We start from the raw sequence: 57,671 nt of genomic DNA, 5'->3' as shown, positions 1-57,671 counted from the left end.
GGCGGCATTAACTACAAAAAATGTGTTATTGTTGTAATCGTATTTTTTTAATTCTCCCTCGTGTACACCCAATATAATATAATCTCCGTATTCGCAGGTACTGTATATCATGTCATTTTTGATGGATATACCATTCCTGTCTACGATATGTTGCTCGAATTTATCGGTTTTAGTATTGTAATGATACAAGCCGTCTTTATTGGTTCCTATCCATATTTCACCGGATTTCAGAATCGTAATACATTGTGGGTGTTTAGAAGCCTGATTACTTGCAATAATAAAAGGATAGTGTGACAGGCTATTGGTATCAATGTCAAATCTGAACACCCCCTGGTTAGGTATTATTATCCATATCCTTTGTTCTTTATCTTCCGCTATCTGGGCTACCCAATCGGATATACCTACTCCGGTCTCTGTAGTGATGTTGAAGTGGCTGAATTTTTCCGAAAGAGGATTATAGATGTATATGCCACGGTCCGTACCTACCCATATATTTTTGTTCTTATCTTCAAATAGGGCAGAGATGTTATTGTTGCCGATCCCTCTTTTTTCATCGTAACAATTGTATATTCTCACTTTCTTTCCATCAAAACGGTTTAGTCCGTTTTTAGTTCCGAACCACATAAAACCTTTGCCATCTTGAATGATTGTTTTAACATTGTTCTGAGATAGGTTTTGAGCCGAAGTTACATAGTAATTTTTGGCCAGTGTCTGACAATATACGTTCAGAAAGAGAATGTTACAGATGAATAGTAATGGAATACGTATTTTATTCATTATATATGATTTAAGTTAACTTAATGCGTTAAGTTATGTTATATATTGACTATTAGTGTATTAGTTGAACGTATGCTGACACGAAGCCTCAGGTATTAGTGCTTTTGAAGATAGTGACTGGTAAACTTCCCTTGTAGAGGCTAATCCTAAAGGATGTTGCAAATATCGTGATTTATTTGACAGGTTGTATCTGTTTTCCGGCGAAAATTATGAATTTGCTTTGTTGGTAGTTATTTGCTTTTGTAAACCCAACAATGAAATGTATAAATGAATATTACAAATGTATACAATTTAGGTGTAAATGTCCATTTTACCTCTAAAAAGGTGGGTGAGTGTACATTTATTATAGTATATGGTGGCTTTTTGTCCTATTGGAGTTTTATTTCTTCCTACTTTTGTTCTGTGAAATTAATCTAATAATAATTTGTTTATATGAAAAATGCAACTTAGTAAGCCAACTTCTGTAAAGTCCATTTATGGATTCAGTATTTCGATATCCTTAGTTTATAATTGATAAACGTTTAATACTATAAAAGAAATGCATAACAAATTTAATCGAAAGCGATTCATAGCTTTATCGCTTTTTTGTGTGAGCTTATGTTATTTATGTCTCGTGTCGTGCAAAGACGACTATTATTATGACGAGAAAGAACCCGATTTCTTAAGAGGCAATATCTACGATTATTTGAATGAAAGTGGCGAATTCACTTATTTTATTCGTCTGATTAATGACCTTAATTATAAGGATGTATTACAAAAGACCGGAAGTAAAACTCTTTTCCCGGCAAAGGATGAAGCATTCAAGCGCTTTTTTGAAACAAACACGCAGGGCATTAGAAGTTACGAGATGCTTTCGATGCCGATGAAAAGAATGATCATGAACTCGAGCATGATCAATATGGCATATCTATCGGGTATGCTTTCCAACCTGACCGTGTCAGGTGAAGGTCCCGCGACAGGGCAGACTTTCCGAAAACTCAATGCAAGTACCTATCTTGACAGTATCGCATTTATTAAAGATCAAGGATTATTTGAGAACTCTTATTGGAATCGTTTCTCAGAGAAAGGAGGGATTTATCTGGTGGATGACGAAAGTTCGTCACCCTTAGTTTATTTTACACCAGAGCACATGATGGTACAGGGAGTGACCAAGGAAGATTTCTCTATATTGAATAATGGTAGAAACTATGAAGATGGAGATGTCTATGTAAATGGGGTAAAAATAATAGAGAAGGACATTATTTGTAAGAACGGGTATATACATGTTATGGAAGATGTGATACTTCCGGCAAAAAACATGTCGCAGTTGATTCGGGATAACGGTGAAACGAATCTGTTCAATCAATTACTAAACAAATTTAGTGCACCTTATTATGAAGAAAATGTTAATAAAGCGGTGCATAATTTTTATGACGGTTTTAGCAATGCCGTTCTTCCGAATGCAGATTCTATTTTTGTGAAACGTTATTTTACAGTAGAAAACCGACTGGATCCAGCAGAAAAGTGGATGGAAAGTTATGGTTTGTTGTACTATGATCCAAGTAATAATGTGTATAGTAGCGAAATGGATATGGGCGCTATGTTTGTACCCACGGACAAGGCTATGAATGAGTATATCAATAGTGATAAAGGGCGCTATTTGAAAGAGGCTTATGGAAGTTGGGAGGATATACCGACTCCGATTCTTGCCCTGTTTCTGAAGAATCATCAAAAGAAGTCATTTATGAGTTCGTTGCCTCACGCATGGCCGAAGTTAACCGATGAATCGAGCTTTAAAATGGATATCTCTATTGATAATGTGAAAAAAACTTATCTGGGTTGTAACGGGGTAATTTACATATCCGATAAGGTGTTTCCGCCGATTGATTATCAATGTGTATACGGACCTACTTTGACAAGTGACCACACGCAGATCATGAATTGGGCGATACAGGATGGAACTATGCGTTTCTTCTTATACCTGCGTTCCATCGAAAATATGTATAATCTGATTGTACCTACCGACGAGGCTTTACAAAACTACCGTGATCCGGTTGCTTGGGCAAAGGGAGTAAGCTATCGTGAAATATGGTCATTTAGATATGTACCTGCTGATAACATGGTGTTTGCCGATGTGTATAAAGCAGATGCAGCTGGAAATAAAACGGGAGCTATTTTGCGGACAGTGAAGAATCAAAATAGTATCATCAATCGTTTGAATGATATTCTTGATATGCACATCGTAGTGGGTAATAAGGATCAGAATGTAATGTCGGGTTATATTGATGACGGAAAGACGAATTATGCACTTACCAAAGGTGGTACTATGCTGAAGATCAGTGGAGAAGGGAAAAACTTACAGATACAGGGTGGTGGAGATATAGAAGTGAATGTAAAGCCTGCTTCGATTGTTATCAATGAAGTGACCGGAATGCCCAGCCGTTATGATTCTGATAACGGACGTACTTATTTTGTGGACCGTGTTTTACAAGATCCTGTTAAATCTGTATATAACGTATTGGGTGAGCACAATGAGTATAAAGCATTTTTTGACCTCTTGCAAGGGGATGACCGTGTATTTAATTATTTTAAGTCTGATAAAGACATTGTTCCGATTTTCGATATGAAGAAGACCTCCGGAAGTATAGGTTTGGGATATGTAGTGAATTCGTTCAATAATTTCCGTTATACTGTTTTTGTCCCAACCAAAGAAGCGTTGGAGAAAGCATTCAGAGAAGATCCTAACTTATTTGACTGGGATGAAATCTATGCTGAAGAAGATCATGACGAAAAGAAGAAAAAAACAATCTACCTATTGAATTTTCTCAAATATCACTTAATGGATAATCTGGCTTTTGTAGATGATAAGGCTCCTATGGTAAATATGAACTTTGAAACGGCTGCACGTAATCCGAGTGGTAAATTTCATAAGTTGACATTGAATACCCAAGGTGGTAGTTTAGAGATTAAGTGCCAGGCTACCACTTCAGACGGACAACCGTTGAAGGCTAAAGTGATAACAACTACTGAAGGAGTATACAATCTGATGGCTCGTGATTATATTGTCAATATTCCCAGTCTGTCTGGTGAGGAAACTTCAATCCTTGCTTCTTCACGTTCTGTTATTCATTTAATTGATACGGCATTAAGGTTTGAATAGTCAAAAAAACAATACTACTAAATTATGAATATTGATAATATAAAAAGCATATTGCTGGTTGTCTTTTCTTGCTTGTCAATGACTGTGGCATCACAATCTCAACAGCTGGTGATAACAGGAAATGTCTCTTCCGACCTGGAAGGGGAGATTATTGGTGCACACGTAACGGAGGTAGATGCCAACGGACGTATTGTAAATGCTACGATAACGGACTTTAGCGGAAACTTTTCACTTTCTATAAAGAGTGTGAACAACAAACTTAAGGTCAGTTTTGTGGGATACGATCCTGTCGAAGTTTCTATTAAGGATAAGCGCAGGTTTAATATAAAGATGAAGGAAAACGCAGTGCTTGATGAAGTTGTGGTAACAGCGAAAGCAATGCATTCGGACGGAACACTGGCAATACCTAAACGAGAGGTATCGGGTGCGATGCAGCATATCAGTATGCGTGATCTTGAAGATATGTCAGTAGCTTCTATTGATGACGCATTGCAGGGGCGTATTGCGGGATTTGATATATTGGGAAACTCCGGTGACTTGGGCTCCGGTTCATCCATGCGTATTCGTGGTACTACTTCAATCAACTCAAAATCCGAACCATTAATCGTATTAAATGATATACCTTTCGAAAATAATGTGGATGACTCTTTTGACTATACATCGGCAGATCAGGAGCAATTTGCGAATTTGTTGAATATCAATCCGGATGACATCGAAGAGATTACTGTTTTGAAAGACGGTGCTTCTGCTGCTATCTGGGGGTCAAAGGGAGCTAATGGGGTAATTCTGATTAAAACGAAAAAAGGTGTTAAAGGTCCTACCCGGGTTCAGTATTCTTATCGTTTTTCCGGAGCCCAACAACCCCGGGGATTAAAAATGCTTAATGGAGACGACTATACAATGTTAATGAAACAGGCCTATTTTAATCCTTTTCAGGACGAGTATGCAGCAAATATTCCTGAATTCAATTACGATCCTACATTTGCCGAATATCAAAACTTTAATAATAATACGGATTGGGTGAAAGCTATTACTCAATATGGATTCACACATGACCATTATGCAACCGTTTCCGGTGGTGGAGACAAAGCCACTTTCCGTGCATCTCTTGGATATTATTCCCAATCGGGAACTGTGATTAAGCAAAATTTGGAACGTTTCACGAATAGAATGTATCTGGAATATCAGGTTTCGGATCGTATTAAGTTTATTTCAGACTTTTCAATGACATACACTGATAATCATAAGAATTATGCTAATGATGTGGGTGATGGAGACAATAAGGAGAATTTGCTTAGTATGGCTTATCGTAAAATGCCTAACGTATCCATTTTCCAGCAAGATGCGAATGGAAATAATACAGATATCTATTATAATATACCACAATCGTCCTCTTTGGATAATTCTCAGAAGGATTTGATGAATCCGGTGGCGTTGGCAAATCTGGCATTCAACAATCAAAAGAATCTTTATATTGTACCTACTCTGCGTTTGCAGTATGACATTATCAATCCGGAAAAAGCTCAATTGCGTTATAACGGATATGTATCTTTCAATATTGAGAATACGAAAGAGTCAAAGTTCCTCCCCAAGGAAGTAACGTCCAAATCATGGAATGATGAGACCGTGAACCGTGCTTATATGAAGGAGTCTGAAGGATTGTCTATTCAGAGTGAGCAGAAAATAACATGGATTCCTCGTTGGGGAGATAATCACTCTTTGTTGGTATCGGCTGTGTGGCAGATGAATTCCGGAAACTCACAGTATCAGGAATTTGAGAAATACGGATTACCTTCTAACTCTATAACAGATGCAACTTCCGTAGGTTTTGACAAAGCTTTTAATAGTGGAGCCGGACAATGGCGTTCGTTAGCAATTATGGGTAGAGCACACTATACGTTTATGAACCGTTATACAATCGATGCAACATTCCGTCGGGATGGTAGCACAAAGTTTGGTTCTAATAATCGCTGGGGAGATTTTCCCGCCGTATCGTTGAAATGGAACATGGCCGACGAATTATTTATGAAACCTCTGAGAGCTGTTATTGACGAGTTAGGTATTCGTGGTGGTTGGGGTATTACCGGTAATCAGCCGGATAGAGAGTACCTGCACTTCAGTCGTTATAATAGTAGCTGGGGAGGTGGGAATAACAACTATATAAATATACCTACTGTGAAGCCGTCATCTATTGAATTGTCGGACCTTAAATGGGAAAAGGTAACCTCTTATAATCTGGGAATTGACTTGCACCTGTTTAATTCTAAGTTGGTATTCGATGGAAACATTTATAAGCGTAAGACGGAAGACCTGTTATTTAAGGATTTGGGTATACCAAGTTCTTCCGGATTCGGTTCACTGTCTTATGTCAATATCGGTGTGATGGACAACACCGGTTGGGAGTTGAGTATCTATACCAATAATCTGATTAAAACCAGAGATTGGAAGGTGGATTTTAATGTTAACTTCTCTAATAACAAAAATAAAATTGTAGAATTGTCACCGGCTGTGCTGAATGCATACAATAAAGATTTCAACTACGATAATGGTTCTTATTTGACACGTTTACAAGAAGGAAACTCGTTTGGTTCCATCTATGGATTCCGCTATAAAGGAGTTTATCAGTATGACAAGTATGAAGAGGGACGTGGCGGAACTGCTCCTGTGGTGAAAGATGTCAATGGAAATGTGGTAAAAGATGCGAATGGAAAACCACTTCCTATGTATTTTGACTATTTCAACTTAGGTAATAAGAGATACCAGTTCCGTGGCGGCGATGCTATTTATGAAGATATAAATCATGATGGAACCATTGATGAATTGGATATTGTTTATTTAGGAAACTCTAATCCGAAGTTAACCGGAGGTTTCGGTACGAATATCACCTTTAAGAATTTCTCTATCAGCGCGTTTTTCAATTTCCGTTACGGAAATAAAATCGTGAACTATGCGCGTATGGATGCGGAAAATATGCATTCTAATAATAACCAGTCCATTGCTGTAAACTGGCGCTGGCGTAAAGATGGTGATGTGACAGAAATGCCTCGTGCATTGTATAACTACGGTTATAACTACTTGGGAAGTGACCGTTTTGTAGAGGATGGTTCTTTCCTTCGATTTAAAACGTTGACCTTTAAGTATAATTTCAGTCCGAAATCATTAAGGCGCGTATTCCTCAACCAATTGTCTTTCTATCTGACTTTGAACAATTTGGTGACATTTACTAAATATACGGGTGTAGATCCGGAGGTAGGTATTGAGAGCTTTGGTCTTTGTGCGGACAGGAGCAAAACACCTCGTTCTCAATATTTTACTTTTGGCGTTACTGTCGGATTTTAATAACAGGAGTTCAATTTAATGATTTGACCAAATTATAGACAAAAATGAAAACAAAGAAATATATATTGCGTATAGTTATGATGGCTTTATTGGGAGGAACATTCGCATCCTGTGAAAGCTGGTTTGATATACGTCCCAAGTCGGAGACTGTTTTTGAAGATTTCTGGAAAGATGAAAACGATGTGCTTAGCATGGTGGGTTCATGTTATCGTGGAATGAATGAAACCGGATTTATAGAGCGTGCCATCGTTTGGGGTGAATTGCGTTCGGACAACGTAAAAGCCGGAACAGGTAAATCCGATCCGATCAGGGATATTCTGAATATTAATTTGAATTCTTCCAATTCATACACTTATTGGGGAGAATATTATAGTGTAATTAATTTTTGTAACACAGTGATTAAGTTTGCTCCGGAGGTACAGGCGAAAGATCCGAACTTTAAACGTGAGAATCTGGATGTTTATATTGCTGAAGCAAAAGGAGTGCGGGCATTATGCTACTTTATGCTGTTACGTACTTTCAGAGATATTCCGTTGATCACTGAACCGTATGCGGATGACAGTTTACCTTTTGAAGTGGAACAGGAGAATCCTGATAATTTATTGAATTTCCTGATCGATGATTTGAAGAGTGTAGAGAATCAGGCTGCGGACGAGAAGACGTGGAGTAATCTGCTTTATACAAAAGGACGTATAACAAAGAATGCCATACGTGCTCTTATAGCCGATATGTATCTTTGGAAGAACGATTACAATAACTGCATTATTTATTGTGATAAGGTGTTGGCCAATCTCGGACAGCTTCAGTTGGAAAGCTCACGGGTGTATAATGAATCTGTTTACTATTTGGGAAATTCAAAAGAGAGCATTTTTGAGTTACAGTTCAGTCTGAAGAATTATCCAAATTATGCGATGAATGAAATGTATGGAATGTTTGGAGGGCGTGCGGGACAGGATATGCATAAATTGTCGCCATACAACTTTGAATCAATGAGTCCTTCGCTTTTTGAACCCACTGACTTGAGAGGGAAAGATGCTTTTTTTAGTACCGCAGGCTCTTCTTTTATAGCCAAGTATATGGCTTTGAGGGTAGAAACTTCTTCGAGTACAGTCAGAGAAGGTGACTATGTCTTCAATGCGGAGGCTCCTAACTGGATATTTTATCGTTTGGCGGATATTTATTTGATGAAAGCGGAAGCTTTGGTAGAGATAGGAACCGATCTGCAGGGAGCTCTCGATTTGGTCTCTAAGACATTCGATCGTGCCAATCCGGATTTGGGAAGTGGTTCATTGTCGATTTCTAACTATAACACGCAGAGTGCCATGAGAAACTTAGTTTTTGATGAGCGTCAAAGAGAATTCCTGTTTGAGGGTAAACGTTATTTTGATTTATTGCGTAGAATCCGTAGGGAAGATGGGAAGCCTGCCAATGTGGTGAATGCTTATCTGCTTAAGAAATATAGTAAACTGGATAATACGACTACAAAGAGTAAACTGAGTGAATTAAATGCTTTGTATATGCCGATTAATGTGGATGAGCTGAGAGCAAACACTGCATTAAAACAAAATCCGTTTTATGTAACATCATCAAATATCGAATAAAATCAAGCGTTATGAAGAAAATAAAATATTCAATATCGGTTCTTATTCTCTTGCTATTTGCAACTATATTGGTGCCCTCCTGTGTGGACGACAATGTAGAAGGGGATGCATTCTATACGTTTACGGGAGAAACAGTTGCTTCCTATTGTAGCAACCGAACTAATTTTACCGTTTTCAATCAGCTTATTAATGATTCCGGAACCTCTTCTTTATTGTCCAGTTACGGACATTTCACTTGTTTCATGCCTACGGATTCTGCTTTTCAGGAATATTTCAAGGCAAAAGAAATTACCTATAATGATTTGACGAAAGAAGATAAGTTGCAGATTGTTTATAATCATGTTATCAAAAGTGAGCTAACCAATTATGCGACAGAAACATTTCAGGAGGGTTCACTTCCGGAACCCAGTATGAGCGATCGTTTTATCAATATATCGTTTGCAGGATTTACGGAGGGGAATCAGACAATTCTGGTTAATCAGGAAGTGCCTATTTTGCGGAAAGATATCGAAGTGCACAACGGAATTATTCATGTGATAGGAAATATTGTAGACCCGTCTAATGCCTATTTGACTGGACTTATGCAGGATAAGGACTATTTCAGTCTGTTCTCTCAGGCTCTTGAAAAGACTGGGATGTGTGATTCGATCATGAAAGTATACGATCTCACTTATGAAAAGCCAACAGCGGATTTGGTACTTGGTGGAACTACATTTAAGTATCCGGAAATGAAAAAATATGGGTATACCATATTCGCTGAAACAAATGAGGCTTTCAAAAAGGCAGGCATAGAAACTGTAGAAGAAATGGCTGAGTATGCTACCCGTTATTATGGGAATGAGGATGCCAATGATTATACAAGTAGAAAAAATGCTTTGAATAAATTTGTATCCTATCATATGCTGGAAAGACAGATGTCTACAAATGATTTTCTGTATTCGGGGGCAGCAACGTCTCCGGGTGCTGAAAATGAGAGATTTGAATATTATGAGACGATGCTTCAATACCGGATGATTGAAATAAAATCGGGGAATAGGCTGAACACACAAAAGGATGGTACTCATGTTAGTATCAGTGATTTTCAGAGCAATCTGAATGGATTGAACGGATATGTTCATGCGTTGAATGAGATTCTGGTGTACGATAAAGACATTATGGAGAATGATGTGTTAAATAAACGTATTCGTTTTGACTGTTATTCCATTCCTCCTCAGTTGACAAATAATAACATACGTTGGAAGATGATAGATAATTCTCATACCTTCACGGCTGATTATTGCGGGGATTATTTTCATTTCACCAATGATACCAAACTAAAACTTTGGGCAAGTGAAGGATGGACCAATTATCAGGCGGACGAAATGGTTATGTCCGGGTGGTACGACTTCACGTTAAGGATGCATCCGGTTCCTCCCGGAACTTACGAAATCAGATTGGGATATCGTGCAGAGACATGGCGTGGAGTAGCACAATTATTTATTGATGATGAAATTGTGGGTATTCCGGTCGACCTGAGAATTGTTGGTACTGATCCTCGTGTAGGTTGGGTAGATGATGACAAAACAACTGATGAAGGAGTAGAAAATGATAAGATGATGCGAAATCGCGGCTATATGAAAGCGCCGAATTCTATTTATAGTTTGAATGGCCCCAAGACATTGCGTCAGGATAATATGAGTCTTCGTATTATTATCGGTACGTTTACTTTCCAGGATTACGCTCCGCACTATTTCAGAGCGAAGAATGTGGAAGCTGACAATCTTGAATTCCATTTCGATTATCTGGAATACGTACCGGTGAGCTATATTGATAAAGAAGGGAAAGATTGATACTAAAAGAGGAATAAATAAAAAAATATACTTTTATGAAGAATACCATAAAAACAGCGTTTCTATTTGCTGTGCTCTTTGTCTCTTTCATGATGTATTCGTGTAAGGATGAATGGAACGAACATTATGACCGGGATCAAACGCTGCCGGATCAAAACCTTTATGAATTAATAAAAGAAAGCAGTTCATTATCGAAGTTTGCCAAGCTCATCAAAGTGGCAGGATATGATACATTGCTCGTTTCAACTCAGACGTTTACTGTTTGGGCGCCCAGCGATGAGGCGATTGCAGCAGTGGATGAATCGGATCTGGAACAGGTACGTTTGTTGGTTAGTAATCATATTGCACGTTTCAATCACTCTACTTCGGAACCGGATTCTAAAGTGATACGTATGATAAACGGTAAGGTGTATTATTACTCTCATCAGGATGGTTTGACTTTTGGTGGAAGTAGCTTGATATCGAAAGACCGGCTTGCCAAAAATGGTATCTTGCATACAGTAGACAAGCAGATTGTATATGCTCATAATCTCTCTGAATACATTACGGCTCAAAGTAATACGACTAAAATAGCCTCGTTTATTTCGAGATATCTCAAGGAGATACAGGAAGAACAGGGGTATGATACGATCACGACTTGGTATAATCCTTTGCTGGAGGATAAACTGTATGGTTTAGGTAATATTTCTGCCGAAGATTCTGTTTTTACGATGATTATTCCGACGGATGCTGCCTGGGATGCTGCTTATGAACGGATCTCTCCTTATTTTAATGTTTATAATACAGATGCTGATTTGGCAGATTCGATTAAGAGAATACAGACTTCACTTGCCATTATCAATGATCTGATTTATAGAGAAAGAATCAATGATCCGGCGGAGTATACGACATTGACATCAACATCGGGAAGTATCATTACAGATGTTAACAATCTTTTCAAAGGAACCAGCCGGGTGAATGCTTCTAACGGTGTGATTTATTTGGCAGATGAAATCAGGTATGATAATACTGAAACGTGGAATAAGCCCATATCAGTGGAATGTGAAGAACAGGAAGGACGTGTAACTGGAAGTTATACCAGCATTTATACTCGTACGGTAGGGACGAATAGTGGGATAGGAGAAATTAGCGGTAACCGTTATATTGAGGTACAGCCAACTAATACTTCTGCACAGCCTTATGTTATATTTGATATTCCGGACGTACTTTCCGGTAAGTATGATATCTATGCCGATTTTATACCGGCTGTTATTGACGGAGAGTCTTTTGCCAATGACAGTACCAAGCTTTCTTTCCGCATTACGTATATGAATGCCCAGGGTAAACTGACACCCAAAACGATTAAATCTGATGAATTTGTGACCAGTGGAACCAAAAAAACAAGAATTAAGGTAGCCAGTGAATTTGAATTCCCAGTCTCGAATTATTATGATCGTTTGTGGATGCTTGATGAGGAAAATAGTTTGCTTCCGAAAGATGTGACGACGAATTTCAGAATAGATACAAATGTGTCAAAAACTGAACTCAGTGCTAATATTTTCACTCGAAAATTCCGTGTTGACAGGATTGTTTTTGAACCCATTCGTAATAAATAGGAGCAGTGATCAATGAAAAAGATATATTTAAATATGAGATTTATGCTTAAACCGATAGGTCTATGCTTGCTTATGACAATAGGTGGCGGTGCTGTGCTGGCTCAGGAAGCTGACTCCACAGCGGTTGCCCAGGTAAAGGTTGAACAATATAAACATATTGTGAGAGGACAGGTGGTAAGTTCATCTACGAAACAGAATTTTGCCGGAGCCAGAATCAGTGTGGTAGATACGAGAATCACGACAATGACCTCCGATGACGGAATGTTTGAACTCAAAGTGCCTCATACGAATGTGACATTGGCTGTTGATGCTCCCGGTTATCTGCCTCAGATCATTTCAGTGAAAGGACGTAGTAACGTTAATATACAGTTGTTGGAAGACACAGAGGCAAGCAGTTTTTATGATAAAACGGTTTTATCGGCCAATAAGGCGAGCGTGGTAACAAAGGTTACACCGTCGATTGCAAGTATTGACCAGGATTTTTCAACTCGTCTGAGTGGAGAATTGCGTTCTGTATCACATTCCGGAGCAACGGGAAATGGGGCGGCTGTTTTTATTCGTGGATTGAATTCTCTGAATATGAAGGCTCAGCCTTTGTATATCGTTGATGGGGCGATATGGCAGATGCAGGAAGGAATGGCTTCCATTCATGCTGGATTCTTTAATAATCCGCTTGCATTGATTGATCCCAACGATGTGGAAGATATTACAGTGTTGAAAGATGGAACGTCTATCTATGGCAGTAAAGGTGGTAACGGTGTAGTGATTATTAATACAAAACGTAGTAAGAGTATGGCTACTGATATCTCCGCCTTTATGTCTTTGGGGTATCAGTCTCCTTATAAGACGATTCCCGTGATGGGAGCGGCAGATTACCGGTTGTATGCATCCGATGTATTAAGCGATGTGTATGATAACAGTTCGCTGGTTAATAATTTGCATTTTCTGGATGATGATCAAACGAAGTCTTACTATAAAGCGAGCCATAATAACACGGATTGGCTGAAGCTGATAAATAAGGGAGCAATGAGCCAGAACTATGGTATCAGTGTGAAAGGTGGAGATGCAATTGCATTGTATGCTTTCTCTGTAGGATATAATAAGAGTGAAGGGAATATTGAAAATACAGATTTTAACCGTTTGAACGTACGTTTTAATTCGGACATTCATCTGACTGATAAATTGAAGTTTCTTTTCGACATTGCTTTCGCGCAGTCTGAAAATAATATGCGTAACGATGGTATTGATGAGATTGCTTCACCGTCTTACCTGTCACTGATCAAGTCGCCGGTGTATAGTCCTTATCAATTTAACCGTGATGGCTCACAAAGCACAAAATTGAGTAGTGTAGACGAGTTGGGTGTTGGTAATCCGATCTCTTTGGTCGATTTAAGTGTAGGGCTTTCTAAGAAGTATCGTTTTAATATCAATGCTCTTCCGTCTTATTCTTTTACGGATAAACTGAAGGTAGGATTGATGTTCAGTTATACGTGGGATAAACTGAACGAAGAGTATTTCAAGCCGTCGGAAGGTTTGGCTGAACAGCCATTGGTGAATGAGAACGGAGAAATATATGCCTACTCGCGCAATATGGTTAAAAACTCCATGGCAAAGCAGACTTCGATTCATTGGAACGCCTTTGTTGATTGGTCTCCGATACGTAACAGTGTTCATAATTTGGATTTGACCGGTGGGTATCGCTTCTTTTCTGATAATTTGGAGTCAAACTACGGTGAAGGGCATAATACCAGTTCAGATCGTATGAACAGCTTGTCGAATACAACTTCCAGCTTGCGTAGTACTTCTGGTACTACAGAGAATTGGCGATCTATGTCTTGGTACTTTAATGCGGATTATAAATATCAGAACCGTTATTTGCTAAATGTAGTTGCTGCTATGGATGCTTCTTCACGTTTTGGTAAAGAAGCTGAAGGTGCTCTCAAAATGGGTGGGCTTGCATGGGGGATTTTCCCTTCTGTGTCTGCCGGATGGATTGTTTCGTCCGAAGAGTTTATGAAAGACATCTGTTTTCTGGATTTCTTGAAGCTGGATGTTAGCTATGGACTTTCCGGGAATGATGACCTGCAGAATTATGCTACTCGTTCGTACTTCAACTCTATAAACTTTATGGGAAGTGCCAACGGCCTTATTCTTGCTAATTACAAGAATGACAAACTGAAATGGGAAACCACGGGAAAAGCAAAATTCGGTGTGGATCTCAGCATGTTCAATAACCGTTGGTCAGTTAGAGCAGACTTTTTCACTTCTACTACCAAAGATTTATTGATACGTAAGCAGCTCCCTGAAACATCGAGCCTTGAGTATTCATTGACTAACGATGGTAAATTGAAGAATAAAGGATTTGAGATTGCAACGAACATACGTATACTTAATCTGAGAAGTTGGCAACTAGACTTCGGTGCGATGTTGGGACATTATAAAAATAAAATAGTTTCACTGGCAGGTGGTTCATACACCACAGATTTTCAGGGAGCCCGGATTCTTACTGCCGAGAATAGTCCTGCGGGAGTATTCTACGGATACAAGACTAAAGGTGTTTTCAGTACCAGTGAAGAAGCGGCTGCAGCGGGATTAAGTCTTCGTTCCGAATCGGGAGAGCTTATTCCATTTAGTGCCGGTGATATGCGTTTTGAGGAGGTAGTGGAAGATCATATCATCAATGAGAAAGATCTGCAGGTGATTGGTGATCCTAATCCGGACTTATACGGAAACTTCAATTTCAATCTGCGGTATAAGAATCTGACTCTTGAAACGCTGTTTACCTACTCTTATGGCAATGACGCTTATAACGGACTTCGGGCTAATTTGGAGTCTGGTAGTAATATCTATAATCAGGCAACAAGTATGCAAAACCGTTGGGTAGCCAATGGGCAGAAGACCGATATTCCTCGTGCTGTATACAAGGACCCTATGGGGAACTCACGTTTCTCGGATCGTTGGATTGAGGATGCCTCTTTCTTGAAATTCAAGACCTTGTCTGTATCTTACAAAGTACCACTGAATTTGTCTTATCTTCAGGAAATTACAGTGTGGGGAACCGTCAACAACCTGTTTACTCTCACAAAATATAAAGGTGCGGATCCTGAATTCTCTTATGGTAATTCGGTATTGTATCAAGGTATAGATGCAGGTCTTACACCCCAATCCCGCTCTTTCCTGATAGGAGTTAGAGTTAATTTATAATAACCTTTAGTCTGTAAAAAAACATAAGAGATATGAAAACTAAAATCAAACATAAAGGAGCATTGCTCACTTTGATCACAGTATTATTCTTTTTGGGGAGTTGTGAGGATATGTTGAATACGGATTCTTCAAGGGTTGCCTTTGAAGATGATAATCAGCTCAAGTCGCCCAACGATTCAATTTATTCTGTGATAGGTATACTCTCACAGCTTCAAAAGGTGGGAGAACCCTATGTGTTACTTGGTGAGTTGCGTGGTGATTTGATGACTGTGTCTGATAATGCGTCTTTTTCTTTGAAAGAGATTAATAACTTCGATATTACTTCGGAGAATACCTATTTGAATAAGCGGAATTATTATACGATCATCAATAATTGCAATTATGCGATTGCCCGGATGGATACTGCAATCACCATTCGTAATGAGAAAGTGATGTTGCCTGAGTTTGCGGCGATAAAAGCGATACGGGCATGGACCTATTTTCAGTTAGCTCAGATTTATGGAAAGGTAAGTTACATTACTGAGCCGATTTTAGATTATGATACGGCTTTAAAAGAATATCCAGTGATCGGGATGGACGATCTGGTATCAAAGTTGATTACCGATTTGCTTCCTTATATCGATGTACGTAGTCTGAATTATGGCTCTATTGACGGTTTGTACTCACCATTATTCTTTATTCCTATTCCGATGTTACTGGGAGATTTATATCTCTATCAGAATCAGTATAATGAAGCTGCTGGTATGTATTATAAATTGATGGTTGATAGAAACTATTCTATCTCATCAAGCTATATTAGTTATTGGAATTCTCAGGCTCGTGACGGTGCTACCGGTGAACATATCAATTCTTATATTGATGAAGTGATTACTGAAATAGCGTATAGTTCTGTACCGAAAGACTATCACACTGATTTGGTTAACATGTCTTTCAATAATGTAACAAGTCTGCTGCCCACACAAAACTTTATTGACGAAATGTCATTGAAAACACACTTCTTTGCCACCCGTTTGGACGGAACGATTACGGCTTACTTTACAGGCGATTTGCGTGGAAACATAAAACTTCCATCTACCAATGAAGAGTTGGGAGATGCGTTTGAATCGGTGAATATTGCGGGTGTGGGTCCGAAGATGCTTATTAAGAAGTTTGTGAATGGTGCGCAAGAGGAATTTACAATACCTGTTGAGGATAACAATGGATTGCTGGAGAATGCATATATTCTGAGATCGATTCCTCTTTATCGTCATCCTCACCTTTATTTACGCTTTGCTGAAGCTGTAAACCGTGCCGGAAAACCTACATTTGCCTTTGCGGTGTTGAAATATGGATTGACGGAAGAAACAATTGCTAATCTGGAAAGGGTAAATCCTGCTGAATTGGCTGGTGGAGAATCGTATCTTGATTTCTCGTTTACGTCTTATAATGTAGGTACGGCTTGCCGTGGACGTGGGATGGGTATTTCGAAAGATATGTCTGACTTCGTGATTCCTGATTTCTCACAGAATCCTCCTGCTGTAGCGTTACAGGATTCTATTGATTGGGTTGAGCAAAAAATACTTGAAGAGATGGCTGCGGAAACGGCCTATGAAGGTAACCGTTTCTTTGACTTACTACGTATATCGCATCATAGAACAGATCATCCGGCATTTATGGCTGAAAAGGTTGCTGTAAAATATGGGAATCCGGAAGCTATGAAAAGTAAACTGATGGATATAAATGCATGGTTTTTGAAATAGAAAACGAAGGAAGATGAGATGACCGCTGGATTTTATTATCTGTAAATAAAATTCAGCGGTCATTTTTTCATAAGTGTTTATTTCTTGAAGGTGATTACAATTAGGATTCGATCTATTCTATAAATGTAATAAAAAGCAGAATACTGCTTATACTATTGTCTTTTTATTTTGTCATTTCAAAATTCTTTCCGTTCTTTGTCCCCGTAATTACAAAGAACTACTTATGAAAGGGATTATTCTTGCCGGTGGAAGTGCTACGCGCCTCTATCCATTGTCTAAAGCCATATCGAAACAAATCATGCCGGTATATGACAAGCCGATGATTTATTATCCACTCTCTACATTGATGCTGGCGGGTATTCGTGAAGTATTGATAATTTCTACTCCCCGTGATCTGCCAATGTTTCGTGATCTTTTGGGAACGGGTGAAGAGCTGGGTATGTCTTTTCAGTATAAGATACAAGAGCAGCCTAATGGGTTGGCACAGGCATTTGTACTGGGTGCTGATTTTCTGAATGGAGAAGCGGGATGTTTGATACTTGGAGATAACATGTTTTATGGACAAGGATTCTCGGCTATGCTTCGTCGGGCGGCTATGATAGAGAAGGGGGCTTGTGTTTTTGGTTATTATGTGAAAGATCCCCGTGCGTATGGAGTAGTCGAGTTTGATGAATCCGGAAAGGTCATTTCTCTTGAAGAGAAGCCGGTTACTCCAAAAAGTAATTATGCTGTTCCCGGTCTATATTTTTATGATGCTACTGTTACTGAAAAGGCTGCATCGCTTCAACCTTCTGCCCGGGGGGAATATGAAATTACTGATTTGAATAAGCTTTATCTCGAGGAAGGTACGTTGCAGGTTGAGCTTTTTGGCCGTGGTTTTGCCTGGTTGGATACAGGAAATTGTGATAGTTTGCTTGAAGCCTCTAATTTTGTAGCTACTATTCAGAACCGACAGGGATTTTATGTCAGTTGTATTGAAGAGATAGCTTGGCGTAACGGTTGGATCACAACAGCGCAACTTCGTGTACTGGGTGAAGGACTGCAAAAGACAGAGTATGGTAAATATCTTTTGGAACTGGCTGAACAATAAAATCAACATAACAGAAATAATATGAAAACTTATCTTGTAACCGGTGCTGCCGGATTTATTGGCGCTAATTATCTGAAGTACATTCTGGCCAAGCATGATGACATTCGTGTAGTGGTGCTTGATGCACTGACTTATGCCGGAAACCTTGGTACCATTGCAAAAGACATCGACAATGAACGTTGCTTTTTTGTGAAAGGAGATATCTGTGATCGTGATTTGGCTGATCGGCTTTTTGCTGAATATAAGTTCGACTATGTTGTGAACTTCGCTGCTGAAAGTCACGTTGACCGTAGTATTGAGAACCCTCAGTTATTCCTTATTACTAATATTTTGGGTACGCAGAACTTGCTTGATGCTGCCCGTCGTGCCTGGGTGACAGGAAAAGATGAGAACGGATATCCAACCTGGCGTAAAGGGGTACGTTATCACCAGGTATCTACTGACGAGGTGTATGGCTCGTTAGGGGCTGAAGGGTATTTTCATGAAACAACTCCGCTTTGCCCGCATAGTCCGTACAGTGCTTCAAAAACAAGTGCGGATATGGTGGTAATGGCTTACCATGATACGTATAAAATGCCGGTTACTATCACTCGTTGTTCTAATAACTATGGTCCGTATCATTTCCCGGAAAAACTGATTCCGTTGATTATCAAGAATATTCTTGAAGGAAAGAAACTTCCTGTATATGGTGACGGTAGTAATGTACGCGATTGGCTGTACGTAGAAGACCATTGTAAAGCTATTGATCTGGTAGTGCGTCAGGGAGTAGAAGGCGAAGTATACAATGTGGGTGGACATAACGAAAAGACCAATCTTGAAATTGTTAAATTGACCATTGCTACTATACATCGTCTGATGACTGAGCATCCGGAATATCGTAAGGTACTGAAAAAGCAGGAAAAGAATGCTAATGGTGAAATAACTATCGATTGGATGAACGAGAGTCTGATTACTTTCGTGAAAGATCGTTTGGGACATGACCAACGTTATGCTATTGACCCTACAAAGATTACCGATGCGTTAGGCTGGTATCCTGAAACAAAGTTTGAAGTGGGTATTGTGAAAACCATTGAGTGGTATCTGAACAATCAGGAATGGGTGGAAGAAGTAACCAGTGGCGATTATCAGAAATACTACGAAAGGATGTATAAATAGTGATTAATGATTAGTGATAAGTGATTAGTGGCTGCGCTATTATGCCGCATGGTACTAATCACTAATCACTAATGACAGTGATAGAAGTATCCCCATAAGCAGCATATTGCGCGAAGTTTCGCCCAGTATGCTGTTTAGCTTTTTACCACTATGTATCTTTACCATTTTGCGCCAGGTGACGATGTGCAGTGTAAGATAAATAACTGCTGTTATGATGGCTGGAATGAGTGTCTCCGACAATAGCCACAGGCTCAATATTGCAGCAATAATTCCCAATATCAGATACAGGTATCTGCCGAAGGGTTCTCCGAAACGGACTACTACCGTTCTCTTTCCGCTTTGTGCATCCGCTTCCCTGTCACGGTAGTTATTTACTACCAATAGAGTATCTACGATCAATCCGCAAATGAATGAAGCTATTGTTACATTCGGAGTCCATGTGAGTGCCTGTACGTAATAGGTGCCTCCTACCGGAACAAATCCGAAAAACAGGAGTACTAATGCATCTCCCCAACCGTTGTACGAAAGGGGATAAGGCCCTGTGGTATAGAAGAAAGCGAACATTACACATAGTATCCCCACGAGTATCAACTGCCAGCCTGCATAAAACAGTAGTATACATCCGATAAGACATGCTATGGCTACGGTAAATAATATTCCCCGTTTCATGGCACCGGGAGAAATCCAGCCTTGTGCACAAGCTCGTTCCGGTCCCAGGCGGTCTTCCCGGTCTGTACCTTTCAGGAAGTCGAATAAGTCATTGATAAAATTGGCTGCAATCTGCATCAACCCGGCGAAAAGAAAACAGACCAGTGCAGGCAGCCAGTGAAATTGTCCGTCGGCATAAGCTAAAGCAGTACCTACCAGAACAGGTGTAGCTGCTCCTGCCAGTGTTTTGGGGCGTGCAGCAAGTATCCATGTACGCAAAGAATTTTGTTTTATCTCTTCCATGCTGCAAAGATACTTCAAAAATCTGTATCTTTGCTTCTCGAAAAATAATTTGCTGTTGGTCTTCATGATATCTCTCTGGCAACAAATTAGCATATTGCTTGTTTACTTATTATTTTGACATATGAAGAAGCTAATATACCTCCTGTTTCTACTTTCTTTTCTCTTTTCTTCCTGTAAATCGAAGAAAAATCTGGTAGTATCTCCGTCCTATCCTATACTGAATGCAGATTCTCTATATTCTGATACTTCCACTCTGTCCTCTACACTCTTTGCTCCGGATTATTCGACACTAAAGAATCCGGAACGTAGCAAGAAGCGTCAGAAACAGTCTAAACCTGTTGTGGCTCGTCCTTCTGTTCCGGCAGGAACGGCTCCCGGTACATTAATTACGCATTCTGAAGTAAGTGTTTCCTCCGCTTATAAAGGAGTAGACCGAGTGGTAAAGTATGACTTTACCCATCGGGATGTGCCCGAAGCTTTTGATGGTTTCCGCATGGCTTTTATCTCCGATTTTCATTATAAGAGCCTTTTTAAAGAAAAGGAACTGGCTGGTCTCGTTCGCTTGTTGATAGCCGAACAGGCCGATGTACTGCTGATGGGAGGGGACTATCAGGAAGGTTGTGAATATGTACCCGAATTGTTTGCTGCTTTGTCTCAGGTGAAAACTCCGATGGGAACGTATGGTGTGATGGGCAATAATGATTATGAGCGTTGCCATGACGACATTGTTCGTGAAATGCAACGTTATGGTATGCGTATTCTTGAACACCGGGTGGACACATTAAAGCGCGATGGGCAACAGATACTTATTGCCGGTGTGCGCAACCCTTTTGATTTGAAGCAGAATGGTAAATCGCCTACGCTTGATCTTTCTCCTGAAGACTTTGTTATTTTGCTTGTTCATACTCCTGATTACGTCGAAGATGTTTCCGTTGCAAATACTGATCTTGCTCTTGCCGGACATACTCATGGTGGACAAGTGCGTATCTTTGGTTATGCTCCTATTATCCCTTCTCACTATGGAAGCCGTTTTCTTACGGGATTGAAGTATAATACGGCCAATATACCGATGATTGTTACCAATGGGTTAGGAACTTCTAACAGGAATATACGTATCGGTGCTCCGACAGAAGTGGTGGTTATTACGTTGCATCAACAGAAAGAGTAGTAACATGGATCACACTTCCTTTCGTATCGTATGTTGTAATAGGATGTAGAGGAAGTCGTAACCCAACGATGTACGAGATGCACATGTCGTGCAGTACGAGATGTGCATCTCGTACTGTTCGACATGCACATCTGGGGATGTACGACATGTGCATGTCGTACAACGTTCCTTACTGAGATGCAGGGGTGTCCTTATAATTCGGCACGTAGCAGGCGATAGACAGCCGGATGGAGGAAGTAACGTACATCTTTTCCTTCGGTCAGAGCACGACGGATAAATGTGGAGCTTATTTCGAAAGTAGGAGAGTCGACGATACGGACTGTTCCGGGTAATTCGTCTTTGTTTACGGGATATCCGGGACGTGGATAAATGAGTATTTGGTTTTCTGCAATAATTCGTTCTGGTTCGCGCCAACGGTCGAAGGTCAGCCAGTTATCCGAACCAATAATAAGATGAAATTCCCGTTCCGGATAGCTGCTTTTCAGACAGTCCAGCGTGTGGACTGTATACGAGGGGCGGGGAAGATGAAATTCAAAATCAGAAGCACGGAAATGTGGATAGTCTCCAATGGCAAGCTGTACCAGTCGGAGACGCAATTCGTCGGGCCATAAATCAGCTTGCTCTTTCAATGGATTGTGTGGGCTTACTACAAACCAGACCTCATCTAACCCGCAGAATTCACAAAGATAATTAGCCAGTGCAAGATGTCCAATGTGTATCGGATTGAAAGAGCCACTGAATATTCCGGTTTTCAATTTACTCATAATGTCAGAAACTCTCTGATTACTTTCAGCGCTTCCGCTTTGGCTGTTTCCAGATCATCGTTGATAATCACTTTATCAAATCTGGGGGCAAAGCTCAATTCATATTCGGCTTTAGCTATACGATGTTCTATGACTTCGGGAGCATCTGTGCCCCGGCCCGTTAGACGACGACGAAGCTCGTCTACACTGGGTGGTTGGATAAACAAGGATAAGGCCCGTTCTCCGTAGAATTTCTTTATATTACATCCACCTACCACATCTACATCGAACACTACATTTTGCCCGGCTTCCAATTGCTGTTCCACCTGTGCTTTCAAGGTACCGTAGTAACGATCTTTGTATACTTCTTCATATTCCAGAAATTCATTGTTCGCAATACGCTGGCGGAATTCATCCGGAGAGAGGAAGAAGTACTCTACTCCATGCTTCTCTTCACCACGTGGCGGACGGCTTGTAGCCGAAATAGAGAATGCAAGGTTTAAATCTTGCGTTAGCAGATAGTTTATAATTGTAGATTTACCCGAACCCGAAGGAGCGGAAAAAATAATAAGTTTCCCTTTCATACACTATTTGTGTTAGTAAAACAACGCTTGCCGCACTTCTCCGTGCGGGAAGCACTACATAATGTTGAGTACCTGTTCCTTTATCTGTTCCAGTTCATCTTTCATCTGGACTACAATCTTTTGCATCTCTGCATGATTGGATTTACTACCCAATGTGTTGATTTCACGTCCCATCTCCTGAGCAATAAATCCGAGTTTCTTGCCTTGACCGTTACCACTTTCCATGGTGCTGATAAAGTATTTCAGATGATTGCTGAGGCGTTGTTTTTCTTCATTGACATCGAGTTTTTCTATGTAATAGATAAGCTCCTGTTCCAGACGGTTTTTATCATAATCCACGCTTAGAGTTTTTTCGAGGGCGTCTGTAATACGTTCCTTAATTTTCTCGACACGTTCTTTTTCATATGGAGTAATAGATTCCAGCAGGTGAGAGATGTTTGCTATCTTTTCGCGAAACTTCTTTTCCAGTGCTGCACCTTCCTGTTTGCGGAAATCAACCAAATGTTTTATAGCTTCTTCAATAGCGACGTGCACAGTTTCCCATTCTTCTTCAGTCAGTTCTTGTATTTCTGTTTTTGTCATTACGTCCGGCATACGAAGTAGTGTTTGAAACCAGTCTACAGGAACCGGAATGTTTAGATTGTCTGCAATATCTTTTATTTGTTTATAATATCCTTCTATCAATGCTTGATTGATAGGCGTAGCACTTTCAGCACTCTCCTTTTTCTCTACCCAAAGGCTGAAATCTACCTTACCGCGTTCCAGCGTCCGTGAGATTTCATTACGGATTTCCATCTCTTTTTCACGGTATGCCGGAGCAATACGAGCAGATAAATCCATTGCTTTACTATTGAGCGATTTAATCTCTACATTTATTTTCTTTTCGGTCAGCTCAGCAGTCGCTTTGCCATATCCCGTCATAGATTGTATCATATAATCAATTGTTTTTTGCAAAAGTACAGGAATATTTTAAGATTATTGCTTCAAAACCGAAAAAATATGCCGGTATATCCCTCTGCTATGCCTTTTATTAAGGGGGGATTTTGTTATATATGTTATTGAGAAGAACTTTCTTTATAAGCAGTTTCCAGCATATTGTCCAATGAGGAGGTTAGTTCTTTGCAATTGTCAGTGATAATATCAGAGTACTGAGCCCGTTTTTCGAAACTTAACGAATCATCTGTTATTTGCTTGGTGAAGGTGTTGATATTATCTAATGGTGTACGTACTTCCCGGCAAATGGATTTAACGAAGACTGATTTCATACGTTCACTTTCCTGTGCTTTTCGGGTATGTCGGATTAATTCTTGCTGAAGCTTTTTAGTACGTTGCAGATTAATATAAAAGTAGATACTGAAGAGGATAGAAATGATTACTAATCCCGTAGTACAATAAAACGCAATACTGTGGATATTACTGCTGATTGCTGCTTTTTCCAGTTTAAGTTCGGATGCTTCGTCGGTCACTTGCATCTCGCCGATCTGTTGCAATAACTCTTTTCGTACCAATGAATCTGTTACGTGGATAGCTCGTTCGTACACCAGGCAGGCTTCTTCCTGTCGTTTTAGCTCTCTCAGTAATCTTGCCTTTTTCTGATAATGGGTAGTATAATTCACGTTGATTGCTTTTCCACTTTCGATAAGGTTTATGACTGAATCACAGAAAGCCAACGCTTGTTCCTTGTTTTCCAGGCTCTCATAATATTGTTGACTGGCCGAGTAGAAATAGAGTTTGTTACGTAAAAGAGCGTCTCCTTTTCCGTCTCTTACAAATTTACAATATTTAGTATAGTATTCATTTGCTTTTACTTTACCTATAAGCTTATGACTAAGCATTAATTGCTGATAGCATATCAGATAAGCATTGTCTTTGTAGATATAAGGACGGCGGTTGATAACTTCTTTCTGGGCGAAGTATTCATCCATTCTTTTCAGATATTCTTCTGAGATTCTGATTAATTTATCACTGTCTCCGGTGTTTTTATACGAAAAGCTTAGCATGACGTAAATATTGGCTGTGAAGTTCTTACGGGCAGGGAGTGGAAATTCATCTACCAGCCTCCAGGCTTCTTCCCAATATGGTAATGCTTCGCTAAAGTCAGAGCTCTCTGTCAACGAGATAAATAAGTAGCGTATTACTCCTGTGAGAAAGAGCCGGGAAGCTTTCTGATATCTGTTCTCAGAAGTTTTTTGTGCATTAATCTCTTCCTGGATGCGATCACAAATTTCTGCTCGTTCATCCCGTGAAGCCATTTGCAGGATTCGTGCTTTATGTGTCATTTTATAATATTCCGGTATACCATCTTCGGCAGAATTTTTCATAAGACTTTCTGCTTGGTTGAGAACCATCAACAGAGAATCTCGTTTTTCCGGATTGTTTATCATACCGATTGTGATTGGTCCCAATGATGCAGATAGAGCAAATCTATCATTGACCTGCTGTGCTTCTTTATATAATTCGCGTGCAATAGATATTTCATCAGGATCAGAGTCGGACAAGTCTAATATATTAATTAATAGTGTGATCCGTTGAGGGACATCAATGGTATGTTTCAGTACGTTCTGTAAACTATCTTTCAACGTGTTTTCTGCAGATAAAGCGAACGGTGTACAGAAAAGAAAAAGTAATAATATGTAATACTTCGTAGTGTTCATTCTGTTTGGTTGTTTCCCATAGGGATTGTGAAGATGAATTTACTTCCTTTAGACCAGTTCGGATCTATTTTTATGTTTCCATTCATATGCCGTGCAATAAGACGACATAAGTATAGTCCCAATCCGTTACCAAGAGTAAATGTATTCAGCTTGGTGAAACGCTGGAATACATATTCGTGTTTGTCTGCCGAAATGCCACAGCCGGTATCTGTTACATTAATAATTATTTTTTTATTTTCTTTGTTACAACTACAAGATAAACAAATGCTACCTTCTTGGGTGAACTTATTTGCGTTGTTCAGTAAGGAACGTAATAACAATGAGAGGTATTGTGCGTGGGTGTGGGCTATGCACTCTTTCACAGGAAGATCAAGTAAGTATTGTATGCCTTCTTTCCCTTCTGTCTCTTGCAGGTATTCCATTTCCGTACGGCAAATAGAGGTAACTTCTATATCCTCCAGAGGAAGTGCTTCGGTAAGGCTGTCCAGATTGGCTACTTCTATCAGGCTGTCGAGTAGTGAGGTTAGTATTCGTGTATTCTCTTGTATGATGTTTTGATATTCTTTTTTATCTTCTGTAGGGGTCGATTCGTCAATCAGTATCTCAGAGAAACCGTTTATAGAATTTAAAGGAGTACGTATCTCATGGCAGATAGAGTTAATGAAAGCAGACTTCATCTGTTCGCTTTCTTGTGCCTTGATACTTTGCCGGAAAATTTCCTTTTGAAGTTTACGCGTCTTTTTAAGGCTTTTATAGTAATACATACTGATAGAAACCACTACGATCAAAATACAGATAGTGAAGATAAATTCTACCAGTCGGTTTTGAGCTGTCAGTACCGTTTTTTCTAGTTTGAGTTTATCAATATCATTTTTAAGACGTAATGCTTCAACGCGTTCAACGTATTCTTTCTTGATTAAAGAATCAGAAACCTGCATCGCACGGTCATAAGCGATACAGGCGTCTTCCGGGCGATTGGCACGACGGAAAAGGTAGGCTTTATTTTTGTAGGTTTCCAATATCCGGGTGAATCCGGGGGCATGGTTGGTTTCAATCATGTGGATGAGTGAGTCACAATTAGCAAGGGCTTCATCCACCCGATGCATATTTCCCAGAAAGAGATAAGCAGTCTCAAAAAGATATATTTTGTTCCGGTCCAAAAACTCTTCTTGGGCAGACAGCATATGTTGGCGGAAAAGGTTATAAATCTTGTAAGCTTCTTCGTCACTGATATACATAGCACCGCGTATCAGCTGTGTGTAATATCTCACGTAGGTATTGTCTTTATAGAGAAAAGGACGTGGATACACTTCCTCTGAAAGTTTATAGTAAGCTTTACATTCATCAATTACTTGCCAGGTGATTCTTTTTTGGTTTTCGTAATCTTGTTGCTGATTGTAAGCGCCACTCAGAAGAGAATGGATAGAGCCCAAATAATATCTGCGGACATATTCTCCCGGAAAATCCTGTGCTGTATTCCAAGCTTCTTCCCAAAGTGGAATTTCAGGTACATAGATTTTAGATTTACCCTGGTCGTTGAGTTCCCACAACTGCATCAATCCTTCAAGAAACAAACGTTTCACTTTCTGATATTTGTCTTCAGTAGCTTGCCGGGCTTTGAACTCTTTACGTATCTGCCGGAAGAATTCTGTACGTTCCTGCTTGTCGGTTGTAACACCAATTAATCTATGGTAGATATTCATTTTGAAGAAGGTGGCTGCTCCTTCGGCAGGAGTTCCTTTTTCTATTTCTTCCAGCGTTTTGATGTAATAGTTGTGTAAAGAATCTGATTTTTCTTGCTGATTGGCGTACTTAGTGACCATGTGAGTTACTGCCACAAAGATTGCATAAGGATCTTTCGTCTTTTTACCTTCTTCGAACAATTGCCTCGTGTATTGTGTTTCAATCCCGTTTCCTTCACTTATATCTTTTAGGTTGAGAAGTAAATCGATACGTTTGTGAGGGTTTGTAGTTTGGTTGAGCAATGATTTCAGACTGTCTTCACGGATTACTTGGGCAGACATTAGAGGGATACCGGGTTTGTTTTCTTGGAAAGATTGTGCCAGAGAAACATTAGTCCTCAAGCAGCAGAGAAGGATACATATGATGCAGCGAAGATAGCTCATGTAATGTTTGTTGTTTATTTACGCCTTTTACTTGTATAAAACGGCCTGCTAAAGTAAGCAAAAAAAACATTTTAACAATGAATTTTAACTGAAATCTGCTTTAATTCATGCTACTGTGTGGTAATCTGAAAATAATCAGTTAAATTTGCGTCAGTTTAATAATCTGAAAATTATGTCGTGTATCTTACATATTGAAACCTCTACCGCAGTGTGTTCGGTAGCGGTGAGTGAAGACGGACAAACGATTTTTGTGCAGGAAGATATGAAAGGTCCTTCACACGCCGTGTCGTTGGGAGTTTTTGTTGATGAGGCTTTGTCGTTTATCGATAGTCATGCAATCCCTTTGGATGCGGTGGCTGTGAGTTGTGGACCAGGGTCATATACCGGACTTCGTATCGGGGTTTCAATGGCTAAAGGGATTTGCTATGGGCGTAATATACCGTTGATTGGCATTCCTACACTTGAAGTATTGTGTGTACCGGTATTGTTGTATCATGAGTTGCCGGAAAATGCTCTTCTCTGTCCAATGATTGATGCACGCCGTATGGAGGTATATGCAGCTGTTTATGATCGTAGCCTGAATGTGATACGTCCTATTTCTGCGGATATTATCGACGAGGATTCCTATCTTGATATTTTAGATGAACATCCGGTTTATTTCTTTGGTAATGGTGCAGCCAAATGCAGCGAGAAGATAACACATTCGAATGCGCATTTTATTGACGATATACATCCTTTGGCTAAAATGATGTTTCCGCTTGCCGAGAAAGCTGTAGCAAAGGAGGATTATAAGGATGTGGCCTATTTTGAGCCTTTTTATTTGAAAGAGTTTGTTGCTTCCCTTCCTAAAAAGGTGTTGTAACAGGTGCTCTGCTCTTATTTTTAACTTTTAATTTTTAATTATTATTTTATGCAGTATAACACCCAACAGAAGAGAATGCCCCTTCCCGAATATGGGCGAAGTATCCAGAATATGGTAGATCATGCACTTACTATCCAAGATCCGGCCGAGCGCCAACGTTGTGCAAATACTATCATCAATATTATGGGAAATATGTTTCCTCATCTAAGAGATGTACCCGATTTCAAACATAAACTGTGGGATCATTTGGCTATTATGGCTAACTTCAAGTTGGATATTAAATATCCATACGAGATCATCCACGAGGAGAATTTAGGAACAAAACCGGAACCGATCCCTTATCCAAGTACTAAAATCCGCTATCGTCATTACGGACGTACGCTTGAGATACTTATCAATAAAGCATGTGAATTTCCGGAAGGAGATGAAAAGAAAAATCTGGTTGCTCTTATTTGTAACCATATGAAGAAAGATTATATGGCTTGGAATAAAGATACGGTAGACGATCGTAAGATTGCTGAGGATTTGGCAGAACTTTCCGGTGGAAAACTACAGATGGATGATGACATTGTTCGTTTGATGGCAGAACGTTTGGCACAGAACTATCGTCCGAAAATGAATTATACCAATAACCGGAATAATAATCAGAGAAGAAAATATTGATTAAGTAGTAAGTAGCTAGTAGTAAGTAGCTAGTAGTAAGTAGATAGAATCCATGTGGCGTGTTGTCTGAACTACCAACTACTAAATTGACTATTAGTTACTTACTACTGAATTCCAGCTACTAGCTACTAAATTCTAACTACTAATCATATGGCTTCATTTGTAATCGAAGGAGGGCACAAACTGTGTGGGGAGATTCATCCGCAGGGTGCTAAAAACGAAGTGTTGCAGATTATCTGCGCTACATTGCTTACTGCTGAGGAAGTAATAGTAAATAACATTCCCGATATTCTGGACGTCAATAATCTTATTCAGTTGATGAGAGATATGGGGGTGACAGTTGCAAAGCAAGGTGTTGATACTTATAGTTTCAAAGCAGAGAGTGTAGATCTGGCCTATTTGGAGAGTGATGAATTTCTGAAGAAATGTTCCAGTTTGCGGGGATCTGTGATGCTGATAGGCCCTATGGTAGCTCGTTTTGGCAAAGCAATGATTTCCAAACCTGGTGGTGATAAGATTGGCCGTCGTCGTTTGGATACCCACTTTATTGGTATTCAGAGTTTGGGAGCCGATTTTAGATACAACGACGAACGCGGTGTTTATGAGATTACTGCAGATAAATTGCATGGTACTTACATGTTGTTGGATGAAGCTTCCGTAACCGGAACTGCCAATATTGTAATGGCTGCTGTTCTGGCGAAAGGAACAACAACAATTTACAACGCTGCTTGTGAGCCTTATCTACAGCAGCTCTGCAAGATGCTCAATCGGATGGGAGCCAAGATCAGTGGTATTGCATCTAATCTTCTGACTATTGAAGGGGTGGAAGAGTTACATGGGACACAGCATACCGTATTGCCTGATATGATTGAGGTAGGTAGTTTTATCGGTATGGCGGCTATGACAAAGAGTGAAATCACTATAAAGAACGTTTCTTACGAAAACCTGGGTATTATTCCTGAAAGTTTTCGTCGTCTTGGTATTAAACTGGAACAGCGTGGAGATGATATTTATGTCCCTGCACAGGAAAACTTCCAGATAGAATCATTTATTGACGGTTCTATTATGACTATTGCCGATGCACCCTGGCCGGGACTTACTCCCGACTTGCTTAGTGTGCTGCTTGTAGTAGCCACACAAGCCAAAGGAAGTGTGCTGATACATCAGAAGATGTTTGAAAGCCGTCTGTTCTTTGTAGATAAACTGATAGATATGGGAGCACAGATAATACTTTGTGACCCGCACCGTGCTGTTGTAATCGGACACAATCATGGTTTCAAATTGCGTGGTGGTAATATGACTTCACCCGATATTCGTGCCGGTATTGCTTTGCTGATTGCTGCTATGAGTGCCGAAGGGATCAGTCGTATTCATAATATAGAGCAGATAGATCGTGGTTACCAGAATATTGAAGGCCGGTTGAATGCTATTGGCGCGCGAATTACACGAATATGATAAGAAAAGAAGAAGTATATAAAATAGGAATTTTTAATAAACCTCATGGTATACATGGTGAGTTGTCGTTCACTTTTACAGATGACATCTTCGACCGTGTTGATTGTGACTACTTTATTTGTCTGCTCGACGGTATTTTTGTTCCTTTTTTTATAGAAGAGTACCGTTTCCGTTCTGACTCCACAGCTTTGGTGAAACTTGAAGGAGTAGATACTGCCGAGCGTGCCCGTATGTTTACCAATGTAGATGTATATTTCCCTATAGAGCATGTGAACGAAGCGGAACCGGGAGAACTCTCCTGGGATTTCTTTGTTGGTTTCCGTATGGAGGATGACACTCACGGCGATTTGGGAGAAGTGACAGATGTAGACACATCTACTGTTAACACGCTTTTTGTGGTAGAACGTCCGGATGGTGAAGAACTGTTGGTACCTGCACAGGAAGAGCTTATTAAAGGTATTGATCAGGAACGGAAACTCATTGTGGTTGATTTGCCCGAAGGGTTACTGAATCTTGATGAACTTGAAGAAGAATGAATCAGTGTTAATCTGTGTAATCAGTAGTAGAAAGAATTAGCGAAATGCTTACATTTGTACGCAATACGATAAAATAATGCCAAAGAAGAAACGCAGTAAAGCCTTTTGGAACAATATAAAGTTCAAGTATAAACTCACTATTATCAACGAGAATACACTCGAAGAGGTGGTGGGGATTCGTGTATCAAAATTGAATGGTCTTTCTGTTTTGCTCTCTGTGTTGACTATTCTTTTTTTGATTGCTGCCATTATTATTGCTTTCACTCCTTTGCGCAACTATCTTCCCGGATATATGAATAGTGAAGTTCGTAACCAGATAGTAGCTAACGCTTTACGTGTGGATTCTTTGCAACAACTGGTAGAACGGCAGAATCTGTATATTATGAATATTCAGGATATCTTTAGCGGAAAAGTCCGTGTTGACTCCGTACAAAGTATGGATACACTGACAACTTTGCGTAAGGACTCTCTAATGGAACGTACCAAACGTGAAGAGGAATTCCGTCGCCAGTATGAGGAGGCAGAGAAGTACAACCTTACCTCTATTACTTCGCAGCCTAATGTGAACGGACTGATTTTTTATCGTCCTACACGTGGTATGATTTCTGCTCACTTTGATGCAGAGAAGAAGCATTACGGAACAGATATAGCCGCCAATCCCAATGAAAGTGTACTTGCTACGTTGGATGGTACGGTTATTCTGAGTACCTATACAGCCGAAACCGGTTATTTGATAGAAGTGCAACACAATCAGGACTTCGTTTCTATTTATAAACATTGTGGTTCATTATTGAAACGTGAAGGTGATAAGGTACAGGCAGGAGAAGCTATTGCATTGGTAGGAAACAGTGGTACGCTTACTACTGGTCCTCATTTGCATTTTGAGTTGTGGAATAAAGGACGTCCGGTGAATCCCGAAAAGTACATTGTATTCTAAATCATGAATAAAGAGATAAAAAAGAAACAAATAGCTATATTAGGCTCTACAGGCTCTATTGGTACGCAAGCTCTACAGGTGATTGAAGAACATCCCGAATTGTATGAGGTATATGCTCTGACAGCCAATAACAAAGTAGATATGCTTATAGCCCAGGCACGAAAGTTTCAGCCCGAGGCCGTGGTTATAGCTAACGAAGAGAAATATGATCAGCTGAAAGAGGCGTTAAGAGATTTGCCGATTAAAGTATATGCCGGTACCGAAGCTTTGTGTCAGATTGTAGAGTCCGGACCGATAGATATCGTGTTGACTGCTATGGTGGGATATGCCGGACTGAAACCTACGATCAATGCCATCCGCGCCCGTAAAGCCATTGCTTTGGCAAACAAGGAAACGCTGGTTGTAGCCGGAGAATTAATTAATGTATTGGCGCAGCAGTACCGTACTCCTATTTTACCTGTAGACTCGGAACACTCAGCAGTATTTCAATGTCTTTCCGGTGAGGTGGGGAATCCTGTTGAAAAAGTAATACTGACTGCTTCTGGTGGTCCGTTTCGTACCTATACTCTGGAGCAGTTGCAAACTGTCACTAAAGTGCAGGCGTTGAAGCATCCTAACTGGGAGATGGGAGCTAAGATTACGATCGACTCTGCTTCTATGATGAATAAAGGTTTTGAGGTGATTGAAGCCAAATGGTTGTTTGGTGTGCAACCAAGTCAGATAGAAGTAGTGGTGCATCCTCAATCGGTTATTCACTCGATGGTGCAGTTTGAAGATGGTGCCGTGAAGGCACAATTAGGTATGCCTGATATGCGTTTGCCTATTCAGTATGCATTCTCTTACCCCGACCGCGTTGCTTCTTCGTTTGATCGTCTGGATTTTGCCAAGTGTACCAGTCTCACCTTTGAACAGCCTGATACCAAACGTTTCCGCAATCTGGCTTTGGCTTATGAAGCTATGTATCGCGGAGGCAATATGCCTTGTATTGTTAATGCCGCCAATGAAGTGGTGGTTGCTGCTTTTCTGCGTGATGAGATAGGCTTCCTTGCAATGAGTAATGTAATAGAACAAACGATGGAACGTGCTTCGTTCGTACAGGTTCCTACGTATGATGACTATGTGGCAACTGATGCCGAAGCCCGCCGCATAGCCACTGAACTAATAGTAAATTGTAAATAGTAAAATTGTAAATAAACCGATGGAAACATTCTTAATCCGTGCCCTCCAGTTGATAATGAGCCTTTCGTTGCTTGTTATTATACACGAAGGAGGACATTTTCTCTTTGCCCGTTTATTCAAAGTGCGGGTCGAAAAGTTTTGTTTATTCTTTGATCCCTGGTTCACTCTTTTCAAGTTCAAACCAAAGAAGAGTGATACAGAATATGCCGTAGGCTGGTTGCCTTTAGGTGGTTATGTCAAGATCTCTGGAATGATAGACGAGTCAATGGATACTGACCAGATGAAACAGCCTGAACAACCGTGGGAATTCCGTTCTAAACCGGCTTGGCAACGCTTGTTGATAATGGTAGGTGGCGTATTGTTCAATTTCCTGTTGGCATTGTTCATCTATTCTATGATTCTTTTCACCTGGGGTGATCAATATATTAAAATTCAGGAAGCACCGTTGGGTATGCAGTTCAATGAGACTGCAAAGGCTGTGGGCTTTCAGGACGGTGACGTACTGCTATCAGCTGATGGTGTGGAGTTTCTGCGTTATGATGCTGATGTGTTGAGCCAGGTTGCCGATGCACGTGAAGTGACTGTACTTCGTGGAGGACAGAAAGCTTCTGTTTATATTCCCGAAGATATGATGCAGCGTTTGATGGCTGACAGTGTACGTTTTGCTTCTTTCCGGGTGCCTTATGTGGTAGATAGTATAATAGCCAATTCGCATGCAGCTCAGGCTGGCCTTATGCCGGGTGATAGTATTATTGCACTTGATGGCAAACCTGTTTCTTATTTTGATTATCTTGAAGAGATGGCTGCACGTAAACAGAAGGCAGCAGCTTTGAGTAACGATACTGTAGATTTGCATCAGATCACGTTGACTTATGTTCGTGCCGGAGAGATGGATACCGTAACTTTAGGTACAGATTCTGCTTTCCGTATCGGTGTTTATGCACAGCCTATGAACCGGGTGATGCCGATGGTTACTAAGGAATATGGTTTCTTTGAATCTTTCCCTGCCGGTGTGCACTTAGGAGTGAAAACATTGAAAGGCTATGTTGGCAATATGAAATATCTCTTCTCAAAAGAGGGAGCTAAGCAGTTGGGTGGTTTCGGAACAATCGGAAGTATTTTCCCCGCTACCTGGGATTGGCATCAGTTCTGGTATATGACGGCATTTCTCTCTATTATTCTTGCCTTTATGAATATTTTGCCTATTCCTGCATTGGATGGCGGACACGTATTATTCCTTTTCTACGAAATCATTGCGCGTCGCAAACCGAGTGATAAGTTTATGGAGTATGCACAGATGGCAGGTATGTTCCTGCTTTTCGGATTGTTGATATGGGCTAACTTTAATGATATATTGAGATTTTTCTTTTAAGATAATTTCGGTACAGAATATACAGGAGGCACAGAGGTTTTATAATATTATCCTCTGTGCCTCCTGTGTTCATTCTTAATTTAAAAATTTCTATTCTTTTTGATGAAGATCAAGCACTTATACACTGTTTCATAGGAAGATAAGGCTTATCTTTGCCCTGAATATAACATCGGGTATTATGGTAAAGAGCATTGTATTTGACTTTGGGGGTGTCATTGCTGACATAGATCGTGATAAAGCGGTTCAGGCCTTTATTAAGTTAGGACTGAAAGATGCAGAAACACGTTTGGATAAGTATCATCAGACTGGTATTTTCCAGGAGTTGGAAGAAGGTAAACTGACAGCAGAAGGATTTCGGGATAAGCTGGGAGAATTGTGCAGACGTGAGCTGACAATGGAGGAGACCAGACAGGCATGGCTGGGATTCTTCACGGGGGTAGATATACGCAAGCTTGATTATATGCTGGAACTCAGAAGGTCTTATCATGTATATATTTTAAGTAATACGAATCCCTATGTAATGTCGTGGGCATGCAGTCCCGGATTTTCTTCTCAGGGGAAGCCTTTGACGGATTATTGTGATAAATTGTATCTGTCTTATCAGGTAGGTTGCACCAAGCCTGAACCGGAAATATTTAACTATATGTTGAAAGATAGTGGTATGCTTCCTTCCGAAATACTTTTTGTTGATGATGGAGCTTCGAATATACATATCGGCAAAGAGTTTGGGCTGCATACTTATCAACCGGAGAATGGTATGGACTGGCGGAAAGAATTGTCACAGTTGTTAGCAGGTCTGTAAAGTACCGGTATGTGAGAGTTACTTTGCCTGCATGCAGAGTACGCCTTGGCTGTATGTACGCCGGGCGTATCCTGCATGCAGGCAATATATATACTCTGTGTATCGCTTTTGTTGAGGTATATGGAGGAAATACATGATATTACTTTACCGTTGAAGGTTGAGAAATCCGTAATCCGCTGATAATAGCTGCTGCCACTGCAAATCCACTTCCTACGAGCAAGCAGACGGAGGTACTCTTTTCATGTGCTATGAAGCTGAATAGCAATGCAACAAGTGTTGTTCCGAATGTTTGTCCCAATAACCTTGCCATTCCCAACATTCCGCTGGCTCCTCCCGACCGTGTGGTAGGTGCGGAGGATATGATCGTACTGTTATTGGGTGTTTGAAACAGACCGAAGCCTGCACCACATAGTGCCAATCGCCAGATAATGCTGAGATCGGTTGATCCTGCGGTGAGTGTAGACAGTGAAAAGAGTCCGGTTGCGAAAAGTATCATACCGATACTTCCTAAGATTCCCGGATGGATGCGTTCAACAAGGTATCCGGCTGTAGGTGCGGTAATCAGAGTGGCAATAGGCCATGGAGTCAGTAGTAAACCAGTCATAACCTCACTGTGTCCCAACGTGTTTTGCAGAAAAAAAGGCAGGGAAACCATTGCCAGCATCTGTGCGGTAAACGAACAGATGGAAGTACTGATGGATAAAGTGAAAATGGGTATTTTTAGTAAATCCAGCGGCAAAAGCGGAGAGGATTGTCCCAATTGCCGACGAACGTAGTAGATGCCTACTATAACCAATATAACTATCTGAATGGCAATGTAGTCCATTCGCTCGTGATGAGCAAATCCGTCCATTGTATAAATAAGTAGTCCGAATGTAACTGCGTTGGCAATAGCACTTTTTATATCAAACTTACGTTTGGAACGTTCTTCTTTCCGGGGTAGATATTTGTGTCCGAGTATCAGGGCTGTTACTCCCAGAGGTATGTTGATGGCAAATAGCCAGTGCCATGAACTGACGGCAAGTATGGCGCTTGCTATGGAAGGTCCTGCTGCTGCGGATATGGCAACTACCATTGCATTGATTCCCATTCCGCGTCCAATCTGGTTGCGCGGATAGATGGTACGTAATTGGGCTGTGTTCACGCTGGTAATGGCAGAGGCACTGAATCCCTGAAAGATACGTGCAAGTGTCAGTGTCCAGAATGAAGTAGACAGTGCGCAGATTAATGAGGTGATGCAAAAGAGCGCTATTCCCGAGAGATAAACACGTCTGTATCCGTATATTTCTCCTAACGAAGAAAAGGATAATAATGAAATTACGATTGCCAGCTGGTATCCGTTCATAATCCATGTGATAACGGAAGGAGATACATCGAAGTCGTGTGAAAGAGTGGGCAATACGATATTTACAATATTAATATCAAGTACCGACATGCAAAGTGCAAAAGATATGGCTACTACCGCCCATATCCGTCGCGGAAGGGGAAGGCCGTCTGTTTCTTCTGTGTCAGAAGCTTTTGGGGGAAGTGTTTGGTCCATAAACGAAAAATGCTTTAGTCTTGCAAATTAAACAAAACAAAAACATTTTCAGTTGTTAGGATCAGTTGAATATAAGTTTTTTTAGCGGTGCAGGCGAATCACCCGTTGGTTGCTGCTTCCTCTGAACTCCAGATGAGGAGAGTAGAGTGCCTGGATGAAACGCCCTTCTACAAGTACATCAATATAAGGCAGGGCGGCTGCCAAGCGGGGCTGTGCCTGTATCTCTTCATAGGTATATCCGGTGTAACACCAGATGTTTTGCCGGGTTTCTTCCTTTATCCGTTTCACTAATAAAAGAAAAGCTTCGGGATTAAAAAACGGATCGCCTCCCGAGAAGGTTACTCCATCCAAGAGTGGATTCGTTTTTATTTCACGGATCATATCCATGATTCGTTCTTCTGTCAGCTCTTCACCGGCACATGGGTTCCAGCTCTCCGGATTGTGACATCCCGGACAACAATGGCGGCATCCTGCCAGATAAATGGAATACCGGATGCCTTCACCATCTACTATCGTTTCCGGATAAGTGTATAGTAAGTTGAGAGTCTTCATTTGATTTAGTTGAAAATGGAAAATTGAAAGTTGAAAATGGAAAATTAGCTGCGTGCATTGTCATACTGAATAGTAATTTTCCATTTTCAACTTTCAATTTTCAACTCTACAAGTGTTTTACTCTATCTTTTTCTTCTGCCCGTTTAGCCGAATTCCACGAACTTAAATCACCTGTCAGGTAGCCGGTGATGCGGCGCATACGCAAAATATTCTCGCTTTGGCATACCGGGCATTTGTCATAAATGACTCCCTTGTATCCACAGTTGTGACAGGTGTCTACCGGGTGATTAATAGAGCCATAGCCGATACCTTCGTCATACATGACTTTTACAATTTTAGCGATGGCACGTATATTTTTCTGTGCTTCACCATCCAACTCTACATAAGTGATGTGCCCTCCGCGTGTAATGGCATGGAAGGGGGCCTCACGTTTAATTTTTTCTACGATGCTGATGGGCTCTTTTACATCCACATGGAAAGAGTTTACGTAGTAATCATTATCAGTTACCCCTTCAATTTTGCCATATTTACGGCGGTCCATCCGGGTGAAACGTCCGGAAAGACCTTCGGCTGGAGTTGCCAGCACAGAATAGTTAAGGTTATATTTAGCTTTATATTCGTCTGCTACTTTATTCATTTCCATCACAGTCTCGTACAAAGTATTCCACGCTTTATCGCTGTGACCATGTCCTTTGCCATAGAGTGCTACCATGGCATTGTGTCCGCCAATGAAGCCAATACCTAATGTACCGCTGCGCAATACATCGCCTACCTCTTCGTTTGGATTCAGGTTGCCGCCTCCTTTCCATACGTCATTGCCCATCATAAACGGGAACTGGCGTGCCAGAGCAGTGCGCTGATATTGATAACGGGCATAGAGCTGATCGGCTACTAAAGTGGCCATCTCATGTACTGATTCCAGGAAAATCTCTTTGGCTTTCATCTCAATGGCATCCGTATTACGCTTGTCTTCAATGATATTTTCTGCCTTAATGCGTGCCTCAATAGCTAAGCGGGGCATATTCAGAGTGGTGAATGAGAGATTTCCGCGTCCTAATGAAGATTTTTCTCCGACAACATTCTCAAATACGCGTGTACGACAACCCATTGTTGCCAATTCATAGCGATAACGTTTCGGATCGTTGGCATCCCATTTCTCGTTTTGGTTGAACGGTGCATCCAGGAACATAAAATTGGGGAATAGTGCCTTGGCTGTTGTACGGCAGGCTTTCAGAAAAAGGTCGAAGTTGGGAGCACTGAAAGTCATGCGCCCTTCCTCTGCTGCTTCAAAATCACTCATTGCCTTTTGATAATCTTCTTCTGAGTAAGATACTCCGTTTTTTACCTTAAATATCTGAATGGGGAATACCGGTACTTCTCCGCGGGTACCGAGCCCTTCGATAGTGGCTGTCAGTAGTTCTTCAATCACCATGCGCCCTTCGGCAGAAGTATCTGTTCCGTAATTTATAGAACTGAACACCACCTGGTTGCCTCCACGTGAATGCATTGTGTTGAGGTTGTGAATAAAGCCTTCCATAGCCTGGTGCGTATCTTTGCGAGTCTGAAAGTAAGCTTTTTCTATGACTCGTGCCAGATGTTCTTTGTCTATATTGATCTGCAGAGCGGTTAGCGCCATACGCAGTGTTTCGCGTTCTAGTTCACTGGTTTTGATAGAAGGAAGGTGTTCTTCTATTAATGCGCGGATCGCTTTTTCTTCTACAGCTGTGTTGCTTTCCATTGCAACGTAGAAACTGATGAATGAACTCAGATGCTTGCGGAATGATTTGCTTACTCCCTTCGCCATGAAGAAGTCGAATGCAGGGATTGCTTGTCCGCCATGCTGCTCATTCTGGTTGGTCTGAAAGATGATAGTGGCGAGTGTTGCATAGCTTTGTATGCTTTGTGGAGTACGGATACTTCCGTTTTTGGTACGGAACCCGCGCTCGAAGAGGTCGTCCATATCATACTGAATACAGGTCGTCGTCTTTGTCGGATAATAATCCAGATCGTGGATGTGAATGTCGCCCAACTGGTGTGCTTCTGCAAATCGTTTGGGTAACAGGTATTTATATGTATAGTCTTTGGTCACTTCCGATGCAAAGGTCATCATCTGACCTGCCGGAGTGTGACTGCTCATATTTGCATTGCTCAGATTTACATCGTTTTTGTCAATGGCTACAATACCATCCATTACGTGTTTCATTTGAGTTTTTTTATCACGTTCTGTATTACGCCATTCGCGGTAGATAATGTACTTTTTGGCTACTTCGGGCCGTACTTTCATTAATTCTTTTTCTACCAGATCCTGAATCTCTTCTACAGTAATAGTGGGATTGGAAAAACGGCTGATGACATTCATGGTAATGTCAGCCACGAGCTGCTGCTCTTCGGTGATGCCGGAGGCACTGAACGCTTTGGTTATAGCGTTCTTAATTTTACTAATAGAGAAATCTTCTCTTTTACCATCACGTTTGATGATACAAATTTCAGCGTAGTTCATAACTTTAACTCCCGAAAGCTTTGTTCAGTTGACAGTGGACAATTGACAATTGACAGTTTTTGGCTGACCAAAAGGCAGTTGACGTTTGACAACTGAGTGGTTAATAAAAATATAGGCGGCAATTAAAATCGGATAAACAGTAATCGCTCACTGCCAACTGTCAATTGTCAACTGTCAATTGTCCATTGTTAATTGTCCATTGGTTCCGGCCGGTCTTCTGACTTATCCCTCCTTCGCACGCCTTCCCACGCATAAAACGCAGTGACATAATGTGCGGATTCTCAGAGAATTACAGCAGCGGGTACTGTCGCCGATTTGCACAGCGTTCCCTTGTGACTAAACCTCTTTTTAGTTCCGGAACCGGGACAAAGATAAGAGATTTACTTATAGGTATAAAGGCTTTTAACATTAAATTTCGGGAAACTTTTCTTTCTTCCTGATACAGAAAGTTTTCCAAAACGGAAAACTTTTAAGATTTATAAGACCATCCAGATTGCTATAATATGCCCTACGCTACCTCCCAGGCAGAAGAGATGGAATACTGAATGCATATAAGGTTTACGAAGAGAATAGAATACTGCACCGATGATGTAAGATGCACCTCCACCTATCAACCACCAGAAAGCAGGTGAAGCTCCCATCTCCGAAAGACAGTTCATTAGTGGTTTCAGGGCTATTAGGATAGCAGCACCCATTCCAATGTAACAACATGTTTCGAGGTTACTGTGTTCTTTCAGTTTCTTGAAACTCAGAATAAAACCTGCAAGTGCGGAGAGCCATACGAAGGTGAAAATTCCCCATCCCCATCCGCCGGCATGCCGCATCACCAATAGTGTAAATGGGGTATAAGTGCCTGCGATATGCAGGTAGATAGCTCCGTGGTCAAATTTACGCAACAATTCTTTTCTCGGTCCCGGTCTGGAAGCATGATACCAGGTTGAACTGATATAGGACGATAACATACCTGCCAGATAGACTGCAATGCAGGTAACTGCCCAGTTCGGCTCACTACCGGTAGCCGCTTTTACCAGCAGGAAGTATCCGGCTATAACTCCCAGCAAAATTCCGGCAGCGTGACTGAGTGTATTAGCGAGTTCTTCGCCATGAGTATATCGATGATTATCCAATGTTGCACATTTTAGCTTTCGGCCGTAAAGGTACTCTATTTTTCTAAAACATTTTCCTGGTGGCAGTTTAAAAATGGATAATAAGGGTACTTGCTCAGATATGAATCTATTTACGATTAGACGATTTACGATGTACGATTGAAGTTACTCTTTTAAAAGCTTGTTTCAGCGCTGTCAGAAACGGAGTAATCCCAATCGTAAATCGTCTAATCGTAAATAGATTCATATCTGAATAGTAACGAAGATTATGGGTATATCTTTTCGGTAGCGGAAGTGCCCCTAAACGACATCGTCACCGTTGCCCGGTGTCGTACTTTGTTTTTCTCAGAAAGGAACGTTCCTTTTCCCGGTGAGCAGCCTTGTTTTACATGTACATGTTTCACTGCTCCACATGTACATGTCGTACTGTCCCACATGTACATGTCGTACTGCTTTACATGTACATCTAAAACAACGCTACACACCGAGGCATCATACGTTCCTCTATGAGGCAGAGCTTTATTGATACCGGAGAAAGAGACTGATGGTAATGACAAACACCATTTAGCACAAAATTGATTCTAATGAACTAAACTCACCATAGAATTACAGAATTTCACAGAGTTTCAATTAACCATCGCTTGGCGTACTTCCCCGTGCGGGAAGCACTTCTTTTTTTAAGATAATCTTGCTATTGTATTGTCCTGCTATCTGCTTGCGAAATTCAAGAAAATCTTTATAAGATTCTTTAGGGTAAACGCCTTTGTGCATTAGTAAACGGTGTACAATATATATTTCCTTGCCCTTCACTTGTAAAGAAGAGCTAAAGGTACCGAAATTGTTTTCCGCTTTATAGCTTTTGGGAAGAGATTCTATGGCATATCCTTCCGGTATTTGCAAAAGAATGCTGTCTGTATCCAGATAGCCGTAGTTGATATGGACATCCTGAATACGTTGTTTGAGTTCGGGCGTAATAAAACCCTTTCGAAAGATATTGGCAGGAATAAATAGTCGGTTACCTGTCTTGTTTCCATATTGCTCGGTATCCACCGCGTATTGCAGAGCAATCTGGGGGATTGCATCTTTTTTCTCGGTTATCTGTACATCACTTATGTTGGCTTGTACCAGGTTGATATTAGAACGCAAATGATCTTTTTGTCGGGCGGGTTCAAGGTGGGTAATGCCTATCATGTTTTCATATTGGAAAAGACGGGAAGTTTCACAAGCCTTTACTTTTGCTCCTCCGGTAGGGGTAAGTGTGATTTGGGCAATTGTTGTTTGTGTGTTGAGTGAATCGGGGTAGGAGGGTAATCGGTGAAGTTTACCTCCGTCCGGTGTAACGAGGAGAGCATCGTGTCCGGCAATGTCACTGTGTATATATCCAAAAGGTAATTGCGGATTGGTACACTCCAGCCAAAGCGTATCTCCGGGGAGTGGAACTTGCAGGATGACATGGTTCATCTGATTGGCACTGGAAAAGTCGGGCAGTAGCCGTTCATTGTCTGTGCTGATGGCAGTATATACAGAAGAGATGCCCAGTTCATTCAACATAGCACGGGTGTAGTTGGATAATCCTTTGCAATCGCCGAAACCCGCGCGGCAGACGTCGGCTGCTGCAATGGGTTGCAATCCTCCGATACCTAACTGGATACTCACATAGCGCGTTGTAGTAGCCAGGTAGTTGTAGATGGCTTGTACCTTTTCACGGGGAGTTGTACAATGGGCAGTTAATTCACGTAGTTTTGTTTTTATAGGTTCAGCCAGTTGGTCACGTCCCGTGAGTAAGCTGTTTTGCCATGCGCCATATGATTGCCAGGTACTCATATCTCCTTGTGTACCATCAAAGATAAATTGCCCCGGCGAAAAATAAATCCGGGGAATACGCTCGGGTAGTGATGCACCGAATGGTTCATATTCGAGGGCGGCTATTGGTCCTATAGATGCCTCTGTGAGGGTACTACCGTCCGGGGTTGTTTTTTGTGTAATATCTGTCTGGATATTGATTGCCCGGTAGCGGGTAGGTATGTTTGGGGGAGTCCGGAGACTGTATACAGCCTTGACCACCGATTGATTGTACATTTTTTGAGGAACAAAATTCGGATAGGCTATCAGCCCGTCTTTGCATTTCACTTCCCATTCATATTTTATCGTAAGCGGATAGCGTGGGAGGTTGCACTCGTAATAATAAGTATAGTCATCACTGGTTAGTCCCGAAGAGTATTCAGTCATTTGTAAATCCGATTTCTTAATTTTGCGGATGACCTTGCCGGTCGGGTCTGTAATCTCTCCGGAGAATTTCCGCAGAGAACGAAACTTGTCACACATACAAAAGAAGTGTGCAGCGTTTCGTCCTTTTTCATTAAGAATGGTGATAGTATAACTTTCTTTTTGCAGAGCACTTGTTGCCGATTCACAGATAATCTCTGTGGTGGCATTTTGTACGACGGAGTAGGCGTCGCGAGTAATGTCTACTTGTGCTCGTATAGCAAAAGGTACAAGCAAGAGTAACAGAATACTACTGTATAATTTGTTTCTTGTCATGATCACTTTACAATTTTTTTAGTACTACTGTTTCATTATTCTTTTCTGCTATTACTTTCCAGAAGTGATGCAGTCCGGCATACTCTGTTGGTAGATAAAGCAATTTGCTGGAGTTGAATATATAATTGATTGTTAGTTTATTGCCTTGTACGGCAATATTGTAACGACACATGCCTTGACCATCTTCAGTTTTTATCTGTAGTGCCTCAGGCAGTTCATCTACTGCATATCCTTCAGGGATGGTCAGATTAACGGACAATGTGATTTGTTCTGCATAGGGATATTCTACAGGAAGCTTTCGTTCGGTTTGAGTGAAGGGATTCTTTTCTGTGTGCAGAAACACGAGCGGGTTTAAGTAAATGAAGTTGTCGTTGACGGTAGCTTGCTTTTCAAATATGATAGTTTCTTTGACTTGCGGAGAGAACTTGTTGATACCTTGTGTATTGAATACACTTATTTTTACGTCTTCTTTCGATGCCAGTTCGTTAACAAATTCTGTACTGTCTTTGGCTGTCTGATATTTTTTTCTGAAGGTAGAGGCATATTGTCCCATATAGCTTGTGTTACGGCTACCGTATATTTTACCATCCGGGCTGATAACTGCATTTACCATAGAGCGTAATTGATTTTTACAGGTTTGACTCAAATCGACCCATCTGCTTTGGCGACCTCCTATTATTGCCCGTGCCCGGTTTACCATTAGCACGGGAGGAAGTACATTCAGGTAGCCATGGGTTACTGAACCGTCCAGATAGACAAGTGTACTGTCTGTATTGGCTATACCTACAATGAAGGTATTCAGTTTCTGTATGCTAGGGTGTGCGTAAGGAAGTATTCCCATACTGCGGCGGCTCATAACTATCGGGAAAGAGGGAATGCCTGCATCCTTGAGCATGCTCATCAGGATGAAGTTGATTTCGGCATTGTTACCTATACCTTCTTTTACTGTTTTTTTACTTTTACCTCCATAAAGTGCATATTCTTCATTCCAGGATATTTTCTTTTTTAATAAAGTGTAAATAGCAGCTATTTTTTCTTCATTACTTTTTAAGTTATCTAAGTTTAAGGCAGCCATTTCTTCCCGGTATGGATTCTGTATTTTAAGTTGTCCGCCAAATTCACTGTCATCCAGTAATGCTTCATCTATATTCTCCCAGGTTTGGGTAAATGATTTATAGAGTGCTCCCGGAAAATCAAGTCCACCCAATTCAAGATTGACCTGTGTACCGTAATCTTCTACGCACCAGATGTAATTATCATCATGCAGGCCCGGTAGCTTGTTACCTTTGAAACACAAATGCCGACCGTTACATTGAAATACTTGCCCTCCGATAACGAGATTGACGCCAACTGTTTCATCCTCGGTTTGCAGTTGCTCTGTTCCGTGCATATCCAGGTTGAATTTGAAATATTCGGGCACGGTGATATCATATTCTGTATAATGAACAGGAATAGACTGTTGGGCACTCCAGTTATTTATATGGAAATAGAAGTCGGACAATATCTTATATCTGTATTCAATGACGGTTCCCGGTTTTACGTTAGGAACAGAGAATTTAACTTGCATGTATTTATCATTGAGGCGTTCTTTAAAGATGAATTCGCGTTTCATTTTCGTACGTACCGTTTTGCCCTCCTCTATATTATAGGCGAAAGCATCTATCTGACTTACTATTTCTTTCATGGAACTCCCTTTCTTGTCCTCATAATACGGTATGACAACATTGGCAAAAGAGGTTCCCTCTGGTTTGAGTACTTTGATTTTAGTTTCATAAATGTAGTTGATCCGGAAGTCATTATTGACAACATCATAGAAAACATTCGTCTTCTTGCAGAGTACTACGGCTGCGGCCGTGGTGTCCGGTTCGTAAACTGTCATTTTGAGTTCTTCGTCCGAGGGCTTTCCGAATTTCGTATTAACCTCCGGGGTCGTTGTTTCTTGTCCCAAAACACCGCTTGCTATGAAACAGGTGATAACAATGAATAGTGTGCGTTTCATTTCTTATATGTTTAAAGTTTTTTGAGTACAATGAGTGCATTGTTTTTTTCGGCAGTGGCGGCCCACAATGCTTGTAAATTAGGATATTCCGCCGGTTCAAAATGAAGCTGTTTCACTATAAACATATATTTCAACCGAATGATTCTTTCCTCTTTTTCGATGTAGTAATGACAACTGACCCCCTTCTTTTCGGTAATATATACCTGGCTTTTGGGAATTTCTTCTATTTGATATCCTTCAGGCAATATGAGGGTGTTTGTTACGGTGTACATATAGGCTTGAGGCAAGTCTATGGGCATTACTCTATCTGCCTGTATAAAGGGATTTTTGCTGATATGGGTAAATAACATCGGATTGATATACAGGTATTCTTCGTTGGCATTGTCTGCTTTCCGGGTGAATTGTATAGCTTCATAAACAGAATTATTGGCTGCATCAATCTTTTTTTGTGTGTAATTTGTAATGTGACAATCATTTTGGGCTTCGTGTTTTCTTATGAAATCTATACTGTCTTTGGCCTGCTTATACTGATTGATACGGTCGAATGCAAAATGGCCTGTACGTTTAATTTCTTGTGTTCCTGTGAGCAACTGTTCGGGTGTCAATGTTGCACGGATTGTCATGCTAATTGTATTATTGGGGATTCGGGTAAGGTCTACCCACTTTTCCTGGTCACTTAACTTGTTGACAATCCGGGCTTTTTCTACAGTTAATTTTTCGGGCAATACATTTGGGAAAACTTCCGGCATAGAACAGTCAAGATAGATAATCTTTTGTTTGTCAGTATGTATAGCCACTACAAAAGTGTTTAGTTTTTGTAGGGATGGATAATGAATGGGAAGTCTTCCCGTATTACGCATACGTAATACTACGGGCCATGCTTCAATGCCACAATCACGCAACATATTTATAAAGATAAAATTAAGGTCGGCATTACTTCCTGTTCCTTTTTTTATCGTTTTTTTAAGATCGGGGCTATAGAGTTTGTACTCTCCGTTCCATGTCATTTTTTGTTTTAGTAGTTTAAAGGTAGCTTCCACTCTCTTTTCAAATGGCATATCTGTTAGTTGTAACGCTGCCATTTCCTCATGGTAAGGATTAAACAGGAAAAGCTGTTGGCCGAAATCTTCAAAATCTTCTTTCAGTAAGAAGTTATCAATATCTTCCCAGGTTTGAGTATACGACTTATAATTTTCGTCTTGTTTCACTCCTTGCAGATCAAAAGAAACACTTACCTTGTGGTCATTGCTACACCATATATATTCTTCGTCATTGGGTAATGCCGGAAGATGGTGTGCAGTAAAGGTGAGTTCGCGTGCGTGTACCGAGAGAGTTTTTTTGACTTGTCCCAATCCTCCTAAAGTAGTATGTTCTATTGTGTATCCACCATCTTTCTCTTTTACTTTTATTCGGTCTCTGCCTTGCATTTCGATGTTGAAGATAAAGATATTGGGTATCAGGATACTGTATTCACTGTATATTGTAGGAATTTCTGTTTGCATCACCCAGTCTTCCAGTTGAAGATAATAATCGGATGCCTGTTTATAACGGTATTCAATTACAGTTCCTTCTTTTACGGCAGGTATGGAAAACTTGAGTTGCATATACCGTTCATTGATGCGCTCTCGTACGATAAAGTTGTTTTTAGTGGTTGTCTTTACTCGTTTACCATTTTCCAGATTGTAGGCATAAGCTTCCAGATCATAGATATTATCTCTATTCTCTGAGGTCTGTTCCGGTGCATAATAGGGGATATTGATGTCGGCATATTGTTTGCCTTCTGACTTTAGTATCTTTATTTTCACACTACGTTGTGTGATAAGTACGAATTCATTATTAGTATATCTGTAATTGCTTTTCCCTATATCATATAATACAATGGCTGTTGCTGTGGTATCGGGTTCGTAAACAGTCATTTTTAGTTCATTATCCGATGGTTTTCCAAATTTCAAGGTCGGCTCTATCGTATGTCCGGAAATGTGCAAATTGAAGAAGAATACCAGAAATTGTATAGTTAGTGTGTATTTCATAATTATTTGTGTTTTTGTTAATATTACAAATATATGTAAAAAGACATAATAACGGTTCTTTTCAGTATTTTTTTTGTAAAAAAGGAGTAAAAAGCAAAGGGATTGCTCAAAAAATGAGCAATCCCTTTGCATGAATGTAGAGTTCGGCTATTATTATTTACACCAGGTGGCCGATCCATTCTTCGCGATCACCCGGGAGAAGATCAATTACGGGAATTTCAATCATCGTGTAGCATCCCGGTTGTTGACGCATAGAAGCGCGGGCAACACAAACCAGAACCTGTGCTGTCAGGGCAGGGTTATTGATGCGCATATTGAATTCAAATAACTGATTTTGTGTTTTACCGGATACACCTTTACGGGTCAGGTTTACGCCATGCCCCATGTCAAGAAGTGCGTCGACGTTAGGTACTTGTTGTACGTGAGTTTCGTCGTTTACAAAATAAGCGTCAGATTTGATTGCAGCAGCCACTTCATCAAATTTGTAGCCATCTTTCAGCTCGATGTATACCATACGGCGATGGATTCCGGTTCCGGTAGGAATAGTCATTGAAAGGGCGGCTTTTACTCCGTCAATAGCTTTTACTGCTACGGTATGTCCCATGCTCATGCCCGGACCAAAGTTTGTATAAGTGATACCTTTGGGAGCAATGGCTTCCAGCATAGTGCGTACAATGGAGTCACTACCCGGATCCCAACCTGCTGAGATGATAGATACAGCTCCGTGTTCTTTTGCAGAAATACTGAGTTCACGGCGAAGTGCGGTAATACCTGTGTGAATATCGAAACTATCTACTGTATTGATTCCTAATGCTAAAATTTCTTTGGCGTATGTTTCTACGCTACGGGTAGGGGTACAAAGGATTGCTACATCTACTCCCTGCAGTTCTTTTATATCTTTTACTACGGCGTAATCATTTAGTTCGGTTGGTTTGTTTTCAGCTCCTGCGCGGCGAACTACACCTGCTATTTCAAAGTCCGGGGCTGCCTGAAGGGCTTCCAGTACATAACGGCCAATATTACCATAACCAACAATGGCTGCTCTTACTTTTTTCATTCTTTTATGGGTTTCGTTTAACATATTTCTTTTTTTATGCTGCAAAAATAATCATTTTTTCTGTTTCTGTCGGTGAAATGGTTGTTAAAGTTAGTTTTTGTTACTCAAGGTTAGTGAAGCACAATATTTGTCGTGCGCGTGCGTTAATAAAGTATTATGATAGAATACGTCAAAGGCGAGATTGCCGAACTTAGTCCGGCAACAGCAATAATCGATTGTAACGGTTTGGGGTATGCCGTGAATATTTCATTAAATACATACTCTGCAATTCAAGGGAAAAACACTTGTAAACTATATATTCATGAAGCCATTCGCGAAGATGCGTATGTGCTGTATGGCTTTGCTGATAAACAGGAACGTGAACTCTTTTTGTTGTTGATCTCTGTATCGGGTATTGGTGGCAATACGGCACGAATGATTCTTTCGGCACTTTCGCCGTCGGAGTTAGTTAACGTTATCAGTACGGAAAATGCTAATTTGTTGAAGACTGTGAAGGGGATCGGATTGAAAACTGCACAGCGTGTGATTGTAGATTTAAAAGATAAAATAAAGACTGCTGCGCCAGTAGCAGGGGGAGGGCAGAGTACTTTGCTGTCTGCCATGAATACGGAAATACAGGAAGAAGCTGTTGCTGCACTGACGATGCTTGGGTTTGCTGCGGCTCCCTCACAAAAGGTAGTACTTGCCATTTTGAAGGAAGAACCTGATGCTGCTGTAGAACAAGTGATAAAACTGGCCTTGAAGAGATTATGAGAATGATGTGCCAATATGCTAATGTATCGATGTGCCAATGTGCTGTGCTGTTATATCGCAGGTTCGTTGGCACATTGGCACATTGGCACATTGGCACATTGGCACATTACTCCATTGTCATATTATTCTTATTTTTAGGAAGTTTGCCTGTTGCAGCGCAGATACTGCAACCTATGCCCATTGTTGAGGAAAAGGTAGAGTATGATGCATTGACCAATCGCTATTTGATCCGTACTATTATCGGCGGGCAGGAAATGGACGTTCCTATCATAATGACTCCCGCTGAGTACTTAGATTGGAGTATGAAACGCTCCATGCAGAATTACTACCGTCAGCGTAATGACTCCGTATTTTCTAAGGGAAAAGAGGAGTTTGACTTTACGAATATGAAATTTAATCTTGGTCCGGCTGAAAAAATATTTGGTCCGGGGGGTGTTCAGATTCGTACTCAGGGAAGTGCAGAACTCAGTTTGGGAGTAAAGTACAATAATGTTCAGAACCCTACTTTGCCTGAAAGTATGCGTAAAACCTGGGGATTTGATTTTGATGAGAAAATTAATATTAATGTCAACGGTAAGGTCGGGGATAAGGTAAACCTTGACATGAATTATAATACGGACGCTACTTTTGACTTCGACAGTAAAAAACTGAAACTGAAATATGAGGGCAAAGAGGATGAGATAATAAAACTGCTTGAAGCGGGTAACGTGAGTATGACTACCGGCAACTCGTTGATACGCGGTGCTACTTCTTTGTTTGGTGTGCGTGCCGATTTACAGTTTGGAAAGTTAAAGTTGCAAACAGTGATCAGCCAGCAGGAGAGTGAATCAAAAACCGTTAATAGTAAAGGAGGGGCACAGACCATTCCTTTTGATTTCTCAGCAGATGAATATGATGAGAACCGGCACTTCTTTCTGGCACACTATTTTCGCGATACGTATGACCATAATATGGCACAATTACCTAATATTCTTTCCGGAGTGAAAATTAACCGGGTTGAGGTTTGGGTAACGAATAAGCGAGGTAATTATGAGAACCCGCGTAATATTGTAGCTTTTACGGATTTAGGAGAGTCTCAAGCCTATATTAGTAAGGGAGCTCCGTGGATCGCAATCTCTAAGGACACCCTTCCACCTGCTAATGGTGATAATAATCTTTATCAGCAGATGACAAGCACCTATAGTGCTGCACGTAATATAAGTGCAGTAAATTCTGTGATAGGATCCATTCCTGGGATGGAAAGCGGCATGAATTATGAAAAGATAGAGACGGCCCGGTTGTTGACTTCCTCGGAGTATACAGTGAATACTACTTTAGGTTACATCTCTTTAAAACAGACTTTACAATCAGATGAAGTACTCGCTGTAGCTTTTGATTATACCATTAATGGAAAGACCTATCAGGTCGGTGAGTTTTCATCCGATATCAAGGAGACGTCCGACTGTCTTTTCGTGAAACTGCTAAAAAATACTTCCAACTCTCCGGATGCTGCTTGCTGGGACCTGATGATGAAGAACGTTTACTCACTGAATGCCTATCAGGTACAGAAAGAAAAATTTACATTAAATATCACTTATCTGAGTGACACCACCGGAGTTTATTTACGTTATATTCCGGAGGGTAAGATCAATAAGATACCTTTACTTAAAGTAATGAATCTGGATCGCTTGAATAGTAAGAATCAGCTAGGAGGTGACGGCTTTTTCGATTTTGTGGAGGGATATACGGTCAATGCACAGAATGGCCGTATCTTTTTTCCGGTAGTAGAGCCTTTTGGATCGTATCTGGAGACAAAATTTGATAACCCGAACATTGCTAAGAAATATGTTTTCAAGGAATTATATGACTCTACTCTTACCGTAGCGCGTCAGTTGGCTGAGAAGAATAAATTCCGTTTACAAGGTGAATATCGTGCTTCGTCTGCCAATGAAATACGTCTTGGTTCGATGAATGTGCCACGGGGATCAGTACGTGTTACGGCCGGTGGACGGACACTGACTGAAAATTCCGACTATTCGGTCGATTATACAATGGGAGTAGTTACGATCCTCAATCAGAGCATTATTGATGCCGGAACTCCTATCAGTGTAAATCTTGAAAGCAATACGTCTTATAATATGCAGCGTAAGACAATGTTGGGATTGAACTTTACGTATGATTTTTCGCCTGATTTCCAGTTCGGAGGTACTGTGATGTATCTGAAAGAGAAGCCGCTGACTACCAAAGTGGCTATGGGAGACGAACCTATATCGAACACCTTGTGGGGGTTGAATGCCTCCTGGAAACGTGAAAGCCAATGGTTAACTAATATGGTAGATAAGTTGCCGTTTGTGGAGGCTACTGCTCCTTCCAATATTAATCTCGGATTGGAATTTGCTCAGCTTCTTCCGGGACATGGGGGAGGATTGCAGGACAACTCTTCTTATATAGATGATTTTGAGAGTGCACAAAGTGGTATCGATCTGCATCAGCCTTTGTATTGGCAACTCTCTTCTACACCCTTTAAGGCAACGGGACCTGATAATCTCGAATTGTTTCCCGAATCGAGATTGTCTGATAGTATTCCCTATGGAAAGAATCGTGCTTTATTGGCATGGTATCATATCGATGGATTATTTACGCGCCGTAACTCTTCACTTACTCCGACACACATAAAGAATGACCTCGATCAACTCTCGAATCATTATGTTCGTGAGGTGTACGAATCTGAGTTGTATCCCAAAAAGGAGCTGAATAATATGGAAGCATCTACTATGTCTATATTGAATGTGGCTTACTACCCTCAGGAACGTGGTCCTTACAATCTGGATAGAGACCTTGACGAAAATGGTAACTTGCTGCAACCGGAAAAGCGGTGGGGAGGTATGATGCGTAAGATTGAAACAACCGATTTTGAGAAGGCCAATATTGAATATGTTGAATTTTGGTTGCTCGATCCTTTTATTTATGCAGATGGAGATGAACCGGGAGCGGATAATACACGTAGAAAAAATGCTCGGAGTACAACAGAGGGCGGATATCTGTATCTTAATTTAGGAGATGTATCTGAGGATATCCTGAAAGATGGTAAGAAGTTTTTTGAAAACGGTTTGCCTATTGATGGTGATGAATCAAAAGTAGACTATACAAACTGGGGGCGTGTTCCTAAAGATCGTAGCCTTGTATATGCTTTTGATAATACGGCAGGAGCACGCAAAAAGCAGGATGTCGGATTGAATGGACTTTCGGTAGAAGATGAACGTGCTTATCCTACTTATGTTAAGTATTTGGAAGAAATCCGGCCAAAATTGAATGCTTCTGTTTTTGAAAAGTTCTACGAGTCGCCTGCAGGTGATAAATATCATTATTTCCGGGGTTCCGATTACGATGCAGAGGAAAAGAGTATTCTCGAACGTTACAAATATATCAATAATACCGAAGGGAACTCGGCCGCTAATGAAGATTCTCCTGAGGGGTATCCGACGGCTGCTAAGACTTCTCCTGATATAGAAGATATTAATCAGGATAATACACTTTCGGAAACAGAAAAATATTTCCAGTATCGTATTCATCTGACTCCATCTGAATTGAAAGTGGGTACGAACAATATTACCGATAAGCGTGTCACTAAAGTGAAATTGCGTAACGGCCAAACGGAAGAGGTGACCTGGTATCAGTTTAAAGTGCCAGTACGCAGTGGTACACCTGTTGGAAGTATCAGAGATTTCAAGTCGATACGGTTTATGCGTATGTTCCTTACCGGGTTTTCTAAACCTGTGATTTTGCGTTTTGCCACTCTCGAACTGGTACGTGGTGATTGGCGTACGTATACAGATCCGTTGTACAACCTTCAGAATCCTGCACCTACAGTGACAGGTACCTTGGATGTTTCAACCGTTAATATTGAAGAGAATGGGGATAAGACACCTATTAACTATGTGATGCCTCCGGGTATTAGTCGTGTTATTGATCCGGGACAACCACAGTTGCGTCAGCAAAATGAACAGGCTATGAGCTTGAAAGTTGAAAACCTTGCGCCGGGTGATGCACGTGCTGTTTACAAAAATTCTACGATGGATATGCGCCAGTACCGCCGGTTGAAGATGTTCACTCATGCCGGGGCTTTAACAGGCGATGTAACTGACCCTAAAGACGGAGAATTATCTGTTTTCATTCGTCTGGGTTCCGATTATAGTTCTAACTTTTATGAGTACGAAATCCCGTTGAAGCTAACTCCGGCAGGCAATTATAATGGAGACTCAGATGTTGATAAACTGATAGTATGGCCTAAAGATAATATGCTGGATATTGCACTTTCTGTGTTTACTGACATAAAGAAGAAGCGCAACCAAACAAAGAATAATTCGCTTTCGGGGGTAAGTTATGGAAAGCTTTATTCTGAATATGACCCTGACAAACCAGCCAATAAGGTAAGTATCATAGGTAATCCGTCACTTGCAGAGGTGAAGACGATGATGATTGGTGTGCGCAATAATTCACGTGCCAAGAAGTCGGCAGAAATCTGGGTAAACGAATTGCGTCTGTCCGATTTTGACGAAGAGGGTGGCTGGGCAGCACAGGGAAATATGAATGTGCAGTTGTCGGATCTTGGAAGTATCAGTATGGCGGGACATGTAGAGACTGCCGGTTTTGGTGGACTGGAACAGAGTGTAAGCGAACGTCGCCTGGATGATTATTATCAATACCAGTTTACTACTACGTTTGAGTTGGGACGTTTTTTCCCGAAGGCTGTGAAACTTAGCGCACCGGTCTATTTTTCATATTCCCGTGAAAAGACTTCTCCCAAATATAATCCGTTGGATCAGGATATGCTGTTGAAAGATGCGCTGGATGCTTTGTCTACAAATGCCGAACGAGATTCATTACGTAATATCGCTAATACGATAACGACCTATAAGAATTTTAGTTTGAGTAATATGCGTGTGGGAGTTACCAGTAAGAATCCGATGCCTTATGATCCGGGGAACTTCACAATGAGCTATAGTCGCACGAACAGACATAATCAGGGTAGTACCACTGTCTATGAGAACGAAACGGACTGGCGGGGGGCACTTTCTTACAATTATGCTCCTGTATATAAAGCCTGGGAACCGTTCAAAGGATTGAAGAGTAAATCAAAATGGATGAAGTTCGTTAAAGAACTCAATTTGAGCTATCTGCCGCAGAATATCTCTTTCAATACGGACATGAACCGGCATTACTATGAACTTCAGTTGCGTGATATGGAGAACCTGAGTGATCCGGCAGAAATACCAGTTAGTGTGGCAAAGGATTTTCTTTGGAATCGTGACTTCTCTTTGCGTTGGGATCTGACTAAAAATCTTCGTATGAACTTTACGTCAGCTACTCATGCTGAAATAGAAGAACCCTACGGAGTGGTGAACAGAACGCTTGATCCGGATGAATATGAAGCAAAGAAAGATACAATACGGCGTAGTCTGCTTAGTTTCGGACGTCCGATTGATTATCAACAGACATTTAATGCTACGTATAAATTGCCGTTTGATAAGTTCCCTGTTACAGACTGGATGACAGCAGATACGCGTTTCAATTCTTCTTATAGCTGGGATCGTGGTGTCTCTCTATCTGATGGAAAAGAAATGGGTAATACAATTGCAAACCAACGGACTTTTGATGTGAATGGGCGTCTCAATTTGGAGACTTTATATAATAAGGTGCCTTTTCTTAAAGAGACAAATCGCCGTTTTGCTACTACCTCTTCGACGCGTCGTCCTAATAATCGGCAGAAAGCAAAACCTAAACGGTATGAAAAAGAGATACAGTTGAAGAAAGATACTACTATAACCGTTCGTCACAGTTTAGGTTCGAAAAAGCCTAAGGTTTCAGCACTGACGGTTGATGGTGATCGCTATCCTATTCGCTATAAGGTGATAGATGCTAATACGATCCGTATTGAAACCAGAGATAGTGTCCGGGTGAAACTGACGGCTATCCAAGGGCCGAAGCCGGAGGATAATCCCTGGTATAAAATAGCGCAATCGGCAGCACGCGTCGCTATGATGGTGCGTAATGTAAGTATTACATATAAGAATACATATGCTATGACTTTGCCGGGTTTCCAGCCTGAAATAGGGGATATGCTTGGACAAACGAGAGGGAGTTCCGGTTTCGCTCCCGGTCTTGATTTTGCTTTTGGTATGACAGGTGGAGATTATATTGATAAGGCAATCCGGAATAACTGGCTTATTCAGAATAATTCTAATATAGAGCCTGCCACTACTAATGCTCAGGAAGATCTACAGATACGTATGACCCTGGAGCCTTTGCGTGATTTGAAGATATACCTTAATGCAGGGCGCACACGCAATGACTCCCGCTCTATACAATTTATGTACGATGGAATGCCCGAGGTACGAAGTGGTAACTTTAATATGACTGTTATAACGATTGGTAGCTCTTTTGAACGACATAATCCATCCAATGGATATTCCTCGTCTTCTTTCAATCGTTTCTTAGGAAATCTGGATGTGATTCAAAAGAGAGTAGAACAATTGTATCAAGGCGTTTCCCTTCCGGGAATGGAGCATTATCCGCAGACTTTTAATAGTATTAGTAAATACAATTCGAGTGTGATGATACCTGCCTTCCTGGCGGCTTATACGGGTAGGGATGCGGGTAAAAGCTCGCTGGATATTTTCCCGGGAATACTCTCGATGATGCCTAACTGGCGTGTAACTTATAGCGGACTGAGTAAACTTGAGTTTTTCAAGAAGTACTTTAAGAGTGTGACCCTGACCCATGGTTATCGTAGTACTTATAGTGTGGGTAGTTATAGTACTTTTCAGAGTTTCCATAGCTATATGGGAGATCTGGGATTTGTAGACGATGTACAGACAGGTATCCCTGTTCCTTCATCTATATACGACGTTTCGGCTGTTTCTATCAATGAGCAATTCTCTCCTTTATTTGGAGTGGATGTGACTTTTAAAAATGGTATCACTACCAAAGTGGAGTACAAGACTACGCGTATTCTGAATCTTAGCCTTGCAGCCAATCAGGTAGTAGAGAGTGGAACGAAGGATTTTGTGGTAGGTATGGGGTATAAGATTATGGGACTGGAACTCTTCCCCGGGCGTAATACGAAGAACTCTAAGAATAAAATAAGTAATGACCTTGCTTTGCGTGCGGATGTATCCTTCCGCAATCAGTTTGCACTTTGCCGGGATATTCAGCAAGTCACTACGCAGGCTACCAGTGGTAACAAAGCACTCAAGATATCTTTCTCTGCGGATTATACGCTCAGCCGCTTACTTAGTGTGAGTCTCTATTATGACCGTCAGAAGAACACCCCGCTTGTGTCTGCTTCCTCCTATCCGGTGACCAGTGCTGATTTCGGTATGCGTCTGAAGTTCTCACTCACGCGATAGTATGTTTTGAAAATCATTACCTTTGTCTACGTAAAAAATAAACGTATAGTTATGATAAAAAATAAAAAGATACCAATGGCCTTATGGCTACGGAGCCATTCCCGTACAAGGGTTACTTCTACTGACGGATGGTATCTGCGATTTGCTGATGAACTTTTTTCACTGATCGCCTCTTCCCGGTTGTATACAGATAAAACACCGGAAGATATACAAAATGTTGCTGTCTTGCTTACTATATATCTGGAAGACAGTATTGCAAATGATGGTGGCTGGAGACGTTTTAGTGATTTATGTTATAAGTTATATGGTCGTAATCTCCCTTTTTATGAAATTCCGGCAGATTATGTCTCTGATGAGATAAATGAAGTGGATATTGCCTTTGTACTGTGGAAACTTAATTCAAATGATGATGATGAAGCAGTCATTGCCAATCCTTTTGATGAAAAGATATTAGAATTGGCAAATAATGTATATGAGGCAATGGATGTTGTTTTTGAAGAAGCGCCAATTTGTGAAATTCCTTCCGATGATTGGGTATTGCCTTCTGAGCAATTGTTGAAGGAAAGAACAGAAATACCTTCTATACAGACGGATACGGTCTTACCGGAAAGCGTGAGATTATTTTTGGCTGCTACAGGAGGAGAGCAACTTATGTATTTCCCGCATTATGAACAGATGGAGGCTTTTTTTGTGAAACATTTGCAC

36 protein-coding genes and 1 riboswitch (2 of these 37 running past the window's edge) are annotated in these 57,671 nt (G+C 40.8%); of the genes, 21 read left to right on the top strand and 15 right to left on the bottom strand.

The genetic code is table 11. The features are described 5' to 3' along the window. A protein-coding gene (locus K8P02_RS13490; RefSeq protein ID WP_025866731.1) for a hybrid sensor histidine kinase/response regulator transcription factor crosses the window boundary here: on the bottom strand, window positions 1-777 show its 5' portion. The gene continues 3,273 nt to the left of window position 1, outside the view; the window shows 777 of its 4,050 coding nt (coding positions 1-777); its start codon is at window positions 775-777; its stop codon lies beyond the left edge, outside the window. Between the two features lie 613 nt (window positions 778-1,390). Between K8P02_RS13490 and K8P02_RS13485 the strand changes: the two genes are divergently transcribed. The 9 genes from K8P02_RS13485 (at window position 1,391) to rfbB (ending at window position 19,468) form a co-directional block, all read left to right on the top strand. Continuing rightward, window positions 1,391-3,916, top strand: a complete 2,526-nt coding sequence (locus K8P02_RS13485) for a fasciclin domain-containing protein (protein WP_223381378.1) — start codon at window positions 1,391-1,393, stop codon at window positions 3,914-3,916. A 24-nt stretch (window positions 3,917-3,940) separates the two neighbouring features. Beyond that, complete coding sequence (locus K8P02_RS13480) at window positions 3,941-7,255, top strand: SusC/RagA family TonB-linked outer membrane protein (protein ID WP_195349989.1); 3,315 nt, start codon at window positions 3,941-3,943, stop codon at window positions 7,253-7,255. Between the two features lie 44 nt (window positions 7,256-7,299). Further along, a complete protein-coding gene (locus K8P02_RS13475; RefSeq protein WP_122201838.1) occupies window positions 7,300-8,856 on the top strand; it encodes a RagB/SusD family nutrient uptake outer membrane protein in 1,557 nt (518 codons plus the stop codon). 11 nt (window positions 8,857-8,867) lie between these two features. Then, entirely contained in the window at window positions 8,868-10,685 is a 1,818-nt protein-coding gene (locus K8P02_RS13470) for a fasciclin domain-containing protein (protein ID WP_002562471.1), read from the top strand. A gap of 35 nt (window positions 10,686-10,720) precedes the next feature. Then, window positions 10,721-12,280: a fasciclin domain-containing protein gene (locus K8P02_RS13465; protein WP_007487024.1), complete on the top strand. Its 1,560-nt coding sequence runs from the start codon at window positions 10,721-10,723 to the stop codon at window positions 12,278-12,280. 42 nt (window positions 12,281-12,322) lie between these two features. Beyond that, the gene (locus K8P02_RS13460; protein WP_223381375.1) at window positions 12,323-15,484 is read left to right on the top strand and encodes a SusC/RagA family TonB-linked outer membrane protein; all 3,162 of its coding nucleotides are present in this window, start codon (window positions 12,323-12,325) and stop codon (window positions 15,482-15,484) included. Between the two features lie 32 nt (window positions 15,485-15,516). Further along, window positions 15,517-17,223 carry a RagB/SusD family nutrient uptake outer membrane protein gene (locus K8P02_RS13455; protein WP_025866732.1) on the top strand — a complete coding sequence of 569 codons (1,707 nt, stop codon included), beginning with the start codon at window positions 15,517-15,519 and terminating at the stop codon, window positions 17,221-17,223. A 223-nt stretch (window positions 17,224-17,446) separates the two neighbouring features. Continuing rightward, window positions 17,447-18,313 carry a glucose-1-phosphate thymidylyltransferase RfbA gene (gene rfbA / locus K8P02_RS13450; protein ID WP_007487030.1) on the top strand — a complete coding sequence of 289 codons (867 nt, stop codon included), beginning with the start codon at window positions 17,447-17,449 and terminating at the stop codon, window positions 18,311-18,313. Between the two features lie 21 nt (window positions 18,314-18,334). Further along, window positions 18,335-19,468, top strand: a complete 1,134-nt coding sequence (rfbB, locus tag K8P02_RS13445) for a dTDP-glucose 4,6-dehydratase (protein WP_002562466.1) — start codon at window positions 18,335-18,337, stop codon at window positions 19,466-19,468. Window positions 19,469-19,522: 54 nt separating this feature from the next. Here the strand turns inward: rfbB and K8P02_RS13440 are convergent, their stop codons facing one another. After that, the gene (locus K8P02_RS13440) at window positions 19,523-20,419 is read right to left on the bottom strand and encodes a 1,4-dihydroxy-2-naphthoate polyprenyltransferase (RefSeq protein WP_223381373.1); all 897 of its coding nucleotides are present in this window, start codon (window positions 20,417-20,419) and stop codon (window positions 19,523-19,525) included. Window positions 20,420-20,540: 121 nt separating this feature from the next. Here K8P02_RS13440 and K8P02_RS13435 point away from each other — a divergent pair, with 121 nt between their 5' ends. Then, the gene (locus K8P02_RS13435; RefSeq protein ID WP_223381371.1) at window positions 20,541-21,587 is read left to right on the top strand and encodes a metallophosphoesterase; all 1,047 of its coding nucleotides are present in this window, start codon (window positions 20,541-20,543) and stop codon (window positions 21,585-21,587) included. Window positions 21,588-21,778: 191 nt separating this feature from the next. Here the strand turns inward: K8P02_RS13435 and nadD are convergent, their stop codons facing one another. The 5 genes from nadD to K8P02_RS13410 form a co-directional block, all read right to left on the bottom strand. Continuing rightward, on the bottom strand, window positions 21,779-22,351 hold the full coding sequence (gene nadD / locus K8P02_RS13430) for a nicotinate (nicotinamide) nucleotide adenylyltransferase (RefSeq protein WP_025866733.1): 573 nt from the start codon (window positions 22,349-22,351) through the stop codon (window positions 21,779-21,781). Then, entirely contained in the window at window positions 22,348-22,914 is a 567-nt protein-coding gene (gene gmk, locus K8P02_RS13425) for a guanylate kinase (protein ID WP_007487037.1), read from the bottom strand. The genes nadD and gmk overlap by 4 nt, the downstream gene beginning before the upstream one ends. Window positions 22,915-22,968: 54 nt before the next feature. Beyond that, window positions 22,969-23,847 (bottom strand): YicC/YloC family endoribonuclease, encoded by an 879-nt coding sequence (locus K8P02_RS13420; RefSeq protein ID WP_007487038.1) that lies wholly within the window; start codon window positions 23,845-23,847, stop codon window positions 22,969-22,971. 122 nt (window positions 23,848-23,969) lie between these two features. Further along, window positions 23,970-25,568, bottom strand: a complete 1,599-nt coding sequence (locus tag K8P02_RS13415; RefSeq protein WP_223381369.1) for a histidine kinase — start codon at window positions 25,566-25,568, stop codon at window positions 23,970-23,972. After that, entirely contained in the window at window positions 25,565-27,694 is a 2,130-nt protein-coding gene (locus K8P02_RS13410) for a sensor histidine kinase (protein ID WP_025866734.1), read from the bottom strand. Before K8P02_RS13410 ends, K8P02_RS13415 begins: the two co-directional genes overlap by 4 nt. 172 nt (window positions 27,695-27,866) lie before the next feature. Between K8P02_RS13410 and tsaB the strand changes: the two genes are divergently transcribed. The 8 genes from tsaB (at window position 27,867) to K8P02_RS13370 (ending at window position 35,500) form a co-directional block, all read left to right on the top strand. After that, complete coding sequence (gene tsaB / locus K8P02_RS13405; RefSeq protein WP_007487044.1) at window positions 27,867-28,556, top strand: tRNA (adenosine(37)-N6)-threonylcarbamoyltransferase complex dimerization subunit type 1 TsaB; 690 nt, start codon at window positions 27,867-27,869, stop codon at window positions 28,554-28,556. 48 nt (window positions 28,557-28,604) lie between these two features. After that, window positions 28,605-29,219: a DUF4290 domain-containing protein gene (locus K8P02_RS13400; protein ID WP_025866735.1), complete on the top strand. Its 615-nt coding sequence runs from the start codon at window positions 28,605-28,607 to the stop codon at window positions 29,217-29,219. A gap of 150 nt (window positions 29,220-29,369) precedes the next feature. Beyond that, window positions 29,370-30,674: a UDP-N-acetylglucosamine 1-carboxyvinyltransferase gene (gene murA, locus K8P02_RS13395; RefSeq protein ID WP_002562455.1), complete on the top strand. Its 1,305-nt coding sequence runs from the start codon at window positions 29,370-29,372 to the stop codon at window positions 30,672-30,674. Next, entirely contained in the window at window positions 30,671-31,210 is a 540-nt protein-coding gene (rimM, locus tag K8P02_RS13390) for a ribosome maturation factor RimM (protein ID WP_025866736.1), read from the top strand. Before murA ends, rimM begins: the two co-directional genes overlap by 4 nt. A 76-nt stretch (window positions 31,211-31,286) precedes the next feature. Next, window positions 31,287-32,147, top strand: a complete 861-nt coding sequence (locus K8P02_RS13385; protein ID WP_002562453.1) for a M23 family metallopeptidase — start codon at window positions 31,287-31,289, stop codon at window positions 32,145-32,147. Between the two features lie 3 nt (window positions 32,148-32,150). Continuing rightward, window positions 32,151-33,326 carry a 1-deoxy-D-xylulose-5-phosphate reductoisomerase gene (locus tag K8P02_RS13380; protein ID WP_002562452.1) on the top strand — a complete coding sequence of 392 codons (1,176 nt, stop codon included), beginning with the start codon at window positions 32,151-32,153 and terminating at the stop codon, window positions 33,324-33,326. 19 nt (window positions 33,327-33,345) lie between these two features. Beyond that, window positions 33,346-34,698 (top strand): RIP metalloprotease RseP, encoded by a 1,353-nt coding sequence (gene rseP, locus K8P02_RS13375; protein ID WP_002562451.1) that lies wholly within the window; start codon window positions 33,346-33,348, stop codon window positions 34,696-34,698. A gap of 178 nt (window positions 34,699-34,876) precedes the next feature. Then, the gene (locus tag K8P02_RS13370; RefSeq protein WP_025866737.1) at window positions 34,877-35,500 is read left to right on the top strand and encodes an HAD family hydrolase; all 624 of its coding nucleotides are present in this window, start codon (window positions 34,877-34,879) and stop codon (window positions 35,498-35,500) included. Between the two features lie 139 nt (window positions 35,501-35,639). Here K8P02_RS13370 and K8P02_RS13365 read toward each other — a convergent pair whose 3' ends face one another. The 8 genes from K8P02_RS13365 to K8P02_RS13330 all read right to left on the bottom strand — a co-directional run bounded on the left by K8P02_RS13365 (window position 35,640) and on the right by K8P02_RS13330 (window position 48,825). Beyond that, window positions 35,640-37,040: an MFS transporter gene (locus K8P02_RS13365; RefSeq protein ID WP_002562448.1), complete on the bottom strand. Its 1,401-nt coding sequence runs from the start codon at window positions 37,038-37,040 to the stop codon at window positions 35,640-35,642. An 81-nt stretch (window positions 37,041-37,121) separates the two neighbouring features. Next, on the bottom strand, window positions 37,122-37,592 hold the full coding sequence (gene nrdG / locus K8P02_RS13360; RefSeq protein WP_002562447.1) for an anaerobic ribonucleoside-triphosphate reductase activating protein: 471 nt from the start codon (window positions 37,590-37,592) through the stop codon (window positions 37,122-37,124). Window positions 37,593-37,698: 106 nt separating this feature from the next. After that, window positions 37,699-40,092 carry an anaerobic ribonucleoside triphosphate reductase gene (locus tag K8P02_RS13355; protein ID WP_002562446.1) on the bottom strand — a complete coding sequence of 798 codons (2,394 nt, stop codon included), beginning with the start codon at window positions 40,090-40,092 and terminating at the stop codon, window positions 37,699-37,701. 190 nt (window positions 40,093-40,282) lie between these two features. Further along, a riboswitch (cobalamin riboswitch) is annotated at window positions 40,283-40,472 on the bottom strand. Between the two features lie 96 nt (window positions 40,473-40,568). Further along, window positions 40,569-41,219, bottom strand: a complete 651-nt coding sequence (gene trhA, locus K8P02_RS13350; RefSeq protein ID WP_002562445.1) for a PAQR family membrane homeostasis protein TrhA — start codon at window positions 41,217-41,219, stop codon at window positions 40,569-40,571. A gap of 609 nt (window positions 41,220-41,828) precedes the next feature. Then, window positions 41,829-43,739 carry a DUF3857 domain-containing protein gene (locus K8P02_RS13345; protein WP_195349999.1) on the bottom strand — a complete coding sequence of 637 codons (1,911 nt, stop codon included), beginning with the start codon at window positions 43,737-43,739 and terminating at the stop codon, window positions 41,829-41,831. A gap of 7 nt (window positions 43,740-43,746) precedes the next feature. Then, the gene (locus K8P02_RS13340; protein ID WP_025866738.1) at window positions 43,747-45,738 is read right to left on the bottom strand and encodes a DUF3857 domain-containing protein; all 1,992 of its coding nucleotides are present in this window, start codon (window positions 45,736-45,738) and stop codon (window positions 43,747-43,749) included. Window positions 45,739-45,749: 11 nt separating this feature from the next. After that, window positions 45,750-47,768, bottom strand: coding sequence for a DUF3857 domain-containing protein (locus K8P02_RS13335; RefSeq protein WP_223381367.1), 2,019 nt, complete (start codon window positions 47,766-47,768; stop codon window positions 45,750-45,752). Between the two features lie 157 nt (window positions 47,769-47,925). Further along, window positions 47,926-48,825: a diaminopimelate dehydrogenase gene (locus K8P02_RS13330; RefSeq protein ID WP_025866739.1), complete on the bottom strand. Its 900-nt coding sequence runs from the start codon at window positions 48,823-48,825 to the stop codon at window positions 47,926-47,928. A gap of 156 nt (window positions 48,826-48,981) precedes the next feature. Between K8P02_RS13330 and ruvA the strand changes: the two genes are divergently transcribed. The 3 genes in view from ruvA to K8P02_RS13315 are tightly spaced (at most 51 nt apart) and all read left to right on the top strand, a layout consistent with a single transcriptional unit that may run on beyond the window. Beyond that, a complete protein-coding gene (gene ruvA / locus K8P02_RS13325; protein WP_002562440.1) occupies window positions 48,982-49,578 on the top strand; it encodes a Holliday junction branch migration protein RuvA in 597 nt (198 codons plus the stop codon). Further along, window positions 49,575-56,966: a T9SS outer membrane translocon Sov/SprA gene (gene sov, locus K8P02_RS13320; RefSeq protein ID WP_025866740.1), complete on the top strand. Its 7,392-nt coding sequence runs from the start codon at window positions 49,575-49,577 to the stop codon at window positions 56,964-56,966. The genes ruvA and sov overlap by 4 nt, the downstream gene beginning before the upstream one ends. 51 nt (window positions 56,967-57,017) lie before the next feature. Beyond that, a protein-coding gene (locus K8P02_RS13315; protein ID WP_223381365.1) for a DUF3843 family protein crosses the window boundary here: on the top strand, window positions 57,018-57,671 show its 5' portion. 336 nt of this gene lie beyond the right edge of the window; the window shows 654 of its 990 coding nt (coding positions 1-654); it begins with the start codon at window positions 57,018-57,020; its stop codon lies beyond the right edge, outside the window.

This window comes from Bacteroides nordii (assembly GCF_019930665.1).
Taxonomy (GTDB): domain Bacteria; phylum Bacteroidota; class Bacteroidia; order Bacteroidales; family Bacteroidaceae; genus Bacteroides; species Bacteroides nordii.
Note: the sequence above shows the minus strand (reverse complement) of the source record. Positions and strands in the feature narration are given on the sequence as shown.

Excerpts from the sequence above, each read along its gene's own strand:
- K8P02_RS13480 (WP_195349989.1), top strand. The coding sequence starts at position 3,941 with ATGAATATTGATAATATAAAAAGCATATTGCTGGTTGTCTTTTCTTGC.
- K8P02_RS13475 (WP_122201838.1), top strand. The coding sequence starts at position 7,300 with ATGAAAACAAAGAAATATATATTGCGTATAGTTATGATGGCTTTATTG.
- K8P02_RS13470 (WP_002562471.1), top strand. The coding sequence starts at position 8,868 with ATGAAGAAAATAAAATATTCAATATCGGTTCTTATTCTCTTGCTATTT.
- K8P02_RS13465 (WP_007487024.1), top strand. The coding sequence starts at position 10,721 with ATGAAGAATACCATAAAAACAGCGTTTCTATTTGCTGTGCTCTTTGTC.
- K8P02_RS13460 (WP_223381375.1), top strand. The coding sequence starts at position 12,323 with ATGCTTAAACCGATAGGTCTATGCTTGCTTATGACAATAGGTGGCGGT.
- K8P02_RS13455 (WP_025866732.1), top strand. The coding sequence starts at position 15,517 with ATGAAAACTAAAATCAAACATAAAGGAGCATTGCTCACTTTGATCACA.
- rfbA (WP_007487030.1), top strand. The coding sequence starts at position 17,447 with ATGAAAGGGATTATTCTTGCCGGTGGAAGTGCTACGCGCCTCTATCCA.
- rfbB (WP_002562466.1), top strand. The coding sequence starts at position 18,335 with ATGAAAACTTATCTTGTAACCGGTGCTGCCGGATTTATTGGCGCTAAT.
- K8P02_RS13440 (WP_223381373.1), bottom strand. The coding sequence starts at position 20,419 with ATGGAAGAGATAAAACAAAATTCTTTGCGTACATGGATACTTGCTGCA.
- K8P02_RS13435 (WP_223381371.1), top strand. The coding sequence starts at position 20,541 with ATGAAGAAGCTAATATACCTCCTGTTTCTACTTTCTTTTCTCTTTTCT.
- nadD (WP_025866733.1), bottom strand. The coding sequence starts at position 22,351 with ATGAGTAAATTGAAAACCGGAATATTCAGTGGCTCTTTCAATCCGATA.
- gmk (WP_007487037.1), bottom strand. The coding sequence starts at position 22,914 with ATGAAAGGGAAACTTATTATTTTTTCCGCTCCTTCGGGTTCGGGTAAA.
- K8P02_RS13420 (WP_007487038.1), bottom strand. The coding sequence starts at position 23,847 with ATGATACAATCTATGACGGGATATGGCAAAGCGACTGCTGAGCTGACC.
- K8P02_RS13415 (WP_223381369.1), bottom strand. The coding sequence starts at position 25,568 with ATGAACACTACGAAGTATTACATATTATTACTTTTTCTTTTCTGTACA.
- K8P02_RS13410 (WP_025866734.1), bottom strand. The coding sequence starts at position 27,694 with ATGAGCTATCTTCGCTGCATCATATGTATCCTTCTCTGCTGCTTGAGG.
- tsaB (WP_007487044.1), top strand. The coding sequence starts at position 27,867 with ATGTCGTGTATCTTACATATTGAAACCTCTACCGCAGTGTGTTCGGTA.
- K8P02_RS13400 (WP_025866735.1), top strand. The coding sequence starts at position 28,605 with ATGCAGTATAACACCCAACAGAAGAGAATGCCCCTTCCCGAATATGGG.
- murA (WP_002562455.1), top strand. The coding sequence starts at position 29,370 with ATGGCTTCATTTGTAATCGAAGGAGGGCACAAACTGTGTGGGGAGATT.
- rimM (WP_025866736.1), top strand. The coding sequence starts at position 30,671 with ATGATAAGAAAAGAAGAAGTATATAAAATAGGAATTTTTAATAAACCT.
- K8P02_RS13385 (WP_002562453.1), top strand. The coding sequence starts at position 31,287 with ATGCCAAAGAAGAAACGCAGTAAAGCCTTTTGGAACAATATAAAGTTC.
- K8P02_RS13380 (WP_002562452.1), top strand. The coding sequence starts at position 32,151 with ATGAATAAAGAGATAAAAAAGAAACAAATAGCTATATTAGGCTCTACA.
- rseP (WP_002562451.1), top strand. The coding sequence starts at position 33,346 with ATGGAAACATTCTTAATCCGTGCCCTCCAGTTGATAATGAGCCTTTCG.
- K8P02_RS13370 (WP_025866737.1), top strand. The coding sequence starts at position 34,877 with ATGGTAAAGAGCATTGTATTTGACTTTGGGGGTGTCATTGCTGACATA.
- K8P02_RS13365 (WP_002562448.1), bottom strand. The coding sequence starts at position 37,040 with ATGGACCAAACACTTCCCCCAAAAGCTTCTGACACAGAAGAAACAGAC.
- nrdG (WP_002562447.1), bottom strand. The coding sequence starts at position 37,592 with ATGAAGACTCTCAACTTACTATACACTTATCCGGAAACGATAGTAGAT.
- K8P02_RS13355 (WP_002562446.1), bottom strand. The coding sequence starts at position 40,092 with ATGAACTACGCTGAAATTTGTATCATCAAACGTGATGGTAAAAGAGAA.
- K8P02_RS13345 (WP_195349999.1), bottom strand. The coding sequence starts at position 43,739 with ATGACAAGAAACAAATTATACAGTAGTATTCTGTTACTCTTGCTTGTA.
- K8P02_RS13340 (WP_025866738.1), bottom strand. The coding sequence starts at position 45,738 with ATGAAACGCACACTATTCATTGTTATCACCTGTTTCATAGCAAGCGGT.
- K8P02_RS13335 (WP_223381367.1), bottom strand. The coding sequence starts at position 47,768 with ATGAAATACACACTAACTATACAATTTCTGGTATTCTTCTTCAATTTG.
- K8P02_RS13330 (WP_025866739.1), bottom strand. The coding sequence starts at position 48,825 with ATGAAAAAAGTAAGAGCAGCCATTGTTGGTTATGGTAATATTGGCCGT.
- ruvA (WP_002562440.1), top strand. The coding sequence starts at position 48,982 with ATGATAGAATACGTCAAAGGCGAGATTGCCGAACTTAGTCCGGCAACA.
- sov (WP_025866740.1), top strand. The coding sequence starts at position 49,575 with ATGAGAATGATGTGCCAATATGCTAATGTATCGATGTGCCAATGTGCT.